The sequence below is a fragment of the Methylobacterium sp. C25 genome, from assembly GCF_021352225.1.
GTDB lineage: Bacteria > Pseudomonadota > Alphaproteobacteria > Rhizobiales > Beijerinckiaceae > Methylobacterium.
The window spans coordinates 1-57164 of record NZ_JAAUVI010000011.1; the positions used below are offsets into that span (position 1 = coordinate 1).

48 protein-coding genes and 1 pseudogene (1 of these 49 running past the window's edge) are annotated in these 57164 nt (G+C 67.5%); 28 read left to right on the forward strand and 21 right to left on the reverse strand.

Translation table 11 applies throughout. The features are described from left to right. Positions 1-600: GTP-binding protein (locus HCU64_RS20395; RefSeq protein ID WP_233385910.1), on the reverse strand; the 600-nt coding region annotated here is incomplete at its 3' end. Positions 601-922: 322 nt separating this feature from the next. Here HCU64_RS20395 and HCU64_RS20400 point away from each other — a divergent pair. From HCU64_RS20400 to HCU64_RS20410, 3 genes are all read left to right on the forward strand, one after another. After that, on the forward strand, positions 923-1957 hold the full coding sequence (locus tag HCU64_RS20400) for an aspartate-semialdehyde dehydrogenase (protein WP_233386209.1): 1035 nt from the start codon (positions 923-925) through the stop codon (positions 1955-1957). Positions 1958-2160: 203 nt separating this feature from the next. Then, positions 2161-3354, forward strand: a complete 1194-nt coding sequence (locus HCU64_RS20405; protein WP_233386077.1) for an HlyD family secretion protein — start codon at positions 2161-2163, stop codon at positions 3352-3354. Beyond that, a complete protein-coding gene (locus HCU64_RS20410; protein ID WP_442785991.1) occupies positions 3291-4958 on the forward strand; it encodes a DHA2 family efflux MFS transporter permease subunit in 1668 nt (555 codons plus the stop codon). The genes HCU64_RS20405 and HCU64_RS20410 overlap by 64 nt, the downstream gene beginning before the upstream one ends. Here the strand turns inward: HCU64_RS20410 and HCU64_RS20415 are convergent. Continuing rightward, positions 4952-6085: a transglycosylase SLT domain-containing protein gene (locus HCU64_RS20415; protein WP_442785992.1), complete on the reverse strand. Its 1134-nt coding sequence runs from the start codon at positions 6083-6085 to the stop codon at positions 4952-4954. The two genes, HCU64_RS20410 and HCU64_RS20415, sit on opposite strands and share 7 nt — an antisense overlap. A 311-nt stretch (positions 6086-6396) precedes the next feature. Here HCU64_RS20415 and HCU64_RS20420 point away from each other — a divergent pair, with 311 nt between their 5' ends. The 13 genes from HCU64_RS20420 to HCU64_RS20480 all read left to right on the forward strand — a co-directional run bounded on the left by HCU64_RS20420 (position 6397) and on the right by HCU64_RS20480 (position 22404). Next, on the forward strand, positions 6397-7587 hold the full coding sequence (locus HCU64_RS20420) for an inositol-3-phosphate synthase (RefSeq protein ID WP_233386080.1): 1191 nt from the start codon (positions 6397-6399) through the stop codon (positions 7585-7587). Next, positions 7587-8507, forward strand: a complete 921-nt coding sequence (locus tag HCU64_RS20425) for an HD domain-containing protein (protein WP_233386081.1) — start codon at positions 7587-7589, stop codon at positions 8505-8507. Before HCU64_RS20420 ends, HCU64_RS20425 begins: the two co-directional genes overlap by 1 nt. A 31-nt stretch (positions 8508-8538) precedes the next feature. After that, complete coding sequence (locus tag HCU64_RS20430) at positions 8539-9723, forward strand: class I SAM-dependent methyltransferase (RefSeq protein WP_233386082.1); 1185 nt, start codon at positions 8539-8541, stop codon at positions 9721-9723. Positions 9724-9746: 23 nt separating this feature from the next. Then, positions 9747-10796 (forward strand): Gfo/Idh/MocA family protein, encoded by a 1050-nt coding sequence (locus HCU64_RS20435; protein WP_233386210.1) that lies wholly within the window; start codon positions 9747-9749, stop codon positions 10794-10796. Between the two features lie 176 nt (positions 10797-10972). Beyond that, on the forward strand, positions 10973-12586 hold the full coding sequence (locus tag HCU64_RS20440) for a YcaO-like family protein (protein WP_233386085.1): 1614 nt from the start codon (positions 10973-10975) through the stop codon (positions 12584-12586). Continuing rightward, a complete protein-coding gene (locus HCU64_RS20445; protein WP_233386086.1) occupies positions 12583-13488 on the forward strand; it encodes a sugar phosphate isomerase/epimerase family protein in 906 nt (301 codons plus the stop codon). Before HCU64_RS20440 ends, HCU64_RS20445 begins: the two co-directional genes overlap by 4 nt. Next, complete coding sequence (locus tag HCU64_RS20450; protein WP_233386087.1) at positions 13485-14711, forward strand: glycosyltransferase family 4 protein; 1227 nt, start codon at positions 13485-13487, stop codon at positions 14709-14711. Before HCU64_RS20445 ends, HCU64_RS20450 begins: the two co-directional genes overlap by 4 nt. Then, entirely contained in the window at positions 14708-15463 is a 756-nt protein-coding gene (locus tag HCU64_RS20455; protein ID WP_233386211.1) for a PIG-L deacetylase family protein, read from the forward strand. The genes HCU64_RS20450 and HCU64_RS20455 overlap by 4 nt, the downstream gene beginning before the upstream one ends. A gap of 296 nt (positions 15464-15759) precedes the next feature. After that, positions 15760-16806, forward strand: a complete 1047-nt coding sequence (locus tag HCU64_RS20460) for a UPF0104 family protein (RefSeq protein ID WP_233386088.1) — start codon at positions 15760-15762, stop codon at positions 16804-16806. Positions 16807-16833: 27 nt separating this feature from the next. Continuing rightward, entirely contained in the window at positions 16834-18141 is a 1308-nt protein-coding gene (locus HCU64_RS20465) for an ATP-binding protein (protein WP_233386089.1), read from the forward strand. A 23-nt stretch (positions 18142-18164) separates the two neighbouring features. Next, on the forward strand, positions 18165-20678 hold the full coding sequence (locus HCU64_RS20470) for a heavy metal translocating P-type ATPase (RefSeq protein ID WP_233386090.1): 2514 nt from the start codon (positions 18165-18167) through the stop codon (positions 20676-20678). Next, the gene (gene cueR, locus HCU64_RS20475; protein WP_233386091.1) at positions 20675-21148 is read left to right on the forward strand and encodes a Cu(I)-responsive transcriptional regulator; all 474 of its coding nucleotides are present in this window, start codon (positions 20675-20677) and stop codon (positions 21146-21148) included. Before HCU64_RS20470 ends, cueR begins: the two co-directional genes overlap by 4 nt. An 80-nt stretch (positions 21149-21228) precedes the next feature. Next, a complete protein-coding gene (locus HCU64_RS20480; RefSeq protein ID WP_233386092.1) occupies positions 21229-22404 on the forward strand; it encodes a M20 aminoacylase family protein in 1176 nt (391 codons plus the stop codon). A gap of 97 nt (positions 22405-22501) precedes the next feature. On the opposite strand, the gene truB is transcribed toward HCU64_RS20480, so the two are convergent. The 7 genes from truB to rimP all read right to left on the reverse strand — a co-directional run bounded on the left by truB (position 22502) and on the right by rimP (position 31438). Beyond that, on the reverse strand, positions 22502-23560 hold the full coding sequence (truB, locus tag HCU64_RS20485) for a tRNA pseudouridine(55) synthase TruB (RefSeq protein ID WP_442785993.1): 1059 nt from the start codon (positions 23558-23560) through the stop codon (positions 22502-22504). A gap of 120 nt (positions 23561-23680) precedes the next feature. Further along, positions 23681-24106 carry a 30S ribosome-binding factor RbfA gene (gene rbfA, locus HCU64_RS20490; protein WP_233386094.1) on the reverse strand — a complete coding sequence of 142 codons (426 nt, stop codon included), beginning with the start codon at positions 24104-24106 and terminating at the stop codon, positions 23681-23683. 132 nt (positions 24107-24238) lie between these two features. Next, positions 24239-25162 (reverse strand): hypothetical protein, encoded by a 924-nt coding sequence (locus HCU64_RS20495; RefSeq protein ID WP_233386095.1) that lies wholly within the window; start codon positions 25160-25162, stop codon positions 24239-24241. 166 nt (positions 25163-25328) lie between these two features. Beyond that, positions 25329-28208, reverse strand: a complete 2880-nt coding sequence (infB, locus tag HCU64_RS20500) for a translation initiation factor IF-2 (protein ID WP_233386097.1) — start codon at positions 28206-28208, stop codon at positions 25329-25331. Continuing rightward, positions 28205-29002 carry an RNA-binding protein gene (locus HCU64_RS20505; protein WP_233386098.1) on the reverse strand — a complete coding sequence of 266 codons (798 nt, stop codon included), beginning with the start codon at positions 29000-29002 and terminating at the stop codon, positions 28205-28207. The genes infB and HCU64_RS20505 overlap by 4 nt, the downstream gene beginning before the upstream one ends. A 19-nt stretch (positions 29003-29021) precedes the next feature. Then, positions 29022-30644, reverse strand: a complete 1623-nt coding sequence (nusA, locus tag HCU64_RS20510) for a transcription termination factor NusA (RefSeq protein WP_233386099.1) — start codon at positions 30642-30644, stop codon at positions 29022-29024. A gap of 62 nt (positions 30645-30706) precedes the next feature. Beyond that, a complete protein-coding gene (gene rimP / locus HCU64_RS20515) occupies positions 30707-31438 on the reverse strand; it encodes a ribosome maturation factor RimP (protein WP_233386100.1) in 732 nt (243 codons plus the stop codon). 495 nt (positions 31439-31933) lie between these two features. Between rimP and HCU64_RS20520 the strand changes: the two genes are divergently transcribed. The 3 genes from HCU64_RS20520 to HCU64_RS20530 all read left to right on the forward strand — a co-directional run bounded on the left by HCU64_RS20520 (position 31934) and on the right by HCU64_RS20530 (position 34996). Then, a complete protein-coding gene (locus tag HCU64_RS20520; RefSeq protein WP_233386101.1) occupies positions 31934-32149 on the forward strand; it encodes a hypothetical protein in 216 nt (71 codons plus the stop codon). Between the two features lie 10 nt (positions 32150-32159). Continuing rightward, on the forward strand, positions 32160-32393 hold the full coding sequence (locus tag HCU64_RS20525) for a hypothetical protein (RefSeq protein ID WP_233386102.1): 234 nt from the start codon (positions 32160-32162) through the stop codon (positions 32391-32393). Between the two features lie 116 nt (positions 32394-32509). Then, complete coding sequence (locus tag HCU64_RS20530) at positions 32510-34996, forward strand: PBP1A family penicillin-binding protein (RefSeq protein WP_233386103.1); 2487 nt, start codon at positions 32510-32512, stop codon at positions 34994-34996. A gap of 24 nt (positions 34997-35020) precedes the next feature. Here the strand turns inward: HCU64_RS20530 and HCU64_RS20535 are convergent, their stop codons facing one another. From HCU64_RS20535 to HCU64_RS20545, 3 genes are all read right to left on the reverse strand, one after another. Beyond that, complete coding sequence (locus HCU64_RS20535; protein ID WP_233386104.1) at positions 35021-35425, reverse strand: carboxymuconolactone decarboxylase family protein; 405 nt, start codon at positions 35423-35425, stop codon at positions 35021-35023. 28 nt (positions 35426-35453) lie between these two features. Continuing rightward, positions 35454-35744, reverse strand: coding sequence for a DUF1330 domain-containing protein (locus tag HCU64_RS20540; protein ID WP_233386105.1), 291 nt, complete (start codon positions 35742-35744; stop codon positions 35454-35456). 184 nt (positions 35745-35928) lie between these two features. Then, positions 35929-37422 carry an AMP nucleosidase gene (locus HCU64_RS20545; protein ID WP_233386107.1) on the reverse strand — a complete coding sequence of 498 codons (1494 nt, stop codon included), beginning with the start codon at positions 37420-37422 and terminating at the stop codon, positions 35929-35931. A 122-nt stretch (positions 37423-37544) separates the two neighbouring features. Here HCU64_RS20545 and tsaA point away from each other — a divergent pair, with 122 nt between their 5' ends. Beyond that, the gene (gene tsaA / locus HCU64_RS20550) at positions 37545-38051 is read left to right on the forward strand and encodes a tRNA (N6-threonylcarbamoyladenosine(37)-N6)-methyltransferase TrmO (RefSeq protein WP_233386108.1); all 507 of its coding nucleotides are present in this window, start codon (positions 37545-37547) and stop codon (positions 38049-38051) included. A 58-nt stretch (positions 38052-38109) separates the two neighbouring features. After that, positions 38110-38883, forward strand: coding sequence for a GDSL-type esterase/lipase family protein (locus HCU64_RS20555; RefSeq protein WP_233386109.1), 774 nt, complete (start codon positions 38110-38112; stop codon positions 38881-38883). Positions 38884-38890: 7 nt separating this feature from the next. Here the strand turns inward: HCU64_RS20555 and HCU64_RS20560 are convergent, their stop codons facing one another. Genes HCU64_RS20560 through HCU64_RS20570 form a run of 3 tightly spaced genes read right to left on the reverse strand, consistent with a single transcriptional unit; the run spans position 38891 to position 44201 of the window. Next, complete coding sequence (locus tag HCU64_RS20560) at positions 38891-41989, reverse strand: efflux RND transporter permease subunit (protein WP_325170005.1); 3099 nt, start codon at positions 41987-41989, stop codon at positions 38891-38893. Further along, complete coding sequence (locus HCU64_RS20565) at positions 41986-43074, reverse strand: efflux RND transporter periplasmic adaptor subunit (RefSeq protein WP_233386110.1); 1089 nt, start codon at positions 43072-43074, stop codon at positions 41986-41988. The genes HCU64_RS20560 and HCU64_RS20565 overlap by 4 nt, the downstream gene beginning before the upstream one ends. Then, positions 43071-44201, reverse strand: coding sequence for an efflux RND transporter periplasmic adaptor subunit (locus HCU64_RS20570; protein ID WP_233386111.1), 1131 nt, complete (start codon positions 44199-44201; stop codon positions 43071-43073). The genes HCU64_RS20565 and HCU64_RS20570 overlap by 4 nt, the downstream gene beginning before the upstream one ends. A 97-nt stretch (positions 44202-44298) precedes the next feature. Between HCU64_RS20570 and HCU64_RS20575 the strand changes: the two genes are divergently transcribed. Continuing rightward, positions 44299-44868, forward strand: coding sequence for a TetR/AcrR family transcriptional regulator (locus tag HCU64_RS20575; RefSeq protein WP_233386112.1), 570 nt, complete (start codon positions 44299-44301; stop codon positions 44866-44868). Between the two features lie 24 nt (positions 44869-44892). Here the strand turns inward: HCU64_RS20575 and HCU64_RS20580 are convergent, their stop codons facing one another. Then, positions 44893-45789: a histone deacetylase family protein gene (locus HCU64_RS20580; protein WP_233386113.1), complete on the reverse strand. Its 897-nt coding sequence runs from the start codon at positions 45787-45789 to the stop codon at positions 44893-44895. 183 nt (positions 45790-45972) lie between these two features. Between HCU64_RS20580 and HCU64_RS20585 the strand changes: the two genes are divergently transcribed. Then, positions 45973-47133, forward strand: coding sequence for a ceramide glucosyltransferase (locus tag HCU64_RS20585; protein ID WP_233386115.1), 1161 nt, complete (start codon positions 45973-45975; stop codon positions 47131-47133). Positions 47134-47180: 47 nt separating this feature from the next. On the opposite strand, the pseudogene HCU64_RS20590 reads toward HCU64_RS20585, so the two are convergent. Then, positions 47181-47710, reverse strand: a pseudogene (locus tag HCU64_RS20590) (MucR family transcriptional regulator). Between the two features lie 358 nt (positions 47711-48068). Here HCU64_RS20590 and HCU64_RS20595 point away from each other — a divergent pair. Further along, positions 48069-49229, forward strand: coding sequence for a helix-turn-helix transcriptional regulator (locus HCU64_RS20595; RefSeq protein WP_233386118.1), 1161 nt, complete (start codon positions 48069-48071; stop codon positions 49227-49229). Positions 49230-49244: 15 nt separating this feature from the next. Here the strand turns inward: HCU64_RS20595 and HCU64_RS20600 are convergent, their stop codons facing one another. Together HCU64_RS20600 and queE are read right to left on the reverse strand one after the other, a co-directional pair. Further along, positions 49245-49565, reverse strand: coding sequence for a PAAR domain-containing protein (locus HCU64_RS20600; protein ID WP_233386120.1), 321 nt, complete (start codon positions 49563-49565; stop codon positions 49245-49247). Between the two features lie 125 nt (positions 49566-49690). Continuing rightward, the gene (gene queE, locus HCU64_RS20605; RefSeq protein WP_233386121.1) at positions 49691-50323 is read right to left on the reverse strand and encodes a 7-carboxy-7-deazaguanine synthase; all 633 of its coding nucleotides are present in this window, start codon (positions 50321-50323) and stop codon (positions 49691-49693) included. 289 nt (positions 50324-50612) lie between these two features. Between queE and HCU64_RS20610 the strand changes: the two genes are divergently transcribed. Next, positions 50613-52064 carry a D-alanyl-D-alanine carboxypeptidase family protein gene (locus HCU64_RS20610; RefSeq protein ID WP_233386123.1) on the forward strand — a complete coding sequence of 484 codons (1452 nt, stop codon included), beginning with the start codon at positions 50613-50615 and terminating at the stop codon, positions 52062-52064. Between the two features lie 79 nt (positions 52065-52143). Here HCU64_RS20610 and HCU64_RS20615 read toward each other — a convergent pair whose 3' ends face one another. Then, complete coding sequence (locus HCU64_RS20615; protein ID WP_233386124.1) at positions 52144-53010, reverse strand: NmrA family NAD(P)-binding protein; 867 nt, start codon at positions 53008-53010, stop codon at positions 52144-52146. Between the two features lie 207 nt (positions 53011-53217). On the opposite strand from HCU64_RS20615, the gene HCU64_RS20620 reads away from it, so the two are divergent. Further along, entirely contained in the window at positions 53218-53814 is a 597-nt protein-coding gene (locus HCU64_RS20620) for a TetR/AcrR family transcriptional regulator (protein WP_233386125.1), read from the forward strand. Positions 53815-53849: 35 nt separating this feature from the next. Here HCU64_RS20620 and HCU64_RS20625 read toward each other — a convergent pair whose 3' ends face one another. Next, complete coding sequence (locus tag HCU64_RS20625) at positions 53850-54989, reverse strand: serine hydrolase domain-containing protein (RefSeq protein ID WP_233386126.1); 1140 nt, start codon at positions 54987-54989, stop codon at positions 53850-53852. A gap of 295 nt (positions 54990-55284) precedes the next feature. Here HCU64_RS20625 and HCU64_RS20630 point away from each other — a divergent pair, with 295 nt between their 5' ends. Next, complete coding sequence (locus tag HCU64_RS20630; protein WP_233386127.1) at positions 55285-56817, forward strand: amidase; 1533 nt, start codon at positions 55285-55287, stop codon at positions 56815-56817. 319 nt (positions 56818-57136) lie between these two features. Next, positions 57137-57164, forward strand: partial view of a glycosyltransferase family 4 protein gene (locus HCU64_RS20635; RefSeq protein ID WP_233386128.1) — the 5' portion only. Its footprint extends 1010 nt past the window's final position; only the first 28 of its 1038 coding nucleotides appear in the window; the start codon lies at positions 57137-57139; its stop codon lies beyond the right edge, outside the window.

Here is a 57164-nt window from a genome sequence, read left to right on the forward strand (position 1 = left end):
GTCGTCCACCGTCTTCATCAGGGCGATGACGGCATCGTGGCCGATCTTCTTGTCGCCGTCGTCGAGAGCGACCTTGGCCGAGCCCTTGGTGATCGGGATGTCGTCGCCCGGGAACTCGTACTTCGAGAGGAGCTCGCGCACCTCCATCTCGACGAGCTCGAGCAGCTCCTCGTCGTCGACCAGGTCGACCTTGTTCAGGAACACCACCAGGGCCGGCACGCCGACCTGACGGGCGAGCAGGATGTGCTCGCGGGTCTGCGGCATCGGGCCGTCGGCGGCCGACACCACCAGGATCGCGCCGTCCATCTGCGCCGCGCCCGTGATCATGTTCTTCACGTAGTCGGCGTGGCCGGGGCAGTCGACATGCGCGTAGTGGCGGTTCGGCGTCTCGTACTCGACGTGCGCCGTCGAAATCGTGATGCCGCGCGCCTTCTCCTCCGGAGCCTTGTCGATCTGGTCATACGCCGTGAACGACGCGCCGCCCGACTCCGCCAGCACCTTCGTGATCGCCGCCGTCAGCGACGTCTTGCCGTGGTCAACGTGGCCGATCGTGCCGATGTTGCAGTGCGGCTTGCTGCGGTTGAATTTTTCCTTGCCCATCGGTCCAATCAATCCTGAGCGGGGGCGCCCGGAACAAGACCGGGCGCAAGGCGCCGCCCGCTTAGAGGTTTGGCCGGCTTCGATCAAGTGTTGGCGTGTCCGGCATGCTTTCGGACGTCTTGACAGCCGGGCAGACGAGGCGTCTTGCTCCGCGCGCCGAGAGAACCCACCTCGTCGACACGGGGGCGGGTTCTTTCGTTTTGGCGCAGCGATGAACCTGCGCAAGGGCCGGAGGGGATCCGGCAGCCGGGCCGGCCGACGGATCGCGTCGCCGATCCGGAACAGAGCGGTCGCGATGAGATCGCGAAGCGGAGTGATCGAGATGGGTTACAAGGTCGCCGTCGTCGGAGCCACGGGCAATGTGGGCCGTGAGATGCTCGACATTCTGGCCGAGCGCGCTTTCCCGGCCGACGAGGTCGTGGCGCTGGCCTCGCGCCGCAGCCAGGGCCAGGAGGTCTCTTTCGGCGACAAGATTCTCAAGGTCAAAGCGCTCGACACGCACGACTTCTCCGATACCGACATCTGCTTGATGTCGGCCGGTGGAGAGACGTCGAAGGAGTGGAGCCCCCGGATCGGCGAGCAGGGCTGCGTCGTCATCGATAACTCGTCGGCCTTCCGCTACGATTCGGACGTTCCGCTGATCGTGCCCGAGGTGAATGCCGATGCGATCGCCGGCTTCACCAAGCGCAACATCATCGCCAACCCGAACTGCTCGACGGCACAGCTCGTGGTCGCGCTCAAGCCGCTGCACGATGCGGCGACGATCAAGCGGGTCGTGGTCTCGACCTACCAGTCCGTCTCCGGCGCCGGAAAGGATGCGATGGACGAACTCTTCAACCAGACCCGCGCGGTGTTCACCGCCGGCGAGGTGAAGCAGGGCAAGTTCACCAAGCGCATCGCCTTCAACGTCATCCCGCACATCGATGTGTTCATGGAGGACGGCTACACGAAGGAAGAGTGGAAGATGGTCGCCGAGACCAAGAAGATGCTCGATCCCAAGATCAAGCTCACGGCCACCGCCGTGCGCGTGCCGGTCTTCATCGGCCACGCCGAGGCGGTGAACGTCGAGTTCGAGCGTCCGCTCTCCCCCGAGCAGGCCACCGAGATCCTGCGCGCGGCCCCCGGCGTGCTCGTGATCGATAAGCGCGAGAACGGCGGCTACATGACTCCGCACGAGGCGGCGGGCGAGGATGCCACCTACATCTCCCGCATCCGCGAGGACGCGACCATCGAGAATGGCCTGAACTTCTGGTGCGTCTCGGACAATCTGCGCAAGGGCGCGGCGCTGAACACGATCCAGATCGCCGAGGTCCTGATCAACCGCAAGCTCCTGAACCGGGCCAAGCACGCCGCCTGACCATCCGGCGGCCGGACAGCCCGGCCGTTTCGAAGACTTTCGAGATCGGCCCGCCGTGCATCCCGCGGCGGGCCGATCTGCGTTTACCGTGTTCGACTGGCATTCGGCCGGAACAATTCGCGCAGCATCGCTTTTGCCCCGCGAGGCGGGTTTTCCTGCGCTACGAATCCTTTGGGAGCGGGCGCGACGACTGTGCGACCGCAATGCTTGACGACCAAAATTCGATTCCTGGCGGCGGCAAGTCCGCTGCCGGGGCAACGCCCGGCGACGCTCGAGCCGAGCGGCCAACCGAGCCCGATCGGCGACCGTCCCCCGAGACGCCCGAGGAGGAGAAGGACGATGGCTCCAAGGCGGACGCGGAGAAGCAGCCGGGGCTGATCCGCCGGCATCCCTTGCTGATCTTCGTCTCGCTGGTCGCGCTCGTCTTGCTGGGCATCGGCGGCTTCCTGTATTGGCAGGCCTTCGTCCATCCCTACGAGAGCACCGACGATGCCTTTGTCGATGCTCGCAAATTTACCGTCGCACCCAAGGTCGGCGGCTACGTCGTCGATGTGCCGGTGACCGACAATCAGCACGTCGAGGCGGGCGCCGTCCTCGCCCAGATCGACAAGCGCGATTACGAGGTCGCCCTGGCTCAGGCACAGGCTCAGGTCGAATCCGCAGAGGCCTCGATCCAGAACATCCTGGCGCAGATCGAGGGCCAGAAGGCGCAGATCGACGTCGCCAAGGCGCAGGTCGAGACCTCGAAGGCGGCTCTGCAGTTCGCCAAGGAGGACGCCGACCGCTACCAGACCCTGGCCCAGCGGGGCGCCGGCACCGTCCAGCAGCAGCAATCCACGGCCTCTACGCTAGAGCAGCGCCAAGCCTCCCTCACCAGCGCCAATGCCAGCGTGGTTGCCGCGCAGAAGCAGATCGGTTCGCTCGATGCGCAGAAGGCCTCCGCCGAGGCGAGCCTGGCCAATGCGAAGGCCCAGCGCGACCAAGCCAAGCTGAACCTCGGCTACACTACGGTGACCGCCGCCCAGTCCGGGCGCGTCGTTCAGCTCACCGGCGCGAAGGGCCAGTACGCGCAATCGGGACAGAGCCTGTCGATGTTCGTGCCTGACGACATCTGGGTGACCGCGAACTTCAAGGAGACGCAGATCACCGACATGCGACCCGGCCAGCACGTCGATGTCGAGATCGATTCCTATCCGGACCGCAAGATCACCGGGAAGGTCGCCTCGGTCCAGCCAGGCTCCGGCACCGCCTTCAGCCTGCTGCCTGCGCAGAACGCCACTGGCAATTACGTGAAGGTGACCCAGCGCATCCCGGTCAAGATCATCGTCGACAGATGGCCCGACGACGTCGCCATCGGACCCGGCATGTCGGTCATCCCGACCGTGAGGGTTCGGTGAGCGCGCAGAGCGGCGCTCCCAAGGACTTCTCGTCGAGCGCACCGGGCGGCCACAATCCGTGGGCCGTCGCCGTCGTGGTGGCGCTGGCGACCTTCATGGAGGTGCTCGACACCACCATCGCCAACGTGGCGCTGCGCTACATCTCGGGGGGGCTGGCGGTCGGCCCGGACGAATCCGCCTGGGTGGTCACGACCTATCTCGTGGCCAACGCGATCACGCTGACGGCTTCCAGCTTCCTGGCCAAGCGCTACGGCCGCAAGATGTTCTTCATGTGGAGCGTGGGCCTCTTCACCGTTTCGTCGGTGCTCTGCGGCTTCGCCTGGAGCCTCGAATCCCTGCTTTTCTTCCGCGTGCTGCAGGGGCTCGGCGGCGGCGGCATGGCGCCACTCGCGCAGTCGATCCTGGCGGATTCGTTTCCACCGGAGAAGCGGGGGCAAGCCTTCGCTCTCTACGGCATCTCGGTGGTCGTGGCGCCAGTGATCGGGCCGACGCTCGGAGGCTGGCTGTCCGATAACCTGTCCTGGCACTGGTGCTTTCTGATCAACGGTCCCGTCGGCGTGATCGCGCTCGGGTTGATGCACATGCTCCTGCACGATTCCGACGCGGCTATCGCCGAGCGGAAGGAGCTGCGCCGCAAGGGCGTCCGTTTCGACGTGGTCGGATTCCTGCTGGTGGCGACCTTCCTCGGTGCGCTGGAAGTCGTGCTCGACGAAGGACAGCGGAAGGACTGGTTCGGCTCGAACCTGATCATCGGCTTCGCCATCCTGGCCGCGGTCAGCTTCGTCGCGATGATCCCCTGGCTCCTGAAGCAGGAGAACCCGGCGGTGGATCTGCGGCTGATCGGCCAGCGCCAGTTCGGCTCGTGCTTCCTGGTCATGCTGGCGGTCGGCGCGATCCTGATTGCGACCACGCAATTCATCCCTCAGATCACGCAGACCTATTACGGGTATACCGCGACCCTGTCCGGCGTGCTGCTGCTGCCCGGGGGGATCGTCACCGTGATGGCGATGGCGGCCGCCGGGCGCCTCTCGGCTGTGGTGCAGCCGAAATACATGATCATGGGCGGCTCGCTGATCATCTTCGCCGGCCTCTACGACCTGACGCGGCTCGATGGCAGCTCGACCTTCGGCTATTTCGCGCTCTCGCGCGTCTTCATCGGCGCGGGTCTGCCGTTCCTGTTTCTGTCGATCACCGCGGCCTCTTACGAGGGCATCGCGAAATCGCAGACAGATCAGGCCTCGGCGCTGATCAACGTCGCCCGCAATGTCGGCGGCTCGATGGGCGTATCGCTGGCGCAGAACGTCCTGGCCTACCGCCAGCAGTTCCACCAGAGCCGGATCGGCGAGGCGGTCGATTCGACCAGCCCCGCCTATCGGGAGACGCTGCGCGCTGCGACGCAGTATTTTTCGGAGCACGGCTATGCCGGGCCGGATGCCCAGAACCAGGCCATCGCCTGGATCGGCCAGCAGGTCGACACCCAGTCGGCCTACTGGGCCTATATCGACGTGTTCTGGGTGCTAGCGCTGATGGCGCTCTGCGCCATTCCGCTGGCGATGCTCCTGAAGACGGTAAAGCTCGGGGGCGGCGCCCCCGCAGCTCACTGAATCGACGGCGCCACCGACGGCGGGACGATGTCGTCCTTCAGACGAAGGCGCGCGTCGAGCACGGGGCGTTCGTCGCCGTGCTCCTGGTCAGCGATCTCGGATTCCTGGGTGATCATGTCGGTGATCGCCTGGAACTGGCTCATGCGCTTGTCGATCATGCCGCCGAGCCGCTCGTGCACCTCGGCCACGGTCAGGCTGCGCTTCTTGCCGCCATCCTTGGCCGTAAAGATGCCGCGATTGGCCCGCGCGGCCCGGCCGAAGGCGGACTGGGCGTTGCGCTCGGGCGCCTCGGCGCTGAGCGACAAGAACTTGCCGGCGCTCGCGGTGCCGAGGAAATGGGCGATGTAGAGCTCGGTGGTCTTGAGCTCGCGCCCGAGACGGCCCTCGATGCGGGCGCGGTCGCGCTTGATCATCTCGCCTGCCATCAGGCCAGAGACGAAGGGATCGTTACGCAGCGCGAGCACGCGCTTGCGCATCGCCTCGTCCGCAATGCCGATCGCGCCGCCGTGGCCCTTGATCGCGGCAGCCTCGGCCACCAGCCCGTGGCGGGCGCCATAGTCGCGGACCATCTCAAGCCAGGTTCCGGTCACGAACTGGAACAGTCCCTGTGCCGACGAAGCCGTCGACTTCACGTCGGTGTCGAAGCTCGATTCCTTGTCTGCGAGCGCCATCATGTAGGCCGGATCGACGCCGGTCGCTTCCGAAGCACGCAGGATCGTCTCGGCCAATGGGCGCGGCACGCTGGTCGTGCCGAAGCGAAGCGTATCGGCGTCCGGCTGCGGCGCGGGCGGGCTCGCGGGGTCGCCCGCCATCACGCCTTGCGTCACGCTGTCGCCGGCGGCGAGCCGGGTGGCGCCCCAATCGGACGGCCGGCTGGCGCCGGGCAGCTCCATGGGCGTGCCGCCGAGGCTCGTGCCGGCGTGTGCCTGTGCCATCGGCAGGCCTGCTCCGAGCGCGAGACCGATCGCGAACGTCGCGGAGAGACTGCGCTTCAGGACCTGTCGTGATGACGGGTTTCGGGTCGTAAGCGGGTTTGCCGCCTTGGTGTTGTTGACAACGATCGACTCAATACGCACGAGTCGGCTCACGTCGTCGGCGCAAGGCGCCGGCTCCGGGTAAGCCCCCATCAAACTTCCTTTTGTCGTGCCGCGGCGTTCTAGGGCGCGGCTTCGCGTTGGTGGCGAGGGTGTCGCCGTCGGGTGTGACGACAATTCGACCAGCCCGTGATCCCAACGTGGCGGCCTTAACACCGCGTTAAGGCATTGTTTTCACGAATTATTAACCAATGCGTCGGCGCCCAGTCAGCCCCCGTTCACGCAAAACATGGCACCCCTGCCTTGGAACAGTCCCCTGGAGACCCAGTTGTTACGGGCCTGGGGGCCGACTACTGCGAAGCCATCCGAGCCCACTGCGCGATTCAACAGAGAGTTCTTCCCCGATGAGTATGCAGACCGGTCGCCGCGTCGGCGTCGCGTTCGTTGGCATGGGTGGCGCCGTTGCCACCACCGCCATCGCCGGCATCGAGATGATCAAGTCCGGATCGAACCGGCTCGACGGCCTGCCTCTCGCCGGTGTCTCGGTCCAGGGCATGACCGACTACAAGGACCTCGTCTTCGGCGGCTGGGACCTGAACGGCGACGACCTCGCCTCCGCGGCGACCGGGCACGGCGTGCTCACGCAGCAGGACATCGAGAATGGCGCCCAGGTGCTCAAGGGCATCACGCCCTGGCCGGCTGTCGGCAGCGCGAAGTTCTGCAAGAATATCGACGGCGGTAACCGCATCGTCGCCAAGGACCATCGCGAGACGGTCTCGATCATCGCCAACGACCTCAAGCGCTTCCGACAGGAGAGCAACCTCGACGAAGTCGTGGTGATCAACCTCGCCTCCACCGAGCGCTGGCCCGACCTCACCGCGGCCGTGCTGAACTCGACGGAGGCCTTCGAGAAGGGTCTCGACAGCGACGACGAGTCGATCTCGCCGGCAATGTTGTATGCCTATGCGGCGATTAAGAGCGGTGTGCCCTACGGCAACTTCACGCCGAGCGTCGCCGCCGACGTGCCGGCGCTCCTGGATCTCGCTCGCGAGATGGGCGTCCCCGTCGCCGGCAAGGACGGCAAGACCGGCCAGACCATGATGAAGACCGTGCTGGCGCCGGCACTGAAGGCCCGCGCGCTACACGTAGACGGCTGGTTCTCGACGAACATCCTCGGCAACCGCGACGGTCTCGCCCTGAACGACCCGTCCTCGCTGCAGTCGAAGATCAACACCAAGGGCACGGTGCTCGACTCGATCCTCGGCTACCCGGTCGAGGACCACCTTGTGCACATCCACTATTACCGCCCGCGCGGCGACGACAAAGAAGCCTGGGACAACATCGACGTCACCGGCTTCATGGGTCAGCGCATGCAGATCAAGGTGAACTTCCTCTGCAAGGACTCGATCCTGGCCGCTCCGCTCGTCATCGAGATCGCTCGCGTTCTCGACCTCGCCAAGCAGCGTGGCGAAGGTGGCGCGCAGGAGCAGCTCTCGAGCTTCTTCAAGGCACCGATGGTCAAGAACGGTGCGGGTCCGGTGCACGATTTCGGCAAGCAGCAGAAGATGCTGCTCGACTGGCTCGGCACGAACTGATGTCGGCCCAGGGCACGGCTGCCGCCGCGCCCCTCCCCCTTCGCGAACTTCTCGTCGAACTCGGCGATCTCAAGCGCGTCCGCTCTGCGGGCCGCCGGGGATCGATCGCCGAGCGACTTTTTGCGCAGGGCTGGGGAGCGCTGACGGGTGGGGCTTCGCCGGAGACGGTGGCTCTTCAGGTCACCGCGAACGCCCTGGCGGCCACCCGGCTGTGCGACATCGACGGTGCGTTTCTCGCCGCGGCCGGACTCGATGACGAGCAGGCCTCAGCCATTCTGGTGGCCGGTTTCGATGCTGTCACAGATCAGGTCGAGCCTGAGTTGCGCGCTCGACTTCGCGCCCATCTGCAGCCACCGATCGCGTCGCTTCCGGTCGGTCAGCTGCCTGACTTCGTCGCGGCACAGGCGCAGCAGCCGCGGGCGGGCGTGACCTGTCCGGGCAAGCCGCGCATCCTGCTGGAGCCGCCGGAGAACCATGCCGAGCACTGCCTGGTCGTGGCGGTCTACGGCGTCGTGCTCAGCCCGTTCTATCGGGCTGATCCGGCTGTGGTCTTTCTCGCGGCCATGGCTCACCACTTTCACAATGCATTGATGCCCGATGCTGGCTTCACCGGTGAGATGCTGCTCGGCGATCATCTCTGGCCGATCGTGGAACGCTGCTCGGAGCGCGCCCTGAACGAGCTCGAGCCGAGTCTGCGCGAGACCGTGCGACTTGCGCGCGCCGTCCTGCCCGACGACGCGACGGCCGAGGGCCGCGCCTTCCACGCCGCCGATTCCATCGACCGCGTGCTGCAGATCGCGCAGCACCTGCGCGCCGCCTCGCTGACCATGGACACGGTGCTGGGCGACATGGAGCTGGTCCATGCCGGTCCCGTGAAGGATTTCCAGGATCGGGTACTCAGGGACATGCAGATCCCGTGAAGTCCGGTCCTCGCTGCCCTATCATCCGGTCATGATACCGTTCGATCTCATTTCGCCCGAGACCGGAAATCCGCTCGAAGCCGACGGGGCCAATGTCCTGCGCGACGCCGAGACTGGCCAGCGGTGGCCGGTGCTCGACGGGATTCCCTACCTACGCACCAACCGCGGCGAACTGATCGCCGCGACGCTTACGCGTCTCGATGCGGGCGAGACTGAAGCGGCTTTGGTCGGCTTGCTCGCCGATCAGGACGATTGGTGGAACGGGCCGCCCGCCGACCCGGAGGCTTTGCGGGCTCTCGTCGCGAACCGAGATACCGCGACCCTGCGCGATGCCGTGGACGGCCTCGGCTGGGGGCGCGTCGGCGACTACTTCGTCAACCGCTGGAGCGACCCGACCTACCTCGCCGGGCTCACCTTGCTCGAAGCGCACTGGAACGAGCCCGCCTGTGCCTTCGAGCTCGCCTGCGGCATCGGGCACTACCTACGCGAGATGCAGGCGCGCGGCGTGAAGGTCGCTGGCGCCGACGTGGTCTTCGCCAAGCTCTGGGTCGCGCGCCATTGGGTCGTCGCCAAAGAGGCACAGCTCATTTGCTTCGACGCCTCCTCGCCGCATTGGCCCATTGCCGAGGCACCCGTCGACCTCGTGCTGTGTAACGACGCCTTCTACTTCCTCGACGACAAGGCCGATATTCTGGCAAACCTGCGCAAGACGGCCGGCGAGGATGGCTGGCTGGCTGTGAGCCACATCCACAACAGCGACTGCCCCGGCTACTCCGCCGGGAAGGCGGTGACGGCGGCCGACATCGAAGAGCTATTTCCCGACGCGCTCGTCTACGATGATGCCGAACTCACCCGGGCACTCGTCGAGGCCCGCGCCCCAACGCCGCGCTCTCCGCACGAGATCAAGACGTGCGAGGCCTTCTCGCTGGTGGCCGGCCCAGGCATGCGCCCCGCCCCGCGCTCCGTGGTCGACGGCATCACCTTGCCACTGGCCGGAACGGCTCTGCGGCTGAACCCGCTCTACAAGGTCGACCTCAGCGGAGCCTACGCCATACGCTGGCCTTCCGAGCGCTACGCGGCGGAATACGCCGAGCGGGTAACCTATCCGCTGCATTCCGATGGTCCGAAATCGCTAGAATGGCAGGGTGGATCTCAGACGCCGGTCGCCGAGCGGGTGCGTCGGCGCGAGTACGTCGACCTGCCGGAGCGCTGGTGATGGTCGGAGCACTGTCCGACGAAATGGAAGCCGGTTCGTCGTGCGACGGTGCGACCAGCAAAGATTCGGTCGGCTGGGGCATCGTCGGCTATGGCTGGGTCGCCCGCGACTACATGGCACCCGGAATCCGCTCCGCCGGTCACCGGCTCGTCGCGGTTGCCGATCCCGGCGCGGCCTCGCGCGCAGCGGCGCAGGCCGAGGGTGCACGGGCTCATGCCGACATTGCCGGGCTGATCGCGGAGCCGGAGGTCGAGGCGGTCTACGTCGCCACGCCGAACCATCTCCATCGAGCTGCCGTCGAGGCGCTCGCCGCCAGCGGCAAGGCGATCCTGTGCGAGAAGCCGATGGCGGCCTCGCTCGGCGACGCGGAGGCCATGGCGGCAGCCGTCTCCCGCTCAGGTGCCTTCTACGGCACCGCCTTCGACCAGCGTCATCATCCCGCGCACCGCGCCATGCGCGATGGCATACGCGAGGGCCGGCTCGGCACTGTGACGGCTGTCCGCATCGTCTATGCCTGCTGGCTCGATCGAGCTTGGGCCTCGTTCCAGGGCCAGGACAACTGGCGCATAGACCCGAAACAGGCAGGCGGTGGCGCGCTGATCGACCTCGCCCCACACGGGCTCGACCTCTGTGACTTCCTGCTCGACGAGTCGATCGAGGACATCGCCTCCCTAACCCAGGCCCGCGCCCAGGATTACGCCGTCGATGACGGCGCCCTGCTGATCGGCCGCACGGCATCCGGCGTGCTCGCCAATCTCCATGTCGCCTACAATTGCCCGGACGTTCTGCCGCGCCGCCGCCTCGAGGTGGTTGGCACGAAGGGAATGCTGACGGCCATCGACACGATGGGCCAGACGCCGGGTGGCCGGCTGACGTTCACCGACGGTACAAGCGGCGAGTCCGAAACCATCGCCTTCGATGCGGAGGCCTCGCCCTTTCTGGAGCAGGTGCGCGCGTTCGGTTCGGCCCTGCGCCGGCCCGAGGAGCGTGCGGCCTATTCCGCCGAGCGAGATCTGCACACGATGCGATTGCTGGCGCGTGCCTATGGTGAGGCCCTGGCGCCGGCGGCGTGAGACGACGAGGACAAGCGGGTCGATCCCACCAGAGAACCTCATCCTGAGGTGCTGCGGAGCCTCGAAGGCGGGCTCCAGGGATCGCGCGCCAAGCCGGAGCCCTCCTTCGAGGCCTCCGCTGCGCTCCGGCACCTCACCACGAGGTGATCGGGTGGGACCAAGCGGGTGAGTGAGCTGTGACGACCACGACAGAGATCGACCAGGACGACCGCGCCCGCCACGCCAGCCTCAAGGCGCCGCGCCGCTACCGCTACGGTGCGCCTCGTCGCATCGAGGGCCTGCCCGAGCGGCTTCCCGATGCGGTGAAGGCCTATCTCGACATCCTGCCCGAGGGCCGTGTCGTCGGCTTCAACCTGGCTCCGCTCGACCGCACCGGCATTCCGGTCTGGTTCGTGGCGCTATTTCTCGACGATCCGTTCTTCGTGGGCGCCATGCCGTCGGGCATCGGCTACGGCGCCACCGACGACGAAGCGCTGATCGGCGCAGTGGCCGAAATCGCCGAGAACCTGATGCCCTCGCTCGCGGTGATGCCTCGCGAGAAGCAGGCCGCCGTTTCCTATGACGATCTCGTCCGCGTCTTCGGCGGCGGCAGTGTCGCCGATCCGCTGACACTCTGCCTTCCCGCCGGCTCGCCCGTTGGCCGCACGACCAAGCTGGACTGGACGCCGCTCGTCCGCGCCCGCACCGGCGAGAGCGTCTGGATGCCACTCGACATCGCCGCGACCGACTATTTCGAGCTGCGGCCGGGCTACACGCCCTTCACCAACCTGATCACCAACGGCCTCGGCGCGGGCCCCGACACGAATTTCGCCCTGGGCCACGGCCTGCTCGAACTGCTCCAGCGCGACGGCAACGGCTTGCTGTTCCGTGCGCTCGACCAGGGCGTGATGCTCGACCTCGACGGTATCGGGCCGGAGACGCGCGCCATGCTCGACCGCCTGGAGAGCCTCGGCATCCGCGCCCTGCCGAAATTCGCCACCGACCAATTCGGCCTGACCAACATCTATGTCGTCGGATACGACGAGAACGGAGCCGATGCGCCGGCTCCGGTCGCGCTCTCCGCTTGCGGCGAGGCCTGCGATCCGGATCGCGAGCGCGCTTTGCGCAAGGCGCTCCTCGAATTCCAGGCCGCCCGCGTCAGAAAGACCTTCGGCCACGGCCCGCTCGCGCTCGCCGACACCGTGGCGCCGGCCGGCTATGTCGAAGCCTTCATCCAGAAGGCCCTGCCGAGCCTCGATCTCGAAGAGAGCCGCGCGCTCCAGGCCATGCTCGGCTGGATCGAGCTGTCCGGCGAGGAGCTGAAGCAGGTCTTTTCGGAGACCGTCTATTCCGAGCGCTCGACCAAGCGCTTTTCGGAGCTGCCGACGACGCCGGCCGCCGATGGCCATGCCCGCGGACAAATCGCCCGCGAGCGGCTGGACGAAGCCGGCTTCGACATCCTCTACGTCGACTGTGCGCCGCCCGACAGCGGGATCGGCATCGTCAAGGCTATCGTGCCGGGGCTCGAAGTCGAGACCATGAGCTATTACCGCATCGGCGAGCGCAACACGAAGAAGCTCATCGAGCGCGACCACCCACTGATCAAGTTCGGCACCGAGACCGACACGCTGCTGCCGGTGCGCCTGACGCCGGAGGCGATCGAGCGCTTCGGTGGCCAGCCGCTCTTCGACACGGCCTTGGCCGAAGAGATCGTCGGCTCGCATTATCCGCTCTATCGTGAGCCCGAATCCCACCACGCCCCCTTCCGCTTCGAGCGGCAGGGGCGACGGGCCGAGAGGAGGCGTGCGTGACGCTCCGCTTCGCCTACAACACCAACGGAACGGCCAACCACCGGCTCGAAGACGCGATCCGGCTGATCAAGGATGCCGGCTATGACGGCGTCGCGCTGACCCTCGACATCCACCATCTCGACCCCTTCGCCGAGAACTGGCTAGTGGAGGCCGACCATGTCTCGACACTGCTCCAGCGGCTCGAACTCGGCTCGGTGATCGAGACCGGCGCCCGCTTCCTGCTCGACCCGACGGCTAAGCACGAGCCGACGCTGGTCACTGCCGATGCCTCGGGACGCGCCCGGCGCGTCGGTTTCCTCAAGCGCGCCATCGACATCGCGCATGTGCTGAGTTCGGAGGCCGTCTCGTTCTGGGCCGGCGTGCCGAAGGAAGGCGTCGACCGTGAGGCGGCCCGTGGCTGGCTGATCGAGGGGCTCACCGAGGTCGCGGCCTATGCCGAGGAGAAGGGCGTCGTCGCCGCGCTTGAACCCGAGCCCGGCATGCTGGTCGAGACGCTCGACGACTATGCCGCGCTCGAGCTTCCGAACCTTCGACTGGCGCTCGATACCGGCCACTGCCTCGTGACCGAAGAGCGCGACCCGGCCGCCGCTGTGAAGGAATTCGCCGACCGCCTCGGCACGGTGGCGATCGAGGACATGAGGCGGCGCGAGCATATCCACCTGCCCTTCGGCGAGGGCGACATGGACGTGCCCTCGGTGCTCGACGCGCTGGAGGAGATCGACTTCCAGAAGCTCGTCTGCGTCGAGCTGTCTCGCGAGAGCCACCGCGCCGACGTCATGGTGCCGCGCTCGCTCGACTACCTGCGCACCTGCCGCCGGCCGGGACCGGGCCTGCCCGCGCCCGACGAGCGGCTTCACGAGACACCCGCGCCGCACGTGTCGATCGGGGTTGCGACCACATGAGGATCTGTTTCGTCAGCCGCCGCTACTTCCCGGCGATCTCCGGCATGAGCGTGTACGCGCAGAACCTGTTGCGCGAGCTGACGCAAGCCGGCCACGACGTCACGATGATCTCGCAATATCGCGGCGACGAATTCGGCACCCGCGTCTATGGCGGTGGCCCGCCGCCGCCGGTGCCGGGCGTCCATGTCATCGGCCTCGAGCAGCTTGGCGAGCAGTCGGGCGGCGATTTCGAGCGCGACATCGAGACGATGGTCGAGACCATCTGCGCCGAGCACGCCAAGAAGCCTTTCGACATCCTGCATGCGCAATACGGCTATCCGACCGGCTGGGCCGTGCTGCTGGCCTCGCGAAAACTCGGCGTGCCGAACGTGGTCTCGATCCAGGGCGGAGACGGCCACTGGGTCGGCTCGTGCTGCGAGACGCATCGGCTGGCCATGTGCGAGGTGCTGGCCCATGCCAACGCCCTGCTGATCGGCGGCCAGTCTTTTGTGAAGGAGGTCTGCGACCGGCTCGGCTCCGATCCGGCGCGCTTCACCATCGTCCCCGGCGCCGTCGACACGGCGCGCTTCACGCCCGGCAAGCCCGTGGAGGGCGAGGATCCGGTGCGCCTGTTCTACCACGGCCGCGTGGATCGCCGGAAAGGCGTGCTCGACTTCCTGGACGCGCTGGAGCGCGTTTGGGAGGCTGGCCTGCCCTTCGAGGCGACGATCTCCGGGATCGGCCCGGACGTGGAGGCCGCCCGCGAGAAGGCGGATGCGATCGGCTTCACCTCGGCCCACGTCATGTTCACCGGCTACGCCGAGTACGACACGGTGCCGGACCTCTACCGGCAGGCCGACGTCTTCGTGTCGCCGACCTATGCCGAAGGCTTCTCCAACACGATCCTCGAGGCGATGGCGGCGGGGCTCGCCGTGGTCTCGACCCATTCGGTCGGTGTCTCGGATTGCCTGCGCGATGGCGAGAACGGCTTGCTCGTCCAACCCGGCGACGTGCGGGCGCTGGCCAAGGCGCTCGGCCGCGTGATCGAGGATGCGGATCTGCGCACGCAGCTAGCCCAGGCCGGCCTCGAGGAATGCCGCCGGGTCTATTCCTGGACGGCCGTCGGCCGGCAGATCATGGACGTCTATGCCAAGGTCGCCGGCGAGCGGCCGGATACGGATTTCGTCGAGGCCCTGCCCTACGATCCGGAATGCCGTTTCCGCGCCGAGCCGCACCTGCTCTGATGCCGGTTGCCCTCGCCCTCTCGCCCCATCTCGACGACGCCGCCTTCTCGGCGGGCGGCTCCCTCGCCCATCTCGCGGCGAATGGCTGGGCCGTGACGATGGCGACGGTGTTCACGGCCTCCGTCGCCGAGCCGAAGGGGTTCGCGCTCGCCTGCCAGCTCGACAAGGGCCTGCCGGCCGAGGTCGATTACATGGCCCTGCGTCGCGCCGAGGACGTGGCCGCAGCCGACCATCTCGGCATCGAAGGTCCGGTTCACCTGCCCTTTCGAGAGGCGCCGCATCGCGGCTACGGCTCGCCGCCCGAACTCTTCGCCGCGCTTCGCCCCGATGACCGGATCGAGCTGAACCTCGCCGATGCCTTCGAGATGCTCCTCAGAGAGCTTCGCCCCGACCTGATCCTCGCGCCGCAGGCGGTGGGTGGCCATGTCGACCATGTGCACGTCGTGCGCGCGATCCGTGCGGCGCGGCCCGCCGCGCCGGTGCTGTGGTGGCGCGACTACCCGTACACGATCCGCCACGCCGAGCCGCAGGAGCCGCTGGCGCATACCTTCGCGCACCTCCCGAGCCGCGAGATCCGCTTCGACGCAGCCTGCGAGAGCCGCAAGGCAGCCGCCTGCGCCGCCTATTCGACGCAGATCGGATTTCAGTTCGGTGGCTCCGCTGCGCTCGCGGAGCGGCTTCGCGAGGAAGGCGCTGTCGAGCGCTTCCGCGTCGAAGGGCAGCTCAAGGTGCCCCTGCCGCACGATGCGTGACGCCAGCCCGCGCTGATTGCAGAGACGCGCGAAAAGCCCGACCGATGGCTGCATCTCGCCGAGCGTTCCCGGGCGCATCCATGCCGGCCTACCGGGGTCACGGATGATCTTGCGCGGTGAGCGCGGCTGAGACCGATCGGGAGACCCGTCGTCATACACACGCGCTCCCCTCCGCGACCCGGCCGTCCCTGGCCTTTGCCGGACGATCAGCCTACATGCCCTGAGCGGGCCACAGCTCGGGACGACCCGCGTTCCAACATAAGGGCGAGCGACCAGCGAGGCGGACGCCTTTCCAGATGAACTTCGTCGAAAAGCGAAAGGATCTCGCCGGAGCCGAAGCCGTGGATGCGTCGCATGCCGATGCCGCCGGCTCGGGCGAGGCGAAGAAGAGCGCGTTCAAGCGGCACTATGCCTGGATCGGCACGTGCGCGAGCCTGCTGCTGCTCGCCGTCTCCGCCGTGGTGCTCTGGAAGCTGTCCGAGGAGATCACCTGGGCCAAGCTCAGCGCAGCCCTTACCGGCGTGGGCGGTGCGCAGCTCGGTGTGGCGTTCGGCTTCGTCGCGATCAGCTACTTCTTCCTCACCTTCTATGACGCGCTGGCGCTCAAGCAGCTCCGGCTGAAGGTGCCCTACAGGATTACCGCGCTCGCCTCCTTCACGAGTTACGCGGTGAGCTTCACCCTGGGCTTCCCGCTCTTCACGGCAGGTACGATCCGCTACTGGGTCTATTCGAGCCGCGGCCTCTCGGCGGCGAAGATCGCGGCACTCACCGTGATCGCCGGCTTCACCTTCTGGCTCGGCATGGGCGTCGTGCTCGGCCTCAGCCTCGTTGTCGAGGCGGGCCAACTCGCCGGGCTCGCCTTCACCAGCATCCGCGTGAACCAGGGCGTCGGCGTCGCGGCCCTGTTCTCGGTGGTCGGATATCTGATCTGGGTCTCGATCAAGCGGCGCTACATCACCGTGAAGCATTGGCGGCTCGAGCTCCCCGGTGCCACGGTGTCGTTCACCCAGATGCTGGTGGGCATCGGCGACGTCTGCGCTGCGGCTGCCGTTCTCTACGTGCTGATGCCGCCCGAGCTGACGCTCGGCTTTTCGACCTTCGTGGCGATCTACGTCCTCGCCGCCATGCTCGGCATCGCTTCCAACGTGCCGGGGGGCGCGGGTGTCTTCGAGGCGACGATCATGCTCGCCATGTCGAGCCTGCCGCGGGGAGAGGTGCTGGGCTCGCTGCTGCTCTTCCGGGTCTGCTACTACCTCGTGCCGTTCCTGGTGGCGCTCGCCATGCTCGGCATCTACGAGGCGGGAAAGCGCCTGCGCCGTCGCCGCGCCGCCAACGATCCGTGATGCTCCCCGAGCGCGCCTGAGCTGACGATGCCCGGTTCGATCCGCCGATCCGCCGTCTCCGGCGCTTCCGTAGCCACGCTGATCTTCGGCGTGGTCGCCCTGATCGAGGGCACCGTCGACATCGTCTTTCTCCTCGGCGCTTCCATCGCGCTCGTCGCCGGGGCGCTTCTGAGCCGCTCCGGCTCGCCCATCGTCGCGACACCGCAGGAAACCGAGCGCCGCGAGCGCCATTCGGTGGCCGAATCGCTACTCGCCAACATTCCCGACCCGGTGATCCTGGTGGACCGCCGCATCGTCGTACTGGAGGCGAACGCGGCGGCACGCGAGTTGCTGCGTGGTCTGAAGCTGCGCCACCCCCTCTCCTTCGCCCTGCGTTCGCCGGACGTGCTCGATGGGATCGAGCAGGTCCTGCAGAGCGGCGAGCCATTGAAGACGAACTACGTCACCCGCGTTCCGACCGAACGCGCCTTCGAGGTGCAGATTGGCGCGCTGCCGATGGCCGACGCGCCCGAGGTTGGACAACCGAACGTCGTGCTCTTCCTGCGCGACCTGACGGAGGCGCGCCGCCTCGAGACCATGCGGGTCGACTTCGTCGCCAATGCCAGCCACGAGTTGCGCACGCCGCTGGCCTCGCTCTCCGGCTTCATCGAGACCCTTCAGGGGCCCGCGCGCGACGACGAGCGCGCCCGCGAGCAGTTCCTCGGCATCATGCGCACACAGGCGCAGCGCATGACCCGGCTGATCGACGACCTGCTCTCGCTCTCGCGCATCGAACTGCGCGAGCACGTGCCGCCGACGCAGCTCGTCGACCTGCGGCGGATTGCACGGCAGCTCGTGGACGAGAAAGCGCCGCTCGCGGCGGAGCGGGGCATCGCCCTGACGCTTCACGCCCCGGAAGGGTCGTTTCCAGTGCTCGGGGACCGCGACGAACTGTTGCGCGTCATCGAGAACCTCGTCGAGAATGCACTGAAATACGGCGGAGGCGGCGGCCTGGTCGAGGTTAGCCTCGAGCGCGAAGAGGGGTCGGACAGCCGTCCTGCGCACCTCGTTCTCTCCGTGCGCGACCAGGGTCCCGGCATCGCGCCGGAGCACATCCCGCGGCTGACAGAGCGCTTCTACCGCATCGATACTGCGTCGAGCCGGCAGCAGGGCGGCACCGGTCTCGGGCTGGCGATCGTGAAGCATACTCTCAACCGGCACCGCGGCCGTCTCGCGGTCGAGAGTGAACTCGAGCGGGGCACGATCATGCGCGTGGTGCTGCCCGAGCATCGTCCCGGCGACAGGGCAGACCCGCGATCCATGAATCCGTCACACCCGCTCTTGACCTTCCCATGATGGGAAGCCCCATCTGAGCGGGCATGGATGCGAGAACCGAATTCCCCCTGATTCATCCGGCCACCGTCGAGCCCGTTCGACCGCGCGCCGCCCTCAGCTTCCCCGTCGAGGGATTGAGCTGTGCTTCCTGCGTCGGCCGCGTCGAACGGGCGCTCGCATCCCTGCCCGAAGCGCGCGACGTTTCGGTCAACCTCGCCACCGGCAAGGCTGGCCTGACCGTTCCGGCCGACCTGCCGGCTCACCGGGTGGTGCAGGCGGTCGCGGAGAGCGGCTACACCGTGCCGGAGGCGACGACCGCCATCGGCATCGACGGCATGACCTGCGCTTCCTGTGTCGGACGGGTCGAGCGAGCGCTTGGGGCCCTCCCTGGTGTGACACAGGCCAGCGTGAACCTCGCGACGGGGCGCGCGGAGCTGCGCCACGCCGCCGGCACGCTCGCCCTGTCGACGGTCGAAGAGGCAGTCAGGGCGGCGGGCTATGAGCCGCGTACCGTTGACGACGCAACTGGCGTCACGCCCGAGCGCCAGGAGCGACAGGCGCGCGAGACGACGCAGCTCTGGCGGGATGTCACGCTCGCAGCGCTCCTCGCGACGCCGGTGGTGCTGCTCGACATGGGAGGGCACATCGTGCCGGGCTTCCATGAGCTGATCGCCGGATGGCTCGGGCACCACGGCAACGCCGTGCTTCAAGCCATTCTCGCGACGGCGGTTCTCGCGTGGCCCGGTCGCCGCTTCTTCCGGGTCGGCCTGCCCGGCCTGCTGCGCGGGCATCCCGACATGAACGCGCTCGTCGCGCTCGGCGCCGGAGCGGCCTACATCGCCTCGATGGTCGCCGTTCTGGCGCCGGGCCTGCTGCCGGCGGAGGGGGCCAACCTCTATTTCGAGGCGAGCGTCCTCATCGTCACGCTGATCCTGCTCGGGCGTGCCCTAGAAGCCCGATCTCGCGGCCGCACCGGCGCGGCGATCACCCGCTTGCTCGACCTCGCGCCGAAGACGGCGCGGGTGATCCGGGACGGCGGGGAGCAGGAGGTTCCGGTCGCGTCGCTGTCCGTCGGTGACCGGGTGCGCGTCCGCCCCGGCGAGCGCATTCCGGCGGACGGCCGCATCGTCGACGGAGCATCCTGGATCGACGAGAGCATGGTGACCGGCGAGGCCGAGCCGATCCGGCGTGAGCACGGCGATGCCACCATCGGCGGTACACTCAACACCTCCGGCGGGTTCGACCTCGAGGTCGAGAAGGTCGGCTCCGATACGCTGCTCGCGCAGATTGCGCGCATGGTGGAGGACGCGCAGGGCGGCAAGCTGCCGGTCCAGGCGCTGGTCGACCGCATCACTGCCCGTTTCGTGCCGGCCGTGCTGGCGGTTGCCGCAGCCACCGTCCTCGCCTGGCTGGCCTTCGCACCGAGCCCGGCGCTCGGGTCGGCGATCGTCCATGCCATCGCCGTGCTCGTCATCGCCTGCCCCTGCGCCATGGGACTCGCCGTGCCGATGTCGATCATGGTCGGGACCGGACGTGCGGCGGAGCGCGGCGTGCTTTTCCGCCAGGGCAGCGCGCTTCAGGCGCTGGGCAGCGTGAAAGTGATCGCCTTCGACAAGACCGGCACCCTAACGGAGGGCGGCCCGCGCCTGACCGACCTCATGACCGCCGAGGGCTTTTCGCGGAATGACGTGCTCGCCGCGGCAGGTGCGGTGGAAGCCCGGTCCGAGCACCCGATCGCCCGTGCCATCGTCGATGCGGCACGTGAGAACGGGGCTGTTCCCGCTGTGGACGCCTTCGAATCCGTTGCGGGATACGGAGTGAAGGGGCGCGTCGCTGGCCGGAGCGTCGCTGTCGGTGCGAAGCGCTGGATGGATCAACTCGGGATCGCGACGTCGGATCTCGACGCCGAGGCCGAGAGGCTCGGCCGCTCCGGCCGCAGCCCTCTCTACGCGGCGATCGACGGGCGTTTGGCTGCCCTGATCGCGGTGACCGATCCGGTTCGTGCCGACGCCGCGGCCGTCCTGCGCTCGCTGAAAGCCAGCGGCCTCACCGTCGCGATGATCACCGGCGATGACCAGCGGACGGCCCGCGCCGTCGCCGACACGCTCGGCATCGATGCCGTCGCGGCCGAGGTGCTTCCGGATGGAAAGGTGAAGGCCCTGAAGGAGCTGCGTAGGACACACGGTGCCATCGCCTTCGTCGGCGACGGCATCAACGATGCTCCGGCGCTTGCCGAGGCGGAGGTGGGCATCGCCATCGGCAGCGGTACGGACGTGGCGATCGAGAGTGCCGACGTGGTGCTCATGTCGGGCGCGCTGCGCGGCGTCGAGGAAGCGATCGCGCTCTCGCGGGCAACGATGGCGAACATCCGTCAGAACCTCTTTTGGGCCTTCGCCTATAACGTGGCGCTGATCCCCGCGGCGGCGGGCGCGCTCGCGGTGGCAGGCGTCCCGACCCTGTCCCCGATCGCGGCGGCAGGCGCCATGGCGCTCTCCAGCATCTTCGTCGTGATGAACGCGCTGCGCCTGCGGCGCGCGGGGCTGGAGCGGGCGGCATGAGCGCGCAATCGGTCACCATCGGCGAGGCAGCGCGGGCGACCGGCGTCTCGGCCAAGATGATCCGCTACTACGAGGAGACGGGCCTGCTCGGCGCCGCCGAGCGGACGGCTTCCGGCTACCGCGTCTACGGCGAGAGCGAGCTGCACGCCCTGCGCTTCGTGCGCCGGGCGCGCGATCTCGGCTTCTCGATGCCGGAGATCGCCGAGCTTCTGGCGCTCTGGCACGACCGCTCGCGGGCCAGCGCCGGCGTGAAGGCGGTGGCGCAGGCCCATGTCGCGGATCTGCGCCGGCGCATCGCCGAGCTCGAAAGCATGGCCCGCACGCTCACCGATCTGGCAGAACGCTGCTGCGGCGACAGCCGTCCGGATTGTCCGATCCTCGACGATCTCGCCGCTGGCCCGGTCGAGCGTTCGGACCAGATTTCGCAGTCGGCAAAGCGACCTCGCGGCCGGTCCTCCGCCCAAGCTTGAGCATTGACCCGGGTCTTGGCCTCCTGTTTGCTGGATGAAAGGCGGGGCCGCGACGTGCCTCGCGACAATGACGAGACCCGATGCCCATCATCGACCGGATTGCCGGCTTCGCGGATGAGATCGCCGCCTGGCGGCACGATCTCCATGCGCATCCGGAGCTTCAATACGACGTGCACCGCACTGCCGGGTTCGTCGCCGAGAAGCTGCGCGCCTTCGGCTGCGACGAGGTCGCCACCGGCATCGGACGCACCGGCGTCGTCGGCGTGATCCGCGGACGGGCGCACGGCTCGAACCGCGCGATCGGCCTGCGCGCCGACATGGACGCGCTGCCGATCCAGGAGGTGCGCGACCTGCCGTACCGCTCGACGGTGCCGGGAAAGATGCATGCTTGCGGCCATGACGGGCACACCGCCATGCTCCTCGGCGCCGCCAAGTACCTCACGGAGACCCGGGATTTCGACGGCAGCGCCGTGCTGATCTTCCAGCCCGCGGAGGAAGGCGGCGGTGGCGGCGCGGCGATGGTCGCGGACGGCATGATGGAGCGCTTCGGCGTCGAGGCGGTCTACGGCCTCCACAACATCCCGAACCAGCCGCTCGGTACCTTCGCGATCCGGTCTGGTCCGATCATGGCCTCGACCGACCGCTTCACCATCACCGTGCACGGGAAGGGTGGGCATGCCGCCCTGCCCCACAAGGCCGTCGACAGCGTGCTGGTGGCGGCCCACACCATCGTCGCCCTGCAGTCGGTCGTCTCGCGGACGGTGTCACCGCTCGATTCGGCGGTGGTCTCCGTCTGCCACGTCGATGCGGGCGAGACCTTCAACGTGCTGCCCTCGGAGGCGATCTTGCGCGGCACCATACGCGCCCTCACGGCCGAGTGCCGTGCGATGATGCGCGAGCGGATCGAGGCCATCGTGACGGGCGTCGCTGCGGCCTTCGGCGCAGAATCCGAGATCGTCTTCGACGGCGGCTATCCCGTCACCGAGAACCACGTGGCCGAGACGGGCTTCATGGCCGACGTCGCAGCGCAGGTGGTCGGCGACGAGGCGGTGGACCGGGACGTCGCGCCGATGATGGCGGCCGAGGACTTCGCCTACATGCTGCAGGAGCGGCCTGGCGCCTACATCTTCCTGGGCAACGGCCCCTCGGCCGGCCTGCATCACCCGGAATACGATTTCTGCGACGAGGCCGCGCCTTACGGGGCATCCTTGTGGGCACGGTTGATCGAGACGGCCTTGCCCGTCACCCATCCCTAACCCACTACCTGGACGCGCCGGCAAGCGAGCCAGAGCCGACGCGCCGAATGCGCGTGTCGGACCCTGGAACGCTCGGCCTCGATCGCAGTGCGGCGTTCTACGCGTCGCCCAACCGCTGCGGCGCGGTTCCGCCGAGATGGAAAACGCGGTGCGGCACCAATTCGCCGCGCTCGACATTGCCCACCGCCACCAGCACGCCACCGCAGGTCGCGAACGCCTTCCCCTCCACCGGTGCGTCGCGCCCGCGCAGGATCACCGGCTGGCCGCGCATCAGGCGCAGCGCCATGTCGCGCGAGATCGCCACCGAGGGAATCTGGTCGAGCGCCGTCTCGACGGGTTGAAGATGGGCGGCGACGCCCTCCGCGCCGGCCTCTTCGAGCGACGGGATGCTGCAAGAGGCCTCTTCGACGAAGGGGCCAACGCGAGTGCGGCGCAGGGCCGCGATATGACCGTGGCAGCCGAGCATGCGGCCGAGGTCGCGCGCGATGGCCCGGACATAGGTGCCCTTGCCGCATTCGGCCGCGATCACCGTGCGCTCGCCGTCATGCTCGATCACCGAGAGATGGTCGATCTGCACCTCGCGCGCGACAAGCTCCACCACCTCGCCGTCGCGGGCGAGGTCGTAGGCGCGTTCGCCCTGGATCTTGATCGCCGAATAGCGCGGCGGGACCTGCTGGATCGTGCCGACGAAGGATGGCAGCGCCGCCTCGACCTGCTCACGGGTCGGCCGCATGTCGCTCGTCGCGACGGGTCGGCCCTCCGCGTCGTCCGTATCGGTCTCGACGCCCCATTGCACCGTGAAGCGGTAGGCCTTGCGGCCGTCCATCACGAAGGGGACGGTCTTGGTCGCCTCGCCGAGCGCGATCGGCAGGATGCCGGAGGCCAGCGGATCGAGGGTACCGGCATGGCCGGCCTTTTTGGCGTTGAAGACCCGCTTCACCACGGCGACGGCGTGGGTCGAGGTCATGCCGATGCCCTTGTCGAGGATCACCCAGCCGCTGACGTCCTTCTTCTTCGGCCGATCGGGCCGCGGGGCTCCGCGCTGCGGACGGCGGCCGTCACGGCGTCCTTCGCCAGGGCCTCGCTCCGCGCCGCGCGCTTCGGCCGCGCTGGGCATGCGGGGGGGCGCCGATTGCCCGAGGGTTTCGTCCTGCATGATGTCCTCGATCGATGACGAAGCGACGTCCCCGGCGCCCGCTGCCTTTTGGCTGCGAGATGCTTCGGGGCGTCGCAAGAGTGGCGATGACGGCGCGTCTCCGAGCAGATCAGCTCGGGATCAATGCCCGGATTCGGTTTCGGGTTCGTCCGGATCAGACCCGGTGAGATCCCGCTGGACCTTCTCGCTGCGCAGGAGCGAATCGATCCGTGAGGCCTCGTCGAATGTTTCGTCGCGGCGGAAGCGCAGGTCCGGCGCGAATTTGAGGTTCACGCGGCGCGCAACCTCCTGGCGCAGGATCTTCTTGTTGCGCTCCAGCGCCTGGATCACCGGCGTCTCGTCCTGGCCGCCGAGAGGCATGACGTAGGCGGTCGCGATCTTGAGGTCCGGCGACATCCGCACTTCGGGGATCGTGATGACGTGCGAGGCGAGCACCGGGTCCTGGACGTCGCCGCGTTGAAGCACCTCGGCGAGCGCGTGGCGCACGAGTTCCGCGACGCGCTGCTGTCGCTGAGAGGGGCCGGACTGATTGGGTCTCTGGGGCATCTGTCTCGGTTGATGTGGCTGCCGCCCCACAACGCCAAAACGGCGCAGCCCGGAAGCCTGTCGGCTTCGGACCAACGCTGCGATGGCGAGCGGAGTGTAGCCGCAGAAGCGCTCTTCGCGGCTCCCGAGCCTTCAGGCCCGGGCGCGGTTCGAGCCGAGTTGCGGCTGAATCGGCGCCTTGTAGCGCAGATATTCGTTGCGGATAAGAGCCTTCTCCGCGCGTTTCGCGGTGGCTGGCGTGCGCGCGGGATGATCGTGAATGTGCGCCGCGTACATCCGGTCGATCCACCCGGCATTCTTGAAGATTCGCTTCGAGCGCAGCAGCGTGAAGGGCGCGACCTTGCGCAACGTCTGCGCCGCGTTGAACTCGGCGATTGCCAGTAGCTCTCCATTCCAGGGATTCGCGCCGTCCATCGCGACGTCGTCGAGATAGACCGGCGTAATCGGAAGGTACTGCGCGGGGCGGCCCGTCAGGATCGGCAGGGTCTGCTTGGCGGAAGAGTAGTAGTCGACATCGACGGATACGAAGCCGATCGGGGCGTCGTCGGTGACGGCGGCGAGGAAGTCGGGGATCGTCTGGTCGACGGGTCCGATGACGAGACGGCAGCGCGACGGCAAGGCCTGGCGCAGCGCCTCGAAATCCATCGGGAAATCGCCCTCCTGGAAGTATTCCGGCAGGTCGCGGTAATCGACGGCCGGCGGCATTCCGGTGCCCGTATCGAAACCCACCACCTCGATCGCGACGCCGGTCTCCTCCTCCGTGCGTGCGGCGAGCTCGCAGAGATTCATCAGTCCCGCGCCGCTGGCCACGCCGAATTCGAGGACGACGATCTTGGAGAGGCCGAGCTTCTTCGCCTGATCTGCGGCGTAAAGAACCGGGAAGGCGTATTGCTGACGCACCATCAGGTCGAACTCGACCTTAGCGCGATAGGAGCCGAGCAAAGCCACGCAGAGCGACAGCACATTCAGGTGCAGCGGCTCGCTGAGGCGCTCACGGAAGATCTTGCGATACTTCCCGTCGCTGAAGGCGCGGCCGAGGACGTAGGCGTTCAGCATTGTAGAGGCATCCCACGAGGCCAAACGGAGCACGATCTGGTCGGTCGCTCGTCAGCTTACACGCAGAAGTAGCCTCGAAGACTTGGTAAAGACAATGTAAAGGGGCCGCTGCATCCGCAGCGGCCCCTCATTTTCTCGATCTGTGGTTAAGACGCGGCGCTCGATATCAGAGCGTCCTGCGGATCTCTTCGACCCGATAACACTCGATCTGATCGCCGGCGCGCATGTCCTGGAAGTTCTCGAAAGACATACCGCACTCGTAGCCGGAGCCGACCTCCTTGGCGTCGTCCTTGAGGCGCTTCAGCTGCGAGAGCTTGCCGTCGTAGATCACGACGCTGTCGCGGATCAGGCGAATATGGGCGCCGCGCTGGACCATGCCGTCCGTGACGCGGCAACCGGCGATCTTGCCGACCTTCGACACGTCGAAGATCTGCAGGATCTGAGCCTCGCCGAGCTTCTCCTCGCGGAGGGTCGGCGGCAGCATGCCCGACAGCGTGTCTTTGATGTCGTCCACGAGGTCGTAGATGATGCTGTAGTAGCGGATCTCGGCCTGCGAGCGCTCGGCGGCCTCGCGGGCCTCCTTGTGGGCGCGAACGTTGAAGCCGATGACCACGGCCTTCGAGGCGTCGGCCAGGGTAATGTCGGACTCGGTGATGCCGCCGACGCCTGCATGCAGGATGCGAGCAGAGACCTCGTCGTTGCCGATCTTACCGAGCGCGCCGACAATTGCCTCGACCGAGCCCTGCACGTCGCCCTTGATGACGACCGGCAGCTCCCGGCGGCCGATGCCTTCCTTGGCCTCGCGCATCATGTCGACGAGCGAGCGGTTGGCACCGCCGGTGCGGGCCGTCATGCGGTCGCGCTTGATCCTGGCGCGGTACTCCGCGACCTCGCGGGCGCGGGCCTCGTTCGGAACCACGACGACGCGCTCGCCGGCATCCGGCGTGCCGTTGAAGCCAAGCACCTCGACGGGGACCGACGGCCCCGCATACGGGATGTGGGCACCCTTGTCGTCGATGAGAGCGCGCACGCGACCCCATTCGGCACCGGCCACGACGATGTCGCCGGTGAACAACGTGCCGCGCTGCACGAGCACGGTGGCGACCGGGCCGCGGCCACGGTCGAGCTGAGCCTCGATCACGGTGCCTTCGCCGTCGCGCTGCTCGTTGGCGCGCAGGTTCATGATCTCGGCCTGGAGCTGCAGGCCCTCGAGAAGTTCGGGAAGGCCGTCGCCGGTCTTGGCCGAGACCTCGAATTCCAGCGTCTCGCCGCCCATCGACTCGACCTGGATGTCGTGCTGCAGCAGCTCGGTGCGGACCCGTTGCGGGTTCGCATCCGCCTTGTCGATCTTGTTGATCGCGATGATCAGCGGGACGCCTGCCGCCTTGGCATGCGCGATCGCCTCGACCGTCTGGGGCATGACGCCGTCATCGGCCGCCACCACGAGCACGACGATGTCCGTCACCTTGGCGCCGCGGGCGCGCATGGAGGTGAAGGCCGCGTGGCCCGGGGTGTCGATGAAGGTCAGGAGGTCGCCCGAGGGCGCCGCGACCTGGTAGGCACCGATATGCTGGGTGATGCCACCGGCCTCGCCCTCCACGACGTTCGCCTTGCGGATCGCGTCGAGCAGCGAGGTCTTGCCGTGGTCAACGTGGCCCATGATGGTCACGACCGGCGGACGCGGCTCCAGATCCTCCTCGAGATCCGGCTCCTCCGAGCTGAGACCTTCCTCGACGTCGGATTCGGCGACGCGCTTGACGGTGTGGCCCATCTCCTCGGCGATGAGCTGCGCGGAATCCGAGTCGATCACGTCGGTGATCTTGTGGATCTCGCCCTGCTTCATCAGCAGACGGATCACGTCCACGGCCCGCTCCGACATGCGGTTGGCGAGTTCCTGGATGGTGATCGTCTCGGGGATGATCACCTCGCGGGCAATCTTCTCCTTCGGCTCATCGTGCCGATGGCCGCTCATGCGCTGCTGGCGACGGCGGAACGAGGCGACGGAACGGGTGCGCTCCTCCTCGCCCGAGGTCGCGTTGGCGATGGTCAGGCGGCCGCGGTTGCGGTCGCCACCCGGCGACTTCGGAGTCTTGGGCGGCGTGATGATCTTGAGCGGCATGCCGGGACGGCGGATTACCCGCTTGGTCTCGGGCTCCTCCTCGGCGGCCGTGGCTCCCGAACGGGCCGGACGGGTCACGGTGACGCCGTCGGTCTGGCGCGCCGTCGTCGGCGTGGCCGAGCGCTCGGGCTCGGGCGCCGGTGCCGGGCGGGCCATGAAATTGAGGTCGCGCGGCTTGCGCACCTCGGCCGTGATCGTACGGCGCGGCTCGGCGGGAGCTGCAGGGGTCACCGGCGGCCGTGGCGCCACGGGGCGCGCCGTCGCGGCTGCAGCTGCGGCCGGACGCGCCGGCGTAGCGGCGGCTGGGCGCGGAGGCGTGGCGGCGGGCGGTGCGGTGCGAGCCGGGGCCTCCTGCGCAGCCTCAGCCGGAGCCGTGCGGGCCACCTCGTCCTCGGAGCGGCGGCGCAACTCGTCGGAGGCGCGGCGGCGATGCTCGTCGTCCTGCTTGCGGCGGTCTTCCTCTTCGCGACGGCGGGCCTCGGCGGCCTCCCGCTCGCGCTGGCTGGCCTCCTCGCGCTCACGGCGTGCCTGCCTCTCGGCATCGGCCAGCGCGCGCATCTCCTGCTCGCGCTTCTGAGACTCGGCGAGGGCGCGGTCGCGCGCCTCACGCTCGGAATCGCTCAGCGTGCGCAGCACCATGCCGGAGCCAGAGCCCGGCCGGGCAGCCTGAGGCCGTGCGGCGGGCGCGGCAGAAGCCGGGGCGGCCGGACGGGGCGGCGGCGCAGCCGGAGCCTCGCGCGTCGGCGCAGCCGGTGCGGGTGCCGCACCGATCGTGCGGCGCTTGACCGTCTCGACCAGGACCGACTTGGAGCGGCCATGGGAGAAGCTCTGGCGAACCGTGCCCTGCTCGATCGGGCGCTTCAGCGTCAGGGGCTTTGCCGGCGCCCTGTTCTGCGTCTTGTCGCCCGGTGTCTTCGTATCGCTCATTCAGTCCCAACCCTGGGGGTTTGCATCGTCCCGTCGACCGGCAGTCCCGCGTCAACGGGCCGGTCCATCGTCTCATCGTCGTGCGGATCGGAGGCGGGTGCGCCGGCCTGAGCCGGGTGTGCCTCCGCGAACACCGTCGCCGCGCCCTCAAAAGCACGGAGCCGACGCCAACGCGCGAGACAACCGGTCGTGCCAGCCCCCGCGACGAGCGCAGCGTGTATCACATGATCCCGACCCAAGGCCATGTCCAATTCGTCTTCGGACAGGTCGTCGATGATCGGGACTACATAGGTGGAGTCGCCCTGACGTCGACGCAAGGCTTGGCCGATCTTGCGTCGGCCGTCCGCAGCTCCGTCCGAGGCATGGATCACGGCGGCTACGCCGGTGCGGCCGCCAATCTCGGCCTCGACCTTGCCGAAGCCCATGACCACACAGCCGGATTTGTTCGCCATGGCAATGGCCTGACGCAGGTCCGTGCGCAATCCCTCGGCGATCCGATCGGCCGTGTCGGGTGCGGCGTCGGCCCGCTCGTTCTTGAATGCACGCCGAAACAGCCGCCGCTTCAGGGCGGTCTCGACGGCCTCGCGCGTGCCGCTGACCCAGGCGCCGCGGCCGGGGAGCCGGGCGCGCAGGTCAGGAACGACTTGGCCGTCGGGCGACAGAACGAAGCGGATCATCTTGCGTGGGGGCTTGGCCTCACGCGTGACGATGCAGGTGCGCTCGGCACCTTGCCGCCCCCGGTTGGGACCGGGGTCGAGCTCGACGTCCACTTCGCTGTCGATCGCCTCGACCATCTTGGTTCGGCATCCCTCCTCAGGCGGCCGGCTGCGGCTCGGCGGCTTGCTCGGCCTCCTCGCCTTCGACCGCCTCGGCTTCCGGCTCCGGCAGCGCCTCGATCCAGCCTGCCTTAAGGCGGGCGGCCATGATCAGGGCCTCGGCCTCGGTGCGGGACAGCTCGAACCCGTCGAGGAAGCCGGCATGGCGAACGGCCTCGGGGCCACGGCCCTCGGTGTAACCGACGAGGTCGTCGGTGGCGCAGCCAGCGAGATCCTCGACGTTCTTCACCTCGTTCTCGCCGAGCGCCACCATCATCGGCGTGGTGATGCCCTCGATCTCGCGAAGCTCGTCCTCGACGCCGAGCTCGACGCGGCGCGCATCGTGCTCCGCCTCGATGCGGGCGAGGTAATCCTGGGCGCGGGCCTGGATCTCGTTGCCGGTTTCCTCGTCGAGGCCCTGGATGTTGGCGAGCTCGGACGGCTCGACATAGGCGACTTCCTCGACGTTGCGGAAGCCTTCCGCCGCGAGCAGCTGGCCGACGGTCTCGTCGACGTCGAGTGCCTCCATGAAGACCTGCGTGCGCTCGGCGAATTCCTTCTGACGGCGCTCGGATTCCTCGGCCTCGGTCATGATGTCGATGTCCCAGCCGGTGAGCTGGGAGGCGAGGCGCACGTTCTGGCCGCGGCGGCCGATGGCCAGCGAGAGCTGGTCGTCCGGCACCACAACCTCGATGCGGTCGGCCTCCTCGTCGAGCACCACCTTCACGACCTCGGCCGGCTGCAGTGCGTTGACGATGAAGGTGGCCTGATCGACCGACCACGGGATGATGTCGATCTTCTCGCCCTGGAGCTCGCCGACGACGGCCTGCACGCGGGAGCCGCGCATACCGACGCAGGCGCCGACCGGATCGATGGAGCCGTCGTTGGAGATCACCGCGATCTTGGCGCGCGAGCCCGGATCGCGGGCCACCGCCTTCACCTCGACGATGCCGTCGTAGATCTCCGGCACTTCCTGGCCGAAGAGCTTGGCCATGAATTGCGGATGCGAGCGCGACAGGAAGATCTGCGGCCCGCGAACTTCCGAGCGCACGTCGAACAGGTAGGAGCGGATGCGGTCCCCCGGCCGGAACGTCTCGCGAGGAATCATCTCGTCGCGGCGCACGATGCCCTCGCCACGGCCGAGATCGACGATGACGTTGCCGTACTCGACCCGCTTGACGGTGCCGTTGAGGATCTCGCCGATGCGGTCCTTGTACTCCTCGTACTGGCGGGCGCGCTCGGCGTCGCGCACCTTCTGCACGATGACCTGCTTGGCCGACTGGGCGGCGACGCGGCCGAAATCGAAGGGCGGCAGGGTGTCGGAGATGACGTCGCCGACCTGGGCGGCCGGGTTGTAGCGCTTGGCCTGGTCGACGGTCAGCTCACGGGCGTCGTTCTCGACCTCCTCCACCACGAGCAGGTGGCGCGACAGACGCAGAGCGCCGGTCTTGGAATCGATTTCGGCATGAACGTCGGTCTCGGCTCCGTAACGGGAGCGCGCGGCCTTGGCGATCGCCTCCTCCATCGCCTCGATGACGATGACGCGGTCGATCACCTTCTCGCGGGCGACGGCCTCGGCGATTTGAAGGAGTTCAAGCCGGTTGGCGCTGACGACGGACATGGTGGCGGTCCTTCTCTCGGTCGGTCACGTGTTCGCCGCGCTCGCGCGGCGTCATCAAAGGGTCAGTGGAGGCTGTCGCGGTTCTTGAGCCGGACGGCCTTGGTGATCGCGGGTTTGGCGCCGTCGGGCTTCGGCTTGGGAGCCTTGACGGGCTTGGTCTTCTTCTGGCGCACGGGCTTGTGCGGTACCTTGCGGACCGGCTCCTCAGTCTCGCCGTCGTGATCATCATCCTCGTCGTCCAGGGGCGGCGCGCCGTCGCGCCGCAGGGATTCACGGATCAACTCGTCCGTGAGGATGAGATGCGCCTCGGCGAGATCGCGCAGCGGCAGGGCGATCTCGCTCGGCAGGCCGGCCTTCACGTCGGGCAGATGGATCGGCACGGTGGCGCCGTCGGCGCTCGGGACGCCGATGATCCCGCGAAAACGCTTGCGGCCGTCGAGCGGTACGGCGAGCTCGACCTTCGCCTCGTAGCCGGCCCAGCGCTCGAAATCCGAGACGCGCACCAGCGGCCTGTCGATGCCCGGCGAGGAGAGCTCGAGGTAGTAGGCGCCGCCCACCGGGTCGTCGAGGTCGAGGAGCGGCGAGATCGCACGGCTCACCGTCTCGCAATCATCGACGCTCATGGTGCCGTCGGGCCGTTCGGCCATGATCTGCACGGTGCAGCCATTCGTGGGGGTGACCTTCACCCGCACGAGACGGAAGCCCAGCCCCTCGATCGAGGCCTCGATCACACGTGCCACCTTCGCGGCGACGCCGTGCTCGACCACCAACCGCTTCTCGGAAGCGTCCGCCATGCCCTGCCCGATAGACCTGAACTCGTGAAGAGGGTTCGATCCCGGTCGTGCGTCAGGCGGGTGCGTTACGGAATAAAAAAAGAGCGGGTCCTTTGGGACCCACTCCCGTACCGCAGCCTGACACTGCAACCAGAATGTTGGTGCTGACGTAGCGCCAGACGCGTCGAATATCAAGGCATCTCGGTGACGACGATCGGTGCCCGGACGCTCAACGTCGCGGCCGTCCTGTTGGCTGGCTCGTCATGCGTGATCGTCTATTCGCACGTCCAGTTAATCCAAGGCGCCGTTGCTCAAAATATATTCAAAATACAGCCGATTGTGCAGATGCTTTAATCCGACTTACGGTGTGTGTCTGCGCACATATCGCCGTATAGTCTGTCATATAAAAGTAATACTCAAATAAAAAGTCGGAGCGCCAACCGATTTTAATCCAGATTTCACGAGGAGAAATTCATGAGAGTGCAATTGACCGCCATTTGTGCTGCGGTGATACTGGTGAGTGTGTCTGCCCCATCAGCGATGGCTTTCGGCTTCAACGACTACTTCTCGCAGCCCTCGGCACGGAAGGCGGACAAGCGGTCCTATCTCGGGGTTCACGACGGACCCCACTACGAGCGCTGTCGCAGGAGTTCGGCAGCGGAAGGCAATGCCAATCAGCAGACGAGGCCGGTCAAACAATACGGCCAGACCTCCGGCGGCCCGCTCTGCTGAGACGCGCCGCATGTCAGATCATGAGATGGACGAGAGGCCCTGGACCCCCACTCAGGCCCAGTGCCGCGAAATCCGGGCGGTCGCAGCAGGCAAGGCCGCGCCGCGAAACTTCAACGCTGCACGCGTGCGCGAGGAACTCTGCCGCCGGGGTATGCTCCGCCGTGAAGGCTCCGACCCGAACCGTCACATGCTGACGGAGCGCGGCCGTCTGGCGGCCGATATTCTGGTGGTGCCGGACGACTAGCAGGTGTTGCACGGCCAAGCGTAGCCTTGCGGGCCGTCGCGACCTACCATGCCCTTCGACCGGCGGTGCATCTTTGGCTCTGCCGGCATTGGCTGAAGGGTCGACGTCACCACACGATGGTTTCGCGAAATCCCCGCGACGCACCCGACCACCCTGCTCCGACCGATGGGACGGACGGCTCGCGTTCGCCTGGACAACCCGATCCGCGCGAAGCGGCACGCGAGGCCGCAAGCGCGGCCCGCGTGCTCGTCCGCCAACTCGGGCTGCTCGCGGCTGCCGGATTGCGCGGAGCTGGCCGGAGCGGCCTCGGTGCGGCACGTGCAGCCACGCCGTTTTTCGCACGCGTCACACACCGCATCCGGCCGCCGGCCGGTGAGACTGCCCCTGTTCGAGCGGTGCAGCCTCCGGATCAGCCGCCAACGCCTGGCGGCTGGCTCCCCCGGCTTCGTCGGCGGCCGATCCTTGCGATCGGCCTTGCCGCGGCCGCGCTGCCGGGACTCTTCCTCGCCTTCACGGTGCTTCAGGCCTTCGCGACGCTGCCGCCGCTCGGCGGCGTGGTGCCCGAGGGTGGTCAGCGGGCGATCACGGTCGAGTCCGATGACGGACGACCCTTTGCCACCCGCGGCGCCTATCGCGGCGAGCGCCTGACCGCTGCCGACATGCCGCCGCATCTCGCCCAGGCGATCACGGCCATCGAGGACCGGCGCTTCTACAGCCACTGGGGCATCGACCTGCGCGGGCTGGCCCGCGCCGTCTACCGTAACGTCACCGGCGGCGGCGTCCGCGAGGGCGGCTCGACCATCACCCAGCAATACGCCCGGCTGACCTCGCTCACCCAGGAGAAGACGCTCCGTCGCAAGATCCAGGAGGCGCTCCTGGCCCTGCGGCTCGAGAGCACGATGACGAAGCAGGAGATCCTGCTCGGCTATCTCAACACCGCCTATTTCGGGGCCGGCGCCTATGGGGTCGACGCGGCGGCGCGGCGCTATTTCGGGCACGGCGCCAAGGCGCTGACGCTCACCGAATCCGCAATGCTGGCCGGGCTCGTGCGCGCGCCTTCGCAGCTTGCCCCGACCCGCAATTTCGGCGGCGCCAAAGAGCGGGCCGACCTCGTGCTCCAGGCCATGGTCGAGACGGGGGCGATCACGCAAGCACAGTCGGACAAGGCTCGTGCCGAGAAGCTCGTGCTGCGCACGCCGCCGGAGACCCCTCCCGGCGCCAACTACTTCATCGACATGGTGGCCGGCGATGCCAAGAAACTCGCGGGCGATGCGGGCGACGTCACCCTGCGCACGACGCTCAACATCGATCTGCAGAGCGCGGCCCAGGCGGCGCTCGCGCGCAAGCTCGACGCAGAGGGCGACAAGAAGAAGGTCGGCCAGGGCGCCCTGATCGCGCTGTCCAAGGACGGCGCGATCCTCGCGATGGTCGGCGGTCGCGATTACGAGGACAGTCAGTTCAACCGGGCGACCCAGGCCAAGCGCCAAGCCGGTTCGTTGTTCAAGCTGTTCGTCTACCTCGCGGCCTACCAGCACGGCTACACGCCCGAAACCGTGCTCGTCGACCGGCCGACTCAGATCGGCGAGTGGGAGCCCCAGAACTCCAACAACCGGTTTCGCGGGGCGCTCCCTCTGCGCTCGGCCTTCGCCTTCTCGGTCAACACGATCGCGGCCCAGCTCGGCGACGAGATCGGCATCCCGAGTGTGATCGAGGCGGCGCGCAAGCTCGGTGTGCAGTCGGATCTGCCGAACGTACCGAGCCTTGCCCTCGGCTCCGCCGATGTGACGCTGATGGAGATGACGCGGGCCTATGCCGGGGTGCTGAGCGGGACACCACCGGTCGAGGCCTACGCGATCCACACCATCAAGGGGTCCGCGCCGAAGCCACTCTACCTCCACGAGGCCAAGCCGCCCGGCCCTGCCCTGTCGCGAGACGTGCAATCGATGCTGCTCGACTCCATGGAATCCGTGGTCGAATCCGGCACCGGCAAGGCGGCCCGCATCCCCGGTACGCCGATCGGCGGCAAGACCGGCACCAGTCAGGACTATCGCGATGCGTGGTTCGTCGGGGTGACGCCAGACATGATCGTCGGCGTCTGGGTCGGCAACGACGACAATGCACCGATGAAGGGGGTGACGGGCGGCGACATCCCGGCCCGCGTGTTCCATGATTTCGTCCAGCGTGCCCAAGGGATCCTGAAGGGCAGGAAGCGCCCTGCCCCATCCGCCGCGAAAGCCGAGCGTGCTCCGGCCGGCGAAATCTCGACGGGGCCGGTTTCGACGGATGTCCGCGGGATCCCGGAGGTGATCGATACCGGCACGCTCGCCATCCGCGGACGCACGGTGAAGCTCCTCGGCGTTGCCGGCGAGCGCGGGGTCCTCGCTCAGCAGCTCGCTCGCTACCTACGCCGACGCGAGGTCGCCTGCGCACCCGAGAGTGCGGGCGCTGCCATGCGCTGCCGCCTCGACGGCGACGACCTCGCCTCGCTGATCCTCACGGCTGGCGGTGCCAGGGCGACGGAGGACGCGCCGCAGGACCTGATGGACGCCGAGGACCAGGCGCGGTCCGAGCGGGCCGGGCTGTGGGGACGCGAGCGTTACTGATCGCCGGGGAGCCCGATCGGTCGTTCAGACCTGAAACTCGGGGTCGACAGGGATCTGCAACGTGGTGACGAGGGCGTTGGTCTCGTTGGCCATCCCGATCACCGCCAGAAGCTCGCCGTGCTGGGCTTCCGTCATGCCTTTGCCCCGCGCTGCAGCGGTATGGGAGTGGATGCAGTAGCTGCAGCCATTGGCGACCGAAACCGCGATGTAGATCAACTCCTTGGTCAGCGGGTCCAGGGCGCCGTCGGCAGCCATGATCTCCTTCAGGCTCGCCCAGGTTCGCTCCAGCACGGCCGGCTGGTTGGCCAGACCGCGCCAGAAATTGTTGATGAAGTCGGAGCGCCGCGTCGCCCGGATGTCGTCGAAGACGGCTTTCACCCGCGGCGCGGCCTCGGCCTCGGCGTCTGTCCAGAGCCTCACCGTCGTCACGTCGGCTCTCCCCGATCACGCATGGCGTTCAGACGCCCTCGACGATGCGGATCTCGCGCTCGGCGCCGTCTGCCAGCGCCGCCAGGGCTTTCTGATAGGCCGGGCTGTCATGTGCGGCGCGGGCCTGCTCGACGCTGTCGAACTCGATGAGCACCGTGCGCATCGACAGGCCTGCCTCGTAGACCTGCGCCGGCACGCCGCGCGCCAGGATTCGGCCGCCAGCGGCCGCGATTGCCGGACCGCTGAGCTGGGCATAGGCGGCGAGCGCATCGGGGTTGCTGATCGCTCGGTAGGTGGCGACCCAATAAGCTTTGGCCATCTTGGATATCTCCTCGGGAAACTTCCGGCGCGTCGGACCGGCTTGCTCCGTCCTGCGCGGCTTCTAGCCGGAACGGAGCGGCCGAGTTGAGACACGCGGCTCGGATAAAAGCGACGAATACACTGCTACGCGATCGTCTTGGGCGTCTCGCACCTCAGTCGAGCCGTCCGGGAATGGATCGAGGCTACCGGAATGGTGGCTCATCGAAACTCCTGAGCTTTCTCGAGTGGAGCCCGTGCCGGTCGGCGCGCAGCGCATCGAGGGTCGCGAGCCCGATGAGCAGGTGCTCGTTCACGGCGCGCTCGTAGAAGGCGTTGGCCGCGCCGGGCAGCTTGATCTCCCCGTGCAGCGGCTTGTCCGAGACGCAGAGCAGCGTGCCGTAGGGGACGCGCAGCCGGTAGCCTTGAGCCGCGATGGTGCCGCTCTCCATGTCGACGGCGATGCAGCGGCCGAGATTGATCCGGCGACGCTCCTGGGTGAAGCGCAGCTCCCAGTTGCGGTCGTCGTAGGTGACGACGGTGCCGGTGCGCAGGCGCCGCTTCAGAGCCTCATCGCGCTCGCCGGTGACGGCGGCGGCGGCATTCTGGAGGGCGATCTGTACCTCGGCCAAAGCCGGCACCGGCACCTCCGGCGGAACGAGGTCGTCGAGGATACGATCGAGGCGCAGGTAGCCATGCGCGAGCACGTAGTCGCCGATGGTTTGCGACTGGCGCAGGCCGCCGCAATGGCCGACCATCAGCCAGCAATGCGGGCGCAAGACCGCGAGATGGTCGGTGATGGTCTTCGCGTTGGAGGGGCCGACGCCGATATTGACCAGCGTCGTGCCCTGCGGGCTGCCATCCTCGCCTCGGGCGACGAGGTGATAGGCCGGCATCTGGAAACGGTGCCAGGGCGAGGCGGCGAGCAGCGCTTCTGCGTTGGCCGAGGCGGCCTCCGCCCGGCTCACGCTGACGCCTCCCGGCAGAACGAGGCGTTCGAACGGGCTGTCCGACGTCCGCAGGCGATCGAGCCCGTGCTGCACGAAGCGGTCGACGTAGCGATGGTAGTTGGTCAGGAGGATCCAGGGCTGGATCTCGCGCCAGTCCGAACCCGTATAGTGAACAAGGCGGCGCAGCGAATAATCGGTCCGCACCCCGTCGAACAGGGCGAGCGGGCGCGGTTCGTCCGGGTGCTCCTGCCAGAGCCCGTCGGCGATTTCGTCGCCGACCACCGAGAGCAGCGGAGTCGGAAAGAAGGTGGCGAGCTGGCTCGCGGTCACGCCATTGCGGGTGAGGTCGATGCCGGGCTCGACCACGTAGGAGAACGGGATCTCCTGACCGCTCAGGCCGACTTCGAGGGTGGCGCCGTAATCGCGCACGAGGTGGCGCAACTGTTCCAGAAGATAGGGCCGGAAATGGCCCGGATGGGTCAGCGTGGTGCCGTAGGTACCGGGTGCCTGGAACTTCGCCGTCGCCCGGCTGATCCGGGGCATCGGCCCGCTCGGATGGTAGGTGGCGCGCAGCTCCGGGTAGCGGAACTGCAGCCGCTCCATCGGATCGGGCGGCACGCCCTCATCGAGGAAGCGTGTCAGGGCGGAGCGCAGGGCCGAGGTCGCGCCCTCGTAGAGCGCCGCGAGCCGGTCGACGGCGGTCTCCGGATCGGAGACGACTTCCATCGGGCGAAGCTCTTCGCTGTCCATGCCGCCTCTCGCGAGTCCCGTTCCGGGCTGTACACCCAGGGCGCGAGGAACGCGACCGCCTCCCCTTGCCGGAAAAGCTCGCTCGTCGCACATCGATCGCCAAACATTCTGAGGCGAAGCAGATGAGTGACGAGTTCGGGCGGCGCGAGGGCGAGGAGGCCATCGTCCTTCCCGAGACCTTCGATGCCGGTCTCCATTTCATCGGACGCATCCGGACGCCTTGGAGCCGGCGGAGCGAGTGCCCGAAGAACGGCACCCAGACCAATGCCATCTGCACGCTCGAGGTCGATCCGCTCTATGTCCCTGCCCTGCAGAACGTCGATGGGGCGAGCCACCTGATCGTGCTCTATTGGATGCACCGTTCGGTGCGCGACCTGGTCCGCCAGCAGCCCCGCCACGCCGAAGGCTCGCGCGGCACCTTCTCTCTGCGTTCGCCGGCTCGCCCGAATCCGATTGCGGTCTCGGTGGTGGAGCGCCTCGGCATCGACGGAGCCGAGGTCAGCGTGCGCGGGCTCGACTGCCTCGACGGCACGCCGCTCCTCGACATCAAGCCTTACTACGTGTCGACGGACTGCCGGCCTGGGGGATGGGTCGACCGTGCGGGGACCTCGGTCACCAGTCCGCGCTGACCCAGGCGCATCGCCGCACTCGCTTGACGTGGGAAAATTTCACACGCATAGCTCGGCAATGGCGGCAGGGCTTCAAGAGTCGAGAAGGTCGATGCGTGTGGAAACGGCTGGTCGAGTTTGCGAGCGCTTGCCGAGCTGGAGTGCGAGGCGTGTCGGTGCGGCCGGGCTCGTCGCGGCGATCTTCGGTCTCAGCACCGGCTGGGCGGTCGATCGGCTCGCATCCGACAGGCTGCCGAAGCGCCGCACTGGAAACCAGATCCTCAGTCAGGCCGATCTTATCAAGACCGACATCTGGAAGACCTTTGCGGCCAAGGGCACGGTCGTCATGGTTGGCGATTCGCACACGGAATATGCCGACTGGCAAACGATGTTTCCGGGTGTCGCCATCGTCAATCGCGGCATCGGCGGCGATACCACTCAGTCCGTGTTGGCCCGGCTGGACACGATCCTGTCCGTCTCCGCCACGACGGCTTTCGTCACGATCGGAACCAACGACATTCTCCGCGGTGATCCGCTGGATCAAGTCAAAGCGCGTTACCATGCCATCCTCGACCGATTGATCGGCCACGGCACGCGGGTCGTAGTGACCTCGACACCGCTGACGACGTCGCGTCGGACGAACACCAGGATTGCCGAGCTGAACGCCGACATCGCGACCTATTGCGGCCAGCGGCGCTGTGATTTCGTGGATCTGAATGCGGCGATCGGCGGCGACGGAGTTCTCAGCTGGGGCATGACCTTGGATGGGGTCCACCTCAACGGCGCCGGCTACTTGCAGTGGGCCGCCATGCTCGCGCCTCACCTTCGGAACGAGGCGGGCGCGTCGCACTGAAGCCGTATCAGGCCGCCCTCTCCTGGACCCGCGCCGGCGGCTTGATCCGGTACCAGCCGACGTAAAGTGCCGGCAGGAAGAGCAGCGTCAGAAGGGTCGCTGCCAGAATGCCGCCGATCATCGCGTAGGCCATCGGCCCCCAGAACACCTCGCGGGCGATGGGGATCAGGCCGAGACTGGCCGCGGCGGCCGTCAGCAGGATCGGGCGCATGCGGTGGCGCGTCGCCTCGATCACCGCATCCCAGGGCTCGTGGCCCTCGGCCTCCGATTCCTCGATCTGGCTGACCAGGATCAGCGCGTTGCGGATGATGATGCCGATCAGGGCCAGGATGCCGAGGATGGCGACGAAGCCCATCGGCTTGTTGAACAAGAGCAGCGCGGGCACCACGCCGATCAGCCCGAGCGGAGCCACGGAAAACACCAAAAACAGCTTCTGGAAGCTTTGGAGCTGGATCATCAAGAGCGTCGCCATGGCGAGCAGCATCACCGGCACCACGGCGGCGATCGGGCCCTGGCCCTTGCCGGCCTCCTCGACGGCGCCGCCGGTGGCGAGCGTGTAGCCCTCGGGCAGGGCCTTGATGAAGCCGTCGATCCCCGGCTGCAGGGCCGCGACCACGGTGGGCGGCTGAGTGTCGTCCTTGATCGTGGCGCGCACGGTGATGGTCGGCACGCGGTCGCGGCGCCAGACGATGGGCTGCTCGAGGTCGTAGTCGATCTTGGCGAAGGCCAGCACCGGCACGACGGAGCCGTTCGACAGCGCCACCTGCAGGCTCTGCAGGGTTTCGAGCGAGGTGCGCTCGATGGTCTGCGCACGGCCCACCACGTTCACGAGGTAGATCGAGTCGCGCACCTGCGTGATGGCTTGGCCGCCGACCACGCCGTTGAGGATGCCGGCGATGTCCTGGCTGGTCACGCCGAGCTGGCGCGCCTTGTCCTGCAGGATCTCGACGCGCAGCACCTTGCCCGGCTCGTTCCAGTCGAGGGTCGGGTAGGCCAGGCGCTTGTCGGTCGCGACCACGTCGGCGAGCTTGAGGGCGAGACGGCGCACCTCCTGCACGTCCGGGCCGCTCAGCCGGTACTGAATCGGGCGGCCCACCGGCGGTCCGAGGTTCAGCGGCTGCACCAGAACGTCGATGCCGACGAAGTCGCGCCGGCCGATCTGCTGAAGCCGAGCGATCACCTTGTCGCGCACCTCCAGCGATTTCGTGACGATGACGGCCTGCCCGTAGAAGGCGTTGGCAAGCTGCTGGTCGAGGGGCAGGTAGAAGCGCACGGCGCCCTGACCGACATAGGAACTCCAGCGCACGATGTCGGGATCGTTCTTCAGCTCGGCCTCGAACCGATCCATCTGCGCCTTGGTCTCGGCGATGGTGGCGTTCTGCGGCAGCGTCAGGTCGACGAGCACCTCGGTACGGTCGGAGGACGGGAAGAACTGCTGCTGGACGTGGGTCATGCCGAAGACGGCCGCGCCCATCAGCGCGATGCAGATGATCACCGTGATCCAGCGCAGGCGCATCGCCACCTTGAGCACGGCGAGGAAGACGCGCGTGAACAGGCCGCGCTTCTCCTCGTGATGCTTCATCTTTTTCGGAAGCAGCGTGACGCCGAGGAGCGGCGCGAACAAAACCGCGACCACCCATGAGACCGCGAGCGAGGCGGCGATCACCACGAAGAGCGAGTAGGTGTATTCGCCGGCCGACGAGCCGTTGAAGCCGATCGGCAGGAAGCCGGCCACCGTCACGAGCGTGCCGGTGAGCATCGGGAAGGCGGTGGAGGTGTAGGCGAAGGTCGCCGCCTTCTTGAGATTGTCGCCGACTTCGAGCCGCGCGACCATCATCTCGACGGTGATCATGGCGTCGTCGACCAGCAGGCCGAGGGCGATGATGAGCGCGCCGAGAGAGATGCGCTGCAGCGTCACGCCCATCACCTGCATGATTACGAAGACGATGGCGAGGACGAGCGGGATCGACACCGCGACGACGAATCCGGCGCGCAGGCCGAGGCTGACGAAGCTCACGAGCAGCACGATGACCACGGCCTCGACGAGAGCCTGCGTGAAGCCGCCCACCGCCTCCTCGACGATCTTGGGCTGGTCCGAGACGAGATGCACGCCGACGCCGATCGGCAGCTTCGCCTCGATCCTGCGCATGCGCTCCTTCAGGTTCTCGCCGAATTTCAGGAGGTTGGCGTTCGGCCGCATGGCGATGGCGAGCCCGATGGCCGGCTTGCCGTTAACGCGGAACATCGCGGCCGGTGGGTCCTCGTAGCCGCGATGGATCTCGGCGACGTCGGCGAGGCGGAAGAACCGGTCGTTGAAGCGCAGGTTGACGTTCTTGAGCGAGTCTTCCGAGGCGAACTGCCCGCTGACCCGGAGCGAGACCCGCTCCGGCCCGGCCTGGACCACGCCCGAGGCCGCCACTGCATTCTGCGATTGCAGCTGCTTGATCAGCGCCTGGATGTCGATGCCGAAGCCGGCGAGCTTGCGGGTGGAGAAGTCGAGATAGACGGTCTCGCCCTGCGTGCCCATCAGCAGGGTCTTGCCGATGTCGGGCACCTTGAGGATCTCGGTGCGCACGCCCTCGACGTAGTCGCGCAGCTGCCGGTGGGTCAGGCCGTCGGCCGTGAAGGCGTAGACGTTGCCGTAGACGTCGCCGAACTCGTCGTTGAAGGACGGCCCCTGCACGCCTTCCGGGAAGGTGTACTGGATGTCGCCGAGGCGCTTGCGCACCTGGTAGAAGGCGGGCTGGATCTCGTCCTTCTTCGTGGTGTCCTTGAACTGAACGAACACCGTGGCCTGGCCCGGCGTCGTGTAGCTGCGGACGTAGTCCAGCACGCTGATCTGCTGCAGTTCCTTCTCGATCCGGTCGGTGACCTGGTCGAGGGTGTCCTTGATGGTGGCGCCCGGCCATTTCGCCTGCACGACCATGGTCTTGATCGCGAAGGGCGGGTCCTCCTCGCGACCGAGACGCGAATAGGACATCACGCCCGCCAGCATGCAGCCCAGCATCAGGAACCAGACGAGCGAGCGGTGGCGCAACGCCCAGTCGGACAGGTTGAAGGAGCTGTTGGAGCCCTGCTCCGGCGCGTCGGGGGTCTGATCTGTCACGGCGTGACTTCTTCGATGCGGACGGTCTGGCCGTCTTTCAGCGAATGAATACCGGCGACGACGACGCGCTCGCCGTCCTTCACGCCATCGCGCAGGCTGACACGCTCGGCGCCCTTCTTCGCGACGGTGACGTCCCGGCGCTCGACGCGGGTCATGCCATCCTTGTCGACCGGGGGCGCGATCCAGACGGAGGTCTTGCCATCCGCCTCGAGCAGGGCCGTGGCGGGCAGGAGCACGTAAGGATCGACCTTGCGGGTCAGCCCGACCGTGATGGTTGCGCCGAGGCGGAAGGCCGAGGGCGGGTCGATCAGCGCCAGCTTGATGCGGCGCGTCCGGGTGCTCTGGTCGGCGAATGGCGCGACCTCGCGCACGGTGCCGACGGTGGTGATCTCCGGCGCGCTCTGCAGCGAGATGGCGAAACGGCCGTCGCGTGGCATGGTGCCGACGAGATCCTCGGGGATGTCGACCACCGCCTCGCGGACCTCGGGACGAGCCACCGTCACCACCGCCTGCCCGGCGCTGAGCACCTGCCCGACCTCGGCGAGACGCTGCGTGACAACGCCATCGAAATCGGCGTGGAGTTCGGTGTAGCCCATCTGGTCGCGGGCCCGCTGCAGGCTCGACATCGCTTGGGCGAGACGGGCCTGCGTCGTGTCGCGGCTGGCAACCGACGAATCGAGCTGGGCCTGGGTGACGTTGCCGCCCTCCATGAGCTTGCGGGAGCGCGCCTCGGTGGCAGCGGCGTTCTCGGCCTGCGCCTTGGCATCGGCGACGTCGGCTTCGGCGCGGGTCAGGGCGAATCGCGTCACCGTCGGATCGAGGGTGGCGAGGCGCTGGCCCTTCTTCACGGTGTCGCCCACCGTCACGTCGCGCGCCGCGACCCGGCCGCCGATCTGGAAGCCGAGCTGGGACTGGTAACGGGGCTCGACGGTGCCGGCGAAGGGGCCGAACAGGTCGGTCTCGATGCGCTTTGCCACCATCACCAGAACCGGTCGGATCGGCGCCGGCTCGTGGCCCTCCTCGGCGGAAGGCTTGCAGCCGGCGAGCATCAGGCCCACGAGGGAAAGGACGAGGAGCCGCCTCATTTCGCGATGCCCTCCGCCTTGGGATCTGCCAAGGCGACGCTTTGGCCGGGGCGGAGGAACTGAATGCCGGCGGTGACCACGGATTCGCCGGGCTCGACGCCAGAGGCGAGCGCGATGGTGTCGAACGCGTAGCGATCGATGGTGACGACGCGCGGAGCGACGGTGCCCTTCTCGCGGTCGTAGATCCAGACCGCGGGCTTGTCCTCCCAGCGATAGAGGGCCGACCAGGGTAGCACTACGGCCTCGCGCGCCTTGAAGTGGCCTCTGCCGATCACGACCGCGCCGAGCGTCATCGCCGGCGGCGTCTCGGTGAGGCCGATCTTCACCCGCACCGTGCCAGAGGCCTGATCGACCGACGGGGAGATCTCGCGCACCGTTCCGGTCGTAGTCACCCGCGGATCGGCCTGGAGCGCGATGGCCACGCTCTTGCTCGCGGGCGGGTTGGCCGGCAGCGCCTCGTAGACGTTGAAGACGGCATCGCGCGGTCCGTCCTGAGCCAGAACCAGAACGGTCTGACCGGCCTGGACGACCTGCCCGGTCTCGAACGAGCGGCTCAGGACGATGCCGGCCACACCCGCGCGCAGGTCGGTGTAGGAAAACTGCTCCTGAGCGGTGCCGAGCTGGGCCTTGGCCGATTCGACGCTCGCCTGGGTCGTGCGCAGCTGCTGCTCGGCCTGATCGTAGCTCGGACGCGTGGTATAGCCGCCGGCGAGCAGCTGCTCCTGGCGCTTGAACGCGACCTTGGCCTGCGTGAGCAGGGCTTCCGCCGAAACGAGCGCCGCCTTGGCGTTGTCGAGATTGGCTTGCTGTTCCTGCGGATCGAGTGTCGCCAGCACCTGATCCGCCTCGACATGATCGCCGACCTCGACGAGGCGCTTGGCGATCTTGCCATTGGTGCGGAAGGCGACGTTGGTTTGGGCCTGGGCCTGGATGTCGCCGGTGAAAATCAGGTCGGCGGCCACTGACGAGCGCTTCGCCTCGACGGTGCGTACGAGAACGACCGAGGTGTTGTTCGGGTCGTGATCCGCATCGGGCTCGGCCGCCCAACTTGCAGAGGCGGCAAGCATCGCAACCGCCGCGACGGCAGCGCGGTTACTGGAAAGGCGGGTCGAACGGGACGAAGGCATGGGACGGGTCCACGGCGTTCGATTCCAGGCATCTATCGCAGGTCAGCCATATCCGCTAGTTTACCGACCGTCCAGACGGTTTTTAAGAGGCGGGCGAATGGAACCGAGGACACGCAGCCGCCGGGACGACCGGCCGGCGATCATTCTCGATGCGGCCGAGAGCGTGATGCGCCGCCTCGGTGCAGGCGCGCTGACCATCGACGCCGTCGCGACAGAGGCGTCGCTGAGCAAGGGCGGCGTGCTGCACCACTATGCCTCGAAGGACGCGCTGATCTGCGCCTTGGCGAAGCGCAAGCTGCAGCGGCTTCGCGAGGGCATTGCCGAACATGAAGCGCGCCAGGAGCCGCCCTCGGCCTCACCGGCCCTGGCGATGATCGCGAATGCGCGTGACACCTATTGTGAGGAGGACGGCTTTCCGCGCGCGCTCCTCGTCGCTTCGGCCGAGACGCCGGACGCGCTCGCCGATTTCCGGGGCTTCATCACCGAGCGTCTCGACCAGATGGCCCGGCTCGAGGAAAAGCCCGGCGCCGGGGCTGTGCTGGTCTTCGCGCTGATCGGGCTGGCGGTCGGGCGCACGCTGGGCTTCCACGATCTCACCGGTGAGCAGGCCGACCGCATATTCGATGCGCTCGACGGGCTGGCGCGGGAACTGGGGAAGAAGCGCTGACCGAACGCCGGATATTCGGTCACGTCAGGCGAGAGCAGCCATCGCCTCGAACACCAGCGCATGCCGCGCTGCGAGCGCATCGACGTCGGTGTCGTAACCCCCGCCGATCACCGTCACGAGCGGAATTCCGCGCGCCCTCGCCTGCCGGATCACGTAAAGGTCTCGCGCCAGCAGGCCCTCGTCGCTGAGGCTGAGGCGACCGAGGCGGTCGTCCCGGTGCGGATCGACGCCGGCATTGTAGAACACGAGATCGGGTGAAAACGCCTCGATCAACGGCGGCAACTGCGCCTCCAGCACCGCGAGGTAGCCGGCATCGTCGAGATCATCCGGCAGGCCGATATCGAGATCGCCCGGGACCTTGGGGTTGGGGTAATTGTGCTCGGCGTGGATGGAGAGCGTGAACAGGTCCGGCTCGCTCGAGAGGCAATCGGCCGTGCCGTCGCCCTGATGTACGTCGCAATCGACGATGAGCGCGCGCCGCACGGACCCGTCCCGCTTCAGCGCGAGCGCTGCAATCGCCACGTCATTGAAGATGCAGAAGCCGCGTCCGCCGTCGCGCCGCGCATGGTGGCTGCCGCCGGCCGCATTTCCCGCGAGCCCGTGCTTCAGCGCGAGGCGTGCGGCCGCGAGCGTTCCGCCCGACGAGGCGCAGGAGCGGGCCGCCACGCCCGCGTCGACGTGGAAGCCGATGATCCGCTCGACCTCGGGCGGCACGGCGGTGGCGAGGACGGCGTCGACATACGCTTGGTCATGGGCGAGCGAGAGCAGATCCGCGCCCGCCGGTTCGGGTCGCGTGAAGCCGTTCGGTGCGAGGCCGCGCTCGGTCAGGATCTCGGCGAGACGCCCGAACTTGCGCATCGGGAAGCGATGACCATCGGGCAGGCTCGCCTCGTAGGCGGGATGGAACAGGATCGGGACCATATCTCGGCTAGATGGTGCGTTGCCGGCGCAGGCTAAGGTTTCCACATCGCCTCAGGCTCCGGGAGGGGGCTGAGGGATCGGTGCTGCGGCTGCGCTGCAACGCCTTTGTCACACGGCTGAAATCGGCCGCCCGCTAAGGGCACCCGATGCGCTGGTGGGAACGGCGCTGCGGAGTGATCGCGGATGTTCGACAGCGTCGAGAGCGCAACCCTGATTGCCCTGTCGGTCTGCGGTTGCCTCACGCTGATCCATCTCGCCAGCATCGCGCTGGCTGCGAGCCGTCTCGGCCGCGACAGTGGTGCCTCGAACTTCCCGACCGGCGCTCCGATCTCGCTGGTGCGGCCGGTCTGCGGGCTCGAGACCTTCAGCGAGGAAACCCTCGCCCGTGGCTTCGCCCTCGATTACCCGGACTACGAGATCCTCTTCTGTGTCGCGGACGAAAACGACCCGGTACTCCCGCTGGTTCGCCGGCTGATCGCCGCCCACCCCGCCGTGCCGTCGCGGCTGATCATCGGCGACGTCCGGGTCAGCGACAATCCGAAACTCAACAACTGTATACGCGGCTGGGACGAGGCGCGGCACGATTGGGTGGTGCTCGCCGATTCCAACGTGTTGATGCCAACGGACTATCTCCAGCAGCTTCAGTCGGCCTGGCGTCGGGATACCGGCCTCGTCTGCTCGACGCCGATCGGGACCCGGCCGGACGGGTTCTTTGCAGAGGTCGAGTGCGCCTTCCTCAACACGCTGCAGGCGCGCTGGCAGTATTCAGGTGCCGCCCTCGGCTTCGGCTTCGCGCAGGGCAAGAGCATGCTCTGGCACAAGCCGTTCCTGGAGGAGCGCGGCGGCATCCGGGCACTCGGCGCTGAGATCGCCGAGGATGCGGCTGCGACGAAGCTGGTGCGGGATGCCGGCCGCAAGGTCCATCTCGTCGCTTTGCCCTTCAGCCAACCGCTCGGGCGCCGCAAGCTCTCGGAGGTCTGGCAGCGCCAGTTGCGCTGGGCGCGACTGCGCCGGATCACGTTTCCCCTGTTCTTCGCGCCCGAGATCGGCATCGGCGCGCTGTTCCCGTTCATGACGGCCCTTGCTCTCGCCGGGACACCGGAGGCGGTCGCCGGCCTGATGGCGATGGCCGTGCTCTGGTACGGGGCCGAATTCGCTCTCGCCCGCCATGCCGGCTGGTACCGCCCGAGCCGGCTGCTCGGCGCGATGCTGGTGCGCGACGCGATGCTGCCCGCTATCTGGGCCGGCGCCTGGTTCCGCAGCGCCATCGTCTGGCGTGGCAACGCCATGGATATCCGCACCAAGACGCCGCTGCGTCTCAGAACGCGCGTGACCGCGGCCTGAATCGGGATCGCTCGGCGACCTGCTGGACCTGCAGACGAGGTGAGTTCTCAGCCGGATCGTGTCACGCTCGTCGCGAACGCTGAGGACCAGGCCCGCCGTGCTCTCGTTCGCCGTTTCGAATGGCGCGGTGGCCGAGACGATCCGTGGCGCATTCGGCCGCTCCCCGGGGGCCTCGCCACGGCCTTCAGTTCCCGTGGCGAAGTCCGAAGCCGCGCTCCTTGGCCATTTCGGATCGCTTGGCCGAGTAGCTCGATGCGACCATCGGATAGTTTGCCGGCAGACCGAACCGCGCGCGGTAGCCGTCATAATCGAGCCCATGCGTCGAGAGATGACGCTTGAGCGTCTTGTAGGGCTTTCCGTCGATGAAGGAGATCAGTGCGTCGCGTGTGATCGAGCGTTTGATCTGGTTCGGCGTCGGCATGTCCTGGGACGTGTCCGGTGTCTCCGCAGGGGCCGAAAGGTTCGAGAGCGCGGCATGCACCCGTAGAATCAGGTTGGGCAATTCGTCGGAGGGCAAGGAGTTGTTCGCGACGTAAATCGCGACGATGTCGGCCGCCAAGCGTATCGGCCGTGACATCTCGAGTGTCGGCTCCGTGACGCCTTCGTCCGGCTCGCTCATTGATCTACCCTGATTAGTACGGTGGCTGACACTTGTTCGAGGTCGCGCAATCTTCAACAGCCTTCGACCTTATGGAGATCAGGATGCGCTTGACGGTTGCATCATGCTCCACCCAAATGGGTGGGCATAGGGGTAAAGCAGACCGGAATTAGGACTTGGTCGGCTGGTTTTTCCGTTGCGAGCCGGATCTGATCTTTTCACTGCAAGCCTGTTCAAGTGATCCCATCATTGCGCGGGACGGCTTGAGGAGTATCAACTCGGGTCCCGGTCGGCTCAACTAGGCTCTCGTCCGCCGTCAGAGATCTGCGACCGTCCTATGGCCCATCCCGCGCTTCGCGATGCGATCGAAGATGTTGGCCTGCTGATCGACGAGGCGGCCTTCGACGTCAGTCGCTGGCAGGACGTCTTGGACACCCTGACGCGTAACCTGTCCGGTACGCGCGCTAATCTGCAAGTGGTCGATTCGACCCTCGGGCGCGCCGCACCAATGGTGAGTTCCGGTTGGCGCGCAGACGAGATGGACGCCTATGCGCGCCATTTCGGGGCGATCAATCCTTGGGTTGCCGTCCTGCTCCGCTCGTCGACGATGACCACGATCTGCGCCGAGCATGAGTTCCCCTGCGACGAACTTCGCAAGAGCGAGTTCTATCAGGATTGGCTCCGGCCGATCGGAGAAGTCGATGGGTCGAGCGGGATCAAGCTGTTGGACAGTGGGGGCCGGTTCGGGGCTCTGACACTGAGCTACGACGCGAAGCGAACGGAGCGGCTCGTCCCGGACATTGCCCGCATGCTCCAGGCGCTCGCTCCGCGGATCGAACGCTCGCTCAATATCAGCCGCATCGGCGTCGGCGCGGCATGGCGCGCCGAGAGTACCACGCTGATCGGAGCGATCGCCGATCCGGCTCTCATCGTGACTTGGGACGGACGCTTGCTGGACGCGAACACGCCAGCAACAGACCTCATAGCGTGTGGTGCCGCGTTCCATCTCGGTGCGGCCGAAAAGATCCATTTCAAGGACGCCCGCATCGCGGAACGATTCCATGCGGCCCTGCGCGCGGCCTGCCTGGGACGTCCGAGCCCCGATTCCGCAGACGGATTGCATCTCTCGACACTGGCCGGCGACTTCGCGCTGACCATCGTCAGCCTTCGTCCCGATCTGAGGCGGATGCACGGCCTCACCCCATGGCTGGCCGCGGGCGAGATCGCGCTTGTCGTGATGAAGCGTTTTGGCTCTGGACGGCGCGCGGATGCCGCCCAGATCTTGTCGCAGCGCTACCGGCTGTCCCCGGCCGAGGTGCGCATCGTCCTCGCCATGGACGGCAGGCGCGCCCTGTCCGACCTCGCTGCCGATCTCGGCATCTCGTACGAGACAGCGCGCTGGCACCTCAAACGCATCTTCGCCAAGCTCGGCATCTCGCGGCAGGCCGAATTGGTCGCCATGACGATCGAGCTGAGGGGCAACCTCTCCGGGCCTTGAGACCGGCGTGGGCCGTCAGTGGCCGCAGCTGGTTGTGTCGCCGGAGGTGGCGATCGGGCGGCCGTTGATGAAGACGCCGTGCGCGCCGCTGGCGATTTTGCCGCAGCCGGCCTCGTCGCCGACCGTCGCCACGGGCTTGCCATTGATGAAGACGTTCGAGGAGCCGGTGCGGATCGTGCCGCCAGTGGTGGCATCGCCCTGACGCGCGGCCGGCCTTCCGTTGATCGTGACGCCCGTGGCGCCCCCGACGATCACGCCGGGCTTGCCCTCTTGAGCGGCGGCGCCGGCACCGAGGAGACCGAGGCCGGCCGCAATCAGGATCGTGTGGCGGAGCATGGTTCGGACCTTCCGTGAGCGTTCGCAGAATGCTTGCGAATCCGCGCTCGCGCTGAATCCTAGCCTGAGCCGAGCGTGGCCGTCACGCCGGGCCGGCTCGGCTCGAGCAACCCACGCCGAGGGTTCTACGGAATGCCCAGGATCTTGTGCGTCTGCAGAGAGAGCCGCCAGCGGGCATCGGCCCGGCAATAGGCGATGGCAGCCTGCGTGTTGGCGAGGCGGTCCGGCCCGTCCATCGGCTGCAGAAAGCGGCGGCTAAAGGCGAGGTCGGCGAAGCGTTCGGGTTCGGCACCGGCTTGCGGAAACACCAGTTTCAGCTCGTGGCCGCTCGTCTGCACCAGCGGGTTGCCGGCCTTCGGGCTGACGCAGATCCAGTCGATTCCCTCCGGTGCGGGCAGGGTCCCGTTGGTCTCGACCGCGATCTCGAAGCCCTTCGCATGCACGGCCTCGATCAGCGGGGGGTCGAGCTGCAGCAGCGGCTCGCCGCCGGTGAAAACCACGAAGCGGTCGGCCTCGCCGCCTTCCCAGGTCCGGGCGATGGCGGCAGCGAGGTCGGCGGCCGTGGCAAAGCGCCCTCCCCCCTCGCCGTTCAGGCCGACGAAATCAGTGTCGCAGAACCGGCAGGCGGCATCCGCCCGGTCCTCCTCCCGGCCCGACCAGAGATTGCAGCCGGCGAAGCGGCAGAACACGGCGGCACGGCCGGCCTGCGCGCCCTCGCCCTGCAGCGTGTGAAACACTTCCTTGACCGCGTAGGCCATCGCTCGTCCTGCCGGTGAACCGGCCTGCCTCTCGACCCGTTACCGCCGCAGATAACCCCGCTGTCCCCGGATCGCCACCGGCAGCAGCGCGGCCCAGGCTCCATTCGGGACCGCGGCCGAGATCGATGGGGACAAGCGGCTTCGCCTTGCTCTCGCCAAAGAGCCCGCGTTGAAGTCCGGCGTTGTGTGTTCGACATTTGCGTCGGCGCGCCATGGTTCGACGATGTCGGCGCTGCCGAAACGGCACGCTCGGCTCCTGCCACTAGCCTCGCGACTGAGACCTTTTCCAATGCTGAACCGGGTTCTTGGACGGGTGATCGGCGCTTTCGCCACGCTGGCGGCGTTGGCGGGAAGTGCCGGCGCGGTCACGGCGCCGATCGTCGTGGTCGAGGTCGATTCCGGCAAGGTGATCTACAGCCAGGCGGCCACCGACCCATGGTACCCGGCCTCGATCACCAAGCTGATGACCACCTACGTCGCCCTCGACCTGGTGCGACAGGGCAAGCTCTCGATGAACTCGCTGCTGACGATCTCGCCAGCGGCCGCGGCCGAGCCGCCCTCGAAGATGGGGTTCAAGCCCGGCACTCAGCTCACCCTCGACAACGCCCTCAAGATCATCATGGTCAAGTCGGCCAACGACGTGGCCTGGGCGATCGGTGAGAATCTCGGCGGCTCCATCGAGGGCTTCGCCGACATGATGAACGCGACGGCGCGCCGGATCGGCATGCGCGAGAGCCGCTGGTACAATCCGAACGGTCTGCCCGAGCCGCGCCAATGGACCTCGGCCCGCGACATGGCGACCCTCGCCCGCGCCCTGATGCGCGACTTCCCCGACGCGCACGACCTCTTCAACATCTCGGCGATTCAGTACGGCAAGTACGTGGTGGCCAACCATAACGGCCTGCTCGGGCGCTATGCCGGGGCCGACGGCATGAAGACCGGCTTCATCTGCTCGGGCGGCTTCAACGTCGTGGCGACTGCGACTCGGAACGGCCGCCGCATCGTCGCCGTGGTGATGGGCCAGCCGAGCGCCCGCGAGCGCGACCTCAAGACCGCCGACCTGTTCGATTACGGCTTCAGTCAGTCGGCCGGCTGGACCGCGCCGACGCTCGACGCGCTGCCTTCGTCCAGCCTCAGCGAACCGCCGGACATGCGGCCCTTCATCTGCGACCGCAAGAAGCCGATGCCGATCGACGAGGGTCAGGGCGCCATCACCGCCGGCGGCCCGGCGGGCTCCGACAACGCCTTCTCGCAGCTTCTCGGCTCGTCCTCGCAGGGGCAGGTTCCGCTGGCGCTCGCCACGATCAACAGTGCCAACATGCGCGGCCGCAGTCTCCCGCCGCGGGCGCCCCTCCAGCCGATCGCGGTCTGGACCGGAAGCAACCCCGCCGAGGGTGCCGCCCAACTCGCGGCCGAGGAAGAAGAGATCAAGAACAGCAAGGCTGCCAAGCTCGCTGCGATCAAGCAGAAGCGCGAGGCTGCGCGCGAGGCCGCCAAGCAGGCCAAGGCCGAGAAGGCCGCCAAGCAGCGCGCCGCTGCCGTGACCGCCCCGCATCCCCACAAAGGCGCTCTCCCCGCCACGGCCAGCGCCTACGCGGCCTCCGACGCCAAGGAGAAGAAGGCAGCGGCCAAACCTCCCGCGAAGGCCGCCGCCAAGCCGGCCGCCAAAGCCGCTGCGAAGCCGGGAGCCAAGGCGGCCGCGAAGCCTGTGGTTAAAAAGAAGAGCGCCGCCGCCGAGTAAAATCTCGCTTGGCAGCGGAGCATCTCGCCGTCGGGGCCGACGGACAGGCGGGTGTTCAGGCCGTACGGCCCATTCTCGTCTACTGAAACACCGCGCGATGCTTCTCGATGAACGCGGCGAGGCTCATCGGCGACCGCCCGCCAATGCGCTCGACGATGTCGTTGGTGCCGGCGAAAACCCCGTCGTGATGGTCGATAGCGACCTCATCGAGGTGCTGCGCCAGGAACGGCGCATCCTGCCCACGCACCTCCCGCGCCCATTGCGTGGCGGTGATCTTCTCGTAGCGCACCGTCTTGCCGAGGCTCTCACCGACGATCTCGGCGATTTCGGGCGCCGTGAACTCGACGGGGCCGAACAGCGGGTAGACCTGTCCGGCATGGCCGATCGGATCGGCCAGGATGGCGGCGATCACGGCTCCCTGATCTTCCGCGGCGATCGGCGCATGTCGCCCCGTCGTGCCGAAGGGAACCGACATCCGGCCCTCGCCGATCATCCGGCGCATGTAGAGCAGCCATTCGGCGAAATAGGTCGGGCGCAGATGGGCGACCGGCGTCCCCGACCAGTCGAAGACGCGCTCCGAGAGCCAATGCTGGAGCGCTGCATTGCTCTTGGCTTCCCGGCGGGCGGATTTCTGGGACATGTTCACGATGAACTCGACGCCCGCCTCGCGCGCGGCCTGCGCGAATTGCACGGTCGCCTGGGCGATGCCGGGATCGATCGGGTGCACGAAGTAGGCGCGTTGGACGCCCTCGAGCGCCCGCCGCACGGAATGGAAATCGTGCAGGTCGCCGACGACGATCTCGGCGCCGCTTTCGGCCAGCTTGCTGGAGCGCGCGTCCTCGCGGTGGACGAAAGCGCGAACGGGAAAGCCGCGATCGAGCAGGAGGTTGGTTGCGGCGCGTCCGGTCGATCCCGTTGCGCCCGTGATCAGCAGGGTGGGTTTCATGGAGATGGCTCCGAAAAAGGGGGCGTGAGGGCAAGCCGGGTCGACGCCTGTGTGCGCCTCGCGGCTCGGCGGCCGATGGGATCGCTCTTGCGGCCGACCACACGATCCAAAAGTAAACAGATCTGTTTACTCGTCGGTTGGTAAACAGGTCCGTTTACCCGGTCAAGCCGGTTCGCTATGAGACACGCGGAGGCCGAGAAACGAGCGATGGACAAGGCTGAACGCAGCGAGGGCAAGCGGCTCGAGATCGTGAAGCGAGCCTTCGACCAGTTCTACGATGGCGGCTTCCATGCGACGGGCGTCGACACGATCCTCGCCGAGACCGGCATTTCGAAGCGCACGCTCTACAAGTACTTCCCCTCGAAGGACGATCTGATCGAGGCCGTGCTGGACTATTACGGGGCCTGGATCGTCGGCGAGCTGTTCGATCCGGTGGCGTCGTTGAGCGCGACCCCGCGCGAGCAGATCCTGGCCTTCTTCGACGTGCGAAGGGCGCGGATGCAGAAGGTCCCGAACCGCGGGTGCCTCGGCATCAAGGCCTCGCAGGAATTCGTCGGTAAGCACGCCGGGATCATGGCGCATGGCAAGCAGGTCACGCTGCGGGTCGAGAGCGTCTTCGTTGAGTTGTGTGAACGGGCGGGCTTCACCCGGCCGGCCGAACTCGGCAAGCAGCTCAACCTGCTGTTCCAGGGCGCGATGCTGCTCTCGCTGGTTTACGGCGACAGCTCGCCTTTCGGCTCCGCCAAGGATGCGGTCGTCGCGTTGCTGGATGCGCAGCGCGATGGAGCCTCGCTCGAAGCTTGATCGGATCGGACGCGGGGCGGCCGGTCCGTCCGGGCCTATCTCAGCGCGCTGACGACGGCGGCGAAGAAATCGGCATCGGTGACTGGCGGCGCACCCGTCGGCTTCGAACGTGCGCCCCACTGGGCGATCACGACGTGCTCCTTCGGGTTCACGTAGACGTATTGTCCGAAGATTCCGCGGGCCGTGAAGGCACCCGCATTCGGCGTTCCCGCCGCGTCTCCGAACACCCACCACATGTATCCGTAGTTCACGGTCTTGCCGCCGAGCTGCTTCGGAGAGCCGGCCTGCTCGAACCAGCCTTCTGGCACGACGCGCTCGCCGTCGATGACGCCGCCGTTCAGCACGAACTGGCCGAAGCGGGCATAGTCGCGCAACGTGGCGCTGAGCCCGCTGCCGCCGACCTCCAGGCCATTCGGCGACTCGACCCACCAGGTCGCGTCCTGCTCCATGCCGAGCCGCGACCAGATCTTTTCCGAGAGATAGACCGCCTCGGGACGCTTGGTGGCCGCGGCGACCAGCGCGCCGACGATGTGCGTCTCGCCGGTGCTGTAGTTCCACACCGTTCCCGGCTCGTGCGCGCGGGGCAGCTTCGCCATGAGCTGCAGGATCGTGCCCGGCTTTCCCTCGAGCTGCAGCTCGAGCATGCGCCGGCGGTCAGATTTGGGATCGGTATAGGTCTCGTCCCAGTGGGCTCCGGAGGCCATCTGCAGCAGGTTGCGGATGCTGACCCCGTCATAGGCACCTCCTGCGAGTTCCGGCAGGTAGGTCGTGACGGGATCATCGATGCTCTTGATGTAGCCGTCCTTGATCGCCGCGCCGACGAGCGTCGAGCTGATGGATTTCGCCACCGACATCGACATCCAGCGGCTCGCCGAGCTGTTGCCGAGCTCGTAATCCTCGTAGGCGACCCGGCCGTCCTTCAGGACGAGAAGGCCCGCGACGCGGTTCAGCGAGAGATAGTCGAACAGGTCGATCGTCTTACCGCCCGACTCGAACTTGACGTCTTCGAGCTGTCGCTCGGCGCGCTCCAGCGGAACGACGCGGCCGCCGCGATCCACGGTGCGGGTCGGAAACAGCCGGTCGATGTTGCGGAAGGTATTGGCCTGCAGGTCCGGCGTCAGCCGCCCGTCATAGACCTGCCGCACCGTGCCGATCGCCGTGGGGCTGCCGTCCATGGCCCACGACGACTCCGTCGGCAGGACTCCGAGACAGCAGATCGCGAACAGGGCTGCCCATGTCGACACTTGCATCACCGCCACGCTCCCGAGGGTCTCACGCTCGCCGGCCCGCTGAGATCGGCTCAACCCCGACATAGGGGGCGATCGGCCTCGGTCAGCCGCGCCAGCGGCCTAGCCTGCCGGATGGAACGAGAAGAACGATCAAATTCCCGCCATTGATTGCTCGACAGCGCGCTTCTCGGCTCGACATTCATGCCGTTCGAAGTGAACCACTGGTGCGCGGAGCCTTGCCATGACCGACCCGACGATCGTGACCCCCGCCGCGGTTGGCGGTTCGAGCGCAACCGGAGGCCTCACCCGCCGGTCCGTCGTCGGCACGCTCGCCCTGGCATCGGTGGCCGGGTCGTCGACCCGTGTCCTTGCTGCGCAGGGCGATCCTTCGCTGCTCGACGCCACACGGTTGCAGGCCGCCTATGGGGAGCGGTCGCTGTCACCGGTCGAGGCGACGAAGGCCGTCTTCTCGCGGATCGAGGCGCTCAATCCCTCGATCAACGCGTTCATCGTCCTCGACCGCGACGGTGCTGTGAAAGCCGCGGAAGCCTCGGCTTTGCGTTGGCGGGAGGGCAAGGCGCTCGGGCCGCTCGACGGCGTACCGGTGACCGTCAAGGACAACATCCCCTGGGCCGGCCACCCGACACGCAAGGGCAGCCGCACCAGCGCGGATGGCCCGAGCCTCGAGAATGCCCCGGTGGTCTCGCGGCTCCTCGATGCGGGTGCGATCATCCTGGGCAAGACCTGCATGCCGGAATTCGGGTGGAAGGGCGTCGGCGACAGTCCTCTCACCGGCATTACCCGCAACCCGTGGAACACGCGGGTGACCACGGGCGGCTCGACGGCCGGCGGGGCCGCTTCGGCCGCGCTGAATCTCGGTCTCCTGCATATCGGGACCGACGGTGCCGGCTCGATCCGCATCCCGAGTTCCTTCTGCGGAGTGTTCGGAATCAAGCCGAGCCTCGGACGCATCCCCGCGGTTCCGGCGGCGGCGACGCTGCATCTCGGCCCGGTGAGCCGCAGCGTGCGCGACGCGGCCGCCCTGCTGCAGACCGTGGCCGGCCCCGATTCGCGCGACATGACGTCGGCGAATGGGCCGCTGCCGGATCTGCTCGGCACGCTCGACAAGGGCGTCAAGGATCTGCGTATCGCCTGGAGCCCGCGGCTCGGCTACGTGAAGAACCTCGACCCGGAGGTGGAGGCGATCACCGAGAAGGCAGCAAAAGCCTTCTCCGATCTCGGGGCGAAGGTCGAGCAGGCCGATCCGGGCTTTCCCGACCCCGCGCCGATCCTCGACCCGATCTGGCTGACCATTTGCTGGACGGCGGTGCGATCGGTCCCGGAAGCGAAATGGGGCGAACTCGACCCGGCCCTGCTGGCACTCGCGCTGAAGGGCCGGAACGTCTCGGCTGCCGATTACGGGACAGCGCTTGCGGCCCGTACCTCCCTCCACGCCGCCATGGGCCGCTTCAACCAGAAATTCGATCTTCTGCTCACGCCTACCCTGGCCTGCGCCGCTTTCGAGACAGGCCACAACACGCCACCGGACGGCCGCTTCGGTGACGATTGGCTGAACTGGGCGCCTTACACCTATCCGTTCAATCTCAGCTGGCATCCCGCTGCTTCGATGCCCTGTGGCTTCACCAAGGACGGTCGGCCGATCGGGCTGCAAATCGTCGGCCCGTATCTGCGTGAGGATCTCGTGCTGCGCGCGGCTCGCGCTTACGAGCAGGCCCATCCCTGGCCGTTCATCGACGTTCCCAGGAACGGATAGGCGCTGGCCGAAAGGCCAGGACGTTTCGGCTACGAGCACCTGTCGATCTCCGCCGGCATCCGCCTGAGGGCGGCAAGGAAGCCGCCGCCGCGAAAGCATCTGCGCCGACTCCGATGCCAATTGAAACGCGCTATCGTTCGCCGTCTAAAAACAAAATCCGATTTGCCGGCTGTCAAAACTGATCTCTTTAGCCGTCATGCAACTGTAAAACTCGCAAAGTACCCGTCAACGACTGTCGGAGGCGTGTCGAATAGGCTGCTGCACTACGGATCAACCGTGGGCACGGCTCGATGCTCGCCCATGGGGACTGCTGGCGAAGATGCGGGTTTTGATTGCGACAGACGCTT

Excerpts from the sequence above, each read along its gene's own strand:
- HCU64_RS20400 (WP_233386209.1), top strand. The coding sequence starts at position 923 with ATGGGTTACAAGGTCGCCGTCGTCGGAGCCACGGGCAATGTGGGCCGT.
- HCU64_RS20405 (WP_233386077.1), top strand. The coding sequence starts at position 2,161 with ATGCTTGACGACCAAAATTCGATTCCTGGCGGCGGCAAGTCCGCTGCC.
- HCU64_RS20410 (WP_442785991.1), top strand. The coding sequence starts at position 3,291 with ATGGCCCGACGACGTCGCCATCGGACCCGGCATGTCGGTCATCCCGAC.
- HCU64_RS20415 (WP_442785992.1), bottom strand. The coding sequence starts at position 6,085 with ATGGGGGCTTACCCGGAGCCGGCGCCTTGCGCCGACGACGTGAGCCGA.
- HCU64_RS20420 (WP_233386080.1), top strand. The coding sequence starts at position 6,397 with ATGAGTATGCAGACCGGTCGCCGCGTCGGCGTCGCGTTCGTTGGCATG.
- HCU64_RS20425 (WP_233386081.1), top strand. The coding sequence starts at position 7,587 with ATGTCGGCCCAGGGCACGGCTGCCGCCGCGCCCCTCCCCCTTCGCGAA.
- HCU64_RS20430 (WP_233386082.1), top strand. The coding sequence starts at position 8,539 with ATGATACCGTTCGATCTCATTTCGCCCGAGACCGGAAATCCGCTCGAA.
- HCU64_RS20435 (WP_233386210.1), top strand. The coding sequence starts at position 9,747 with ATGGAAGCCGGTTCGTCGTGCGACGGTGCGACCAGCAAAGATTCGGTC.
- HCU64_RS20450 (WP_233386087.1), top strand. The coding sequence starts at position 13,485 with ATGAGGATCTGTTTCGTCAGCCGCCGCTACTTCCCGGCGATCTCCGGC.
- HCU64_RS20460 (WP_233386088.1), top strand. The coding sequence starts at position 15,760 with ATGAACTTCGTCGAAAAGCGAAAGGATCTCGCCGGAGCCGAAGCCGTG.
- HCU64_RS20465 (WP_233386089.1), top strand. The coding sequence starts at position 16,834 with ATGCCCGGTTCGATCCGCCGATCCGCCGTCTCCGGCGCTTCCGTAGCC.
- HCU64_RS20470 (WP_233386090.1), top strand. The coding sequence starts at position 18,165 with ATGGATGCGAGAACCGAATTCCCCCTGATTCATCCGGCCACCGTCGAG.
- cueR (WP_233386091.1), top strand. The coding sequence starts at position 20,675 with ATGAGCGCGCAATCGGTCACCATCGGCGAGGCAGCGCGGGCGACCGGC.
- HCU64_RS20480 (WP_233386092.1), top strand. The coding sequence starts at position 21,229 with ATGCCCATCATCGACCGGATTGCCGGCTTCGCGGATGAGATCGCCGCC.
- truB (WP_442785993.1), bottom strand. The coding sequence starts at position 23,560 with ATGCAGGACGAAACCCTCGGGCAATCGGCGCCCCCCCGCATGCCCAGC.
- rbfA (WP_233386094.1), bottom strand. The coding sequence starts at position 24,106 with ATGCCCCAGAGACCCAATCAGTCCGGCCCCTCTCAGCGACAGCAGCGC.
- HCU64_RS20495 (WP_233386095.1), bottom strand. The coding sequence starts at position 25,162 with ATGCTGAACGCCTACGTCCTCGGCCGCGCCTTCAGCGACGGGAAGTAT.
- infB (WP_233386097.1), bottom strand. The coding sequence starts at position 28,208 with ATGAGCGATACGAAGACACCGGGCGACAAGACGCAGAACAGGGCGCCG.
- HCU64_RS20505 (WP_233386098.1), bottom strand. The coding sequence starts at position 29,002 with ATGGTCGAGGCGATCGACAGCGAAGTGGACGTCGAGCTCGACCCCGGT.
- nusA (WP_233386099.1), bottom strand. The coding sequence starts at position 30,644 with ATGTCCGTCGTCAGCGCCAACCGGCTTGAACTCCTTCAAATCGCCGAG.
- rimP (WP_233386100.1), bottom strand. The coding sequence starts at position 31,438 with ATGGCGGACGCTTCCGAGAAGCGGTTGGTGGTCGAGCACGGCGTCGCC.
- HCU64_RS20525 (WP_233386102.1), top strand. The coding sequence starts at position 32,160 with ATGTCAGATCATGAGATGGACGAGAGGCCCTGGACCCCCACTCAGGCC.
- HCU64_RS20530 (WP_233386103.1), top strand. The coding sequence starts at position 32,510 with ATGGTTTCGCGAAATCCCCGCGACGCACCCGACCACCCTGCTCCGACC.
- HCU64_RS20540 (WP_233386105.1), bottom strand. The coding sequence starts at position 35,744 with ATGGCCAAAGCTTATTGGGTCGCCACCTACCGAGCGATCAGCAACCCC.
- HCU64_RS20545 (WP_233386107.1), bottom strand. The coding sequence starts at position 37,422 with ATGGACAGCGAAGAGCTTCGCCCGATGGAAGTCGTCTCCGATCCGGAG.
- tsaA (WP_233386108.1), top strand. The coding sequence starts at position 37,545 with ATGAGTGACGAGTTCGGGCGGCGCGAGGGCGAGGAGGCCATCGTCCTT.
- HCU64_RS20555 (WP_233386109.1), top strand. The coding sequence starts at position 38,110 with ATGGCGGCAGGGCTTCAAGAGTCGAGAAGGTCGATGCGTGTGGAAACG.
- HCU64_RS20565 (WP_233386110.1), bottom strand. The coding sequence starts at position 43,074 with ATGAGGCGGCTCCTCGTCCTTTCCCTCGTGGGCCTGATGCTCGCCGGC.
- HCU64_RS20570 (WP_233386111.1), bottom strand. The coding sequence starts at position 44,201 with ATGCCTTCGTCCCGTTCGACCCGCCTTTCCAGTAACCGCGCTGCCGTC.
- HCU64_RS20575 (WP_233386112.1), top strand. The coding sequence starts at position 44,299 with ATGGAACCGAGGACACGCAGCCGCCGGGACGACCGGCCGGCGATCATT.
- HCU64_RS20580 (WP_233386113.1), bottom strand. The coding sequence starts at position 45,789 with ATGGTCCCGATCCTGTTCCATCCCGCCTACGAGGCGAGCCTGCCCGAT.
- HCU64_RS20585 (WP_233386115.1), top strand. The coding sequence starts at position 45,973 with ATGTTCGACAGCGTCGAGAGCGCAACCCTGATTGCCCTGTCGGTCTGC.
- HCU64_RS20595 (WP_233386118.1), top strand. The coding sequence starts at position 48,069 with ATGGCCCATCCCGCGCTTCGCGATGCGATCGAAGATGTTGGCCTGCTG.
- HCU64_RS20600 (WP_233386120.1), bottom strand. The coding sequence starts at position 49,565 with ATGCTCCGCCACACGATCCTGATTGCGGCCGGCCTCGGTCTCCTCGGT.
- queE (WP_233386121.1), bottom strand. The coding sequence starts at position 50,323 with ATGGCCTACGCGGTCAAGGAAGTGTTTCACACGCTGCAGGGCGAGGGC.
- HCU64_RS20610 (WP_233386123.1), top strand. The coding sequence starts at position 50,613 with ATGCTGAACCGGGTTCTTGGACGGGTGATCGGCGCTTTCGCCACGCTG.
- HCU64_RS20615 (WP_233386124.1), bottom strand. The coding sequence starts at position 53,010 with ATGAAACCCACCCTGCTGATCACGGGCGCAACGGGATCGACCGGACGC.
- HCU64_RS20620 (WP_233386125.1), top strand. The coding sequence starts at position 53,218 with ATGGACAAGGCTGAACGCAGCGAGGGCAAGCGGCTCGAGATCGTGAAG.
- HCU64_RS20625 (WP_233386126.1), bottom strand. The coding sequence starts at position 54,989 with ATGGACGGCAGCCCCACGGCGATCGGCACGGTGCGGCAGGTCTATGAC.
- HCU64_RS20630 (WP_233386127.1), top strand. The coding sequence starts at position 55,285 with ATGACCGACCCGACGATCGTGACCCCCGCCGCGGTTGGCGGTTCGAGC.